The sequence below is a fragment of the Bradyrhizobium sp. genome (assembly GCF_047605465.1).
Lineage (GTDB): Bacteria > Pseudomonadota > Alphaproteobacteria > Rhizobiales > Xanthobacteraceae > Bradyrhizobium.
Window position 1 is genome coordinate 1 of sequence record NZ_JASGFS010000011.1, and the last position, 57046, is coordinate 57046.

General features: G+C 65.3%; 50 protein-coding genes and 1 riboswitch (1 of these 51 cut by a window edge). Of the genes, 32 read left to right on the forward strand and 18 right to left on the reverse strand.

Going from position 1 to position 57046, the window contains the following annotated elements; translation table 11 throughout:
* Nucleotides 1–215 precede the first annotated feature (215 nt).
* Entirely contained in the window at nt 216–935 is a 720-nt protein-coding gene (locus QM712_RS12365) for an RraA family protein (RefSeq protein WP_415023379.1), read from the forward strand.
* Nucleotides 936–950: 15 nt separating this feature from the next.
* Nucleotides 951–1769: an SDR family NAD(P)-dependent oxidoreductase gene (locus QM712_RS12370; RefSeq protein WP_415023380.1), complete on the forward strand. Its 819-nt coding sequence runs from the start codon at nt 951–953 to the stop codon at nt 1767–1769.
* A 29-nt stretch (nt 1770–1798) separates the two neighbouring features.
* Here the strand turns inward: QM712_RS12370 and QM712_RS12375 are convergent, their stop codons facing one another.
* Nucleotides 1799–4414, reverse strand: a complete 2616-nt coding sequence (locus QM712_RS12375) for an aminotransferase class I/II-fold pyridoxal phosphate-dependent enzyme (protein WP_415023381.1) — start codon at nt 4412–4414, stop codon at nt 1799–1801.
* A gap of 498 nt (nt 4415–4912) precedes the next feature.
* On the opposite strand from QM712_RS12375, the gene urtA reads away from it, so the two are divergent.
* From urtA to folB, 9 genes are all read left to right on the forward strand, one after another.
* Nucleotides 4913–6145, forward strand: coding sequence for an urea ABC transporter substrate-binding protein (gene urtA, locus QM712_RS12380; protein WP_415023492.1), 1233 nt, complete (start codon nt 4913–4915; stop codon nt 6143–6145).
* A 282-nt stretch (nt 6146–6427) separates the two neighbouring features.
* On the forward strand, nt 6428–7201 hold the full coding sequence (locus QM712_RS12385; RefSeq protein WP_415023382.1) for a motility protein A: 774 nt from the start codon (nt 6428–6430) through the stop codon (nt 7199–7201).
* 24 nt (nt 7202–7225) lie between these two features.
* Nucleotides 7226–8056 (forward strand): flagellar motor protein MotB, encoded by an 831-nt coding sequence (locus tag QM712_RS12390; protein ID WP_415023383.1) that lies wholly within the window; start codon nt 7226–7228, stop codon nt 8054–8056.
* A gap of 171 nt (nt 8057–8227) precedes the next feature.
* A complete protein-coding gene (locus tag QM712_RS12395) occupies nt 8228–10129 on the forward strand; it encodes a potassium transporter Kup (RefSeq protein ID WP_415023384.1) in 1902 nt (633 codons plus the stop codon).
* Between the two features lie 140 nt (nt 10130–10269).
* Nucleotides 10270–12198, forward strand: coding sequence for a potassium transporter Kup (locus tag QM712_RS12400; RefSeq protein ID WP_415023385.1), 1929 nt, complete (start codon nt 10270–10272; stop codon nt 12196–12198).
* A gap of 237 nt (nt 12199–12435) precedes the next feature.
* Nucleotides 12436–12762 carry a rhodanese-like domain-containing protein gene (locus QM712_RS12405; RefSeq protein WP_415023386.1) on the forward strand — a complete coding sequence of 109 codons (327 nt, stop codon included), beginning with the start codon at nt 12436–12438 and terminating at the stop codon, nt 12760–12762.
* A 7-nt stretch (nt 12763–12769) separates the two neighbouring features.
* Complete coding sequence (locus QM712_RS12410; protein WP_415023387.1) at nt 12770–13951, forward strand: aminotransferase; 1182 nt, start codon at nt 12770–12772, stop codon at nt 13949–13951.
* Nucleotides 13952–13956: 5 nt separating this feature from the next.
* Nucleotides 13957–15069 carry a polyamine ABC transporter substrate-binding protein gene (locus QM712_RS12415; RefSeq protein WP_415023388.1) on the forward strand — a complete coding sequence of 371 codons (1113 nt, stop codon included), beginning with the start codon at nt 13957–13959 and terminating at the stop codon, nt 15067–15069.
* Between the two features lie 219 nt (nt 15070–15288).
* Nucleotides 15289–15368: riboswitch (ZMP/ZTP riboswitch) on the forward strand.
* 36 nt (nt 15369–15404) lie between these two features.
* Nucleotides 15405–15785, forward strand: a complete 381-nt coding sequence (gene folB, locus QM712_RS12420; RefSeq protein WP_415023389.1) for a dihydroneopterin aldolase — start codon at nt 15405–15407, stop codon at nt 15783–15785.
* A 4-nt stretch (nt 15786–15789) separates the two neighbouring features.
* On the opposite strand, the gene QM712_RS12425 is transcribed toward folB, so the two are convergent.
* Nucleotides 15790–20034 carry an autotransporter domain-containing protein gene (locus QM712_RS12425; protein ID WP_415023390.1) on the reverse strand — a complete coding sequence of 1415 codons (4245 nt, stop codon included), beginning with the start codon at nt 20032–20034 and terminating at the stop codon, nt 15790–15792.
* Nucleotides 20035–20235: 201 nt separating this feature from the next.
* On the opposite strand from QM712_RS12425, the gene QM712_RS12430 reads away from it, so the two are divergent.
* On the forward strand, nt 20236–21951 hold the full coding sequence (locus tag QM712_RS12430; protein ID WP_415023391.1) for a tetratricopeptide repeat protein: 1716 nt from the start codon (nt 20236–20238) through the stop codon (nt 21949–21951).
* Between the two features lie 3 nt (nt 21952–21954).
* Here the strand turns inward: QM712_RS12430 and QM712_RS12435 are convergent, their stop codons facing one another.
* From QM712_RS12435 to QM712_RS12460, 6 genes are all read right to left on the reverse strand, one after another.
* Nucleotides 21955–22887, reverse strand: coding sequence for a lipid A biosynthesis lauroyl acyltransferase (locus QM712_RS12435; protein WP_415023392.1), 933 nt, complete (start codon nt 22885–22887; stop codon nt 21955–21957).
* 8 nt (nt 22888–22895) lie between these two features.
* The gene (locus QM712_RS12440; protein ID WP_415023393.1) at nt 22896–24173 is read right to left on the reverse strand and encodes a beta-ketoacyl-ACP synthase; all 1278 of its coding nucleotides are present in this window, start codon (nt 24171–24173) and stop codon (nt 22896–22898) included.
* 48 nt (nt 24174–24221) lie between these two features.
* Nucleotides 24222–25430 carry a beta-ketoacyl-ACP synthase gene (locus QM712_RS12445; protein WP_415023394.1) on the reverse strand — a complete coding sequence of 403 codons (1209 nt, stop codon included), beginning with the start codon at nt 25428–25430 and terminating at the stop codon, nt 24222–24224.
* A complete protein-coding gene (locus tag QM712_RS12450) occupies nt 25427–25897 on the reverse strand; it encodes a 3-hydroxyacyl-ACP dehydratase FabZ family protein (RefSeq protein WP_415023395.1) in 471 nt (156 codons plus the stop codon). Before QM712_RS12450 ends, QM712_RS12445 begins: the two co-directional genes overlap by 4 nt.
* Before the next feature lie 10 nt (nt 25898–25907).
* Nucleotides 25908–26195, reverse strand: coding sequence for an acyl carrier protein (locus tag QM712_RS12455; RefSeq protein WP_094974763.1), 288 nt, complete (start codon nt 26193–26195; stop codon nt 25908–25910).
* 223 nt (nt 26196–26418) lie between these two features.
* Nucleotides 26419–26760, reverse strand: coding sequence for a hypothetical protein (locus tag QM712_RS12460; protein ID WP_415023396.1), 342 nt, complete (start codon nt 26758–26760; stop codon nt 26419–26421).
* Between the two features lie 325 nt (nt 26761–27085).
* Here QM712_RS12460 and QM712_RS12465 point away from each other — a divergent pair, with 325 nt between their 5' ends.
* On the forward strand, nt 27086–27709 hold the full coding sequence (locus QM712_RS12465; RefSeq protein ID WP_415023397.1) for a ParB-like protein: 624 nt from the start codon (nt 27086–27088) through the stop codon (nt 27707–27709).
* Between the two features lie 40 nt (nt 27710–27749).
* On the opposite strand, the gene QM712_RS12470 is transcribed toward QM712_RS12465, so the two are convergent.
* Nucleotides 27750–27953: a hypothetical protein gene (locus tag QM712_RS12470; RefSeq protein WP_415023398.1), complete on the reverse strand. Its 204-nt coding sequence runs from the start codon at nt 27951–27953 to the stop codon at nt 27750–27752.
* Between the two features lie 174 nt (nt 27954–28127).
* Between QM712_RS12470 and QM712_RS12475 the strand changes: the two genes are divergently transcribed.
* Nucleotides 28128–28859 carry a Crp/Fnr family transcriptional regulator gene (locus QM712_RS12475; RefSeq protein WP_415023399.1) on the forward strand — a complete coding sequence of 244 codons (732 nt, stop codon included), beginning with the start codon at nt 28128–28130 and terminating at the stop codon, nt 28857–28859.
* An 8-nt stretch (nt 28860–28867) separates the two neighbouring features.
* Nucleotides 28868–29098 carry a DUF6894 family protein gene (locus tag QM712_RS12480; protein WP_415023400.1) on the forward strand — a complete coding sequence of 77 codons (231 nt, stop codon included), beginning with the start codon at nt 28868–28870 and terminating at the stop codon, nt 29096–29098.
* A 93-nt stretch (nt 29099–29191) separates the two neighbouring features.
* Here QM712_RS12480 and QM712_RS12485 read toward each other — a convergent pair whose 3' ends face one another.
* The 3 genes from QM712_RS12485 to QM712_RS12495 all read right to left on the reverse strand — a co-directional run bounded on the left by QM712_RS12485 (nt 29192) and on the right by QM712_RS12495 (nt 32202).
* Entirely contained in the window at nt 29192–29674 is a 483-nt protein-coding gene (locus tag QM712_RS12485; protein ID WP_415023401.1) for an MgtC/SapB family protein, read from the reverse strand.
* Nucleotides 29675–29686: 12 nt separating this feature from the next.
* Entirely contained in the window at nt 29687–30268 is a 582-nt protein-coding gene (locus QM712_RS12490; RefSeq protein ID WP_415023402.1) for a peroxidase-related enzyme, read from the reverse strand.
* 194 nt (nt 30269–30462) lie between these two features.
* Nucleotides 30463–32202 (reverse strand): ATP-binding protein, encoded by a 1740-nt coding sequence (locus QM712_RS12495; protein ID WP_415023403.1) that lies wholly within the window; start codon nt 32200–32202, stop codon nt 30463–30465.
* A gap of 429 nt (nt 32203–32631) precedes the next feature.
* Between QM712_RS12495 and QM712_RS12500 the strand changes: the two genes are divergently transcribed.
* Entirely contained in the window at nt 32632–33600 is a 969-nt protein-coding gene (locus QM712_RS12500; RefSeq protein WP_415023404.1) for a catechol 2,3-dioxygenase, read from the forward strand.
* Here the strand turns inward: QM712_RS12500 and QM712_RS12505 are convergent.
* Together QM712_RS12505 and QM712_RS12510 are read right to left on the reverse strand one after the other, a co-directional pair.
* Nucleotides 33597–37127 (reverse strand): molybdopterin cofactor-binding domain-containing protein, encoded by a 3531-nt coding sequence (locus tag QM712_RS12505; protein WP_415023405.1) that lies wholly within the window; start codon nt 37125–37127, stop codon nt 33597–33599. The genes QM712_RS12500 and QM712_RS12505 overlap by 4 nt on opposite strands.
* The gene (locus QM712_RS12510) at nt 37127–37609 is read right to left on the reverse strand and encodes a (2Fe-2S)-binding protein (protein ID WP_415023406.1); all 483 of its coding nucleotides are present in this window, start codon (nt 37607–37609) and stop codon (nt 37127–37129) included. The genes QM712_RS12505 and QM712_RS12510 overlap by 1 nt, the downstream gene beginning before the upstream one ends.
* Nucleotides 37610–37876: 267 nt before the next feature.
* Here QM712_RS12510 and QM712_RS12515 point away from each other — a divergent pair, with 267 nt between their 5' ends.
* The 8 genes from QM712_RS12515 to QM712_RS12550 all read left to right on the forward strand — a co-directional run bounded on the left by QM712_RS12515 (nt 37877) and on the right by QM712_RS12550 (nt 46159).
* Entirely contained in the window at nt 37877–39334 is a 1458-nt protein-coding gene (locus QM712_RS12515; protein WP_415023407.1) for a 6-hydroxynicotinate reductase, read from the forward strand.
* Complete coding sequence (locus QM712_RS12520; RefSeq protein ID WP_415023408.1) at nt 39331–40230, forward strand: UPF0280 family protein; 900 nt, start codon at nt 39331–39333, stop codon at nt 40228–40230. Before QM712_RS12515 ends, QM712_RS12520 begins: the two co-directional genes overlap by 4 nt.
* A 27-nt stretch (nt 40231–40257) precedes the next feature.
* Nucleotides 40258–40842, forward strand: a complete 585-nt coding sequence (locus QM712_RS12525) for an amino acid synthesis family protein (protein ID WP_415023409.1) — start codon at nt 40258–40260, stop codon at nt 40840–40842.
* Nucleotides 40843–40917: 75 nt separating this feature from the next.
* On the forward strand, nt 40918–42120 hold the full coding sequence (locus QM712_RS12530; RefSeq protein ID WP_415023410.1) for an ABC transporter substrate-binding protein: 1203 nt from the start codon (nt 40918–40920) through the stop codon (nt 42118–42120).
* A gap of 190 nt (nt 42121–42310) precedes the next feature.
* Nucleotides 42311–44200: an ABC transporter permease gene (locus tag QM712_RS12535; RefSeq protein WP_415023411.1), complete on the forward strand. Its 1890-nt coding sequence runs from the start codon at nt 42311–42313 to the stop codon at nt 44198–44200.
* Nucleotides 44197–44988, forward strand: coding sequence for an ABC transporter ATP-binding protein (locus tag QM712_RS12540; RefSeq protein WP_415023412.1), 792 nt, complete (start codon nt 44197–44199; stop codon nt 44986–44988). The genes QM712_RS12535 and QM712_RS12540 overlap by 4 nt, the downstream gene beginning before the upstream one ends.
* Nucleotides 44985–45689, forward strand: coding sequence for an ABC transporter ATP-binding protein (locus tag QM712_RS12545; protein ID WP_415023413.1), 705 nt, complete (start codon nt 44985–44987; stop codon nt 45687–45689). Before QM712_RS12540 ends, QM712_RS12545 begins: the two co-directional genes overlap by 4 nt.
* Nucleotides 45690–45703: 14 nt before the next feature.
* Entirely contained in the window at nt 45704–46159 is a 456-nt protein-coding gene (locus tag QM712_RS12550; protein ID WP_415023414.1) for a MarR family winged helix-turn-helix transcriptional regulator, read from the forward strand.
* Nucleotides 46160–46221: 62 nt separating this feature from the next.
* Here the strand turns inward: QM712_RS12550 and QM712_RS12555 are convergent, their stop codons facing one another.
* Nucleotides 46222–47418 carry an amidohydrolase family protein gene (locus tag QM712_RS12555; RefSeq protein WP_415023415.1) on the reverse strand — a complete coding sequence of 399 codons (1197 nt, stop codon included), beginning with the start codon at nt 47416–47418 and terminating at the stop codon, nt 46222–46224.
* 155 nt (nt 47419–47573) lie between these two features.
* Here QM712_RS12555 and QM712_RS12560 point away from each other — a divergent pair, with 155 nt between their 5' ends.
* Nucleotides 47574–48347, forward strand: coding sequence for a ferredoxin--NADP reductase (locus QM712_RS12560; protein WP_415023416.1), 774 nt, complete (start codon nt 47574–47576; stop codon nt 48345–48347).
* 106 nt (nt 48348–48453) lie between these two features.
* Entirely contained in the window at nt 48454–48780 is a 327-nt protein-coding gene (locus tag QM712_RS12565) for a hypothetical protein (protein WP_415023417.1), read from the forward strand.
* Between the two features lie 186 nt (nt 48781–48966).
* On the opposite strand, the gene QM712_RS12570 is transcribed toward QM712_RS12565, so the two are convergent.
* Both QM712_RS12570 and QM712_RS12575 read right to left on the reverse strand, forming a co-directional pair.
* The gene (locus tag QM712_RS12570) at nt 48967–49320 is read right to left on the reverse strand and encodes a hypothetical protein (protein WP_415023418.1); all 354 of its coding nucleotides are present in this window, start codon (nt 49318–49320) and stop codon (nt 48967–48969) included.
* Between the two features lie 124 nt (nt 49321–49444).
* On the reverse strand, nt 49445–50773 hold the full coding sequence (locus tag QM712_RS12575) for a DUF763 domain-containing protein (RefSeq protein WP_415023419.1): 1329 nt from the start codon (nt 50771–50773) through the stop codon (nt 49445–49447).
* A gap of 123 nt (nt 50774–50896) precedes the next feature.
* Between QM712_RS12575 and QM712_RS12580 the strand changes: the two genes are divergently transcribed.
* On the forward strand, nt 50897–52042 hold the full coding sequence (locus QM712_RS12580; protein ID WP_415023420.1) for a mechanosensitive ion channel family protein: 1146 nt from the start codon (nt 50897–50899) through the stop codon (nt 52040–52042).
* A gap of 125 nt (nt 52043–52167) precedes the next feature.
* Complete coding sequence (locus QM712_RS12585; RefSeq protein ID WP_415023421.1) at nt 52168–52467, forward strand: DUF2218 domain-containing protein; 300 nt, start codon at nt 52168–52170, stop codon at nt 52465–52467.
* A 21-nt stretch (nt 52468–52488) separates the two neighbouring features.
* On the opposite strand, the gene QM712_RS12590 is transcribed toward QM712_RS12585, so the two are convergent.
* The gene (locus QM712_RS12590) at nt 52489–53463 is read right to left on the reverse strand and encodes a tripartite tricarboxylate transporter substrate binding protein (RefSeq protein ID WP_415023422.1); all 975 of its coding nucleotides are present in this window, start codon (nt 53461–53463) and stop codon (nt 52489–52491) included.
* Between the two features lie 114 nt (nt 53464–53577).
* Here QM712_RS12590 and QM712_RS12595 point away from each other — a divergent pair, with 114 nt between their 5' ends.
* The 4 genes from QM712_RS12595 to dctA all read left to right on the forward strand — a co-directional run.
* The gene (locus QM712_RS12595; protein ID WP_415023423.1) at nt 53578–54285 is read left to right on the forward strand and encodes a TetR/AcrR family transcriptional regulator; all 708 of its coding nucleotides are present in this window, start codon (nt 53578–53580) and stop codon (nt 54283–54285) included.
* 74 nt (nt 54286–54359) lie between these two features.
* Entirely contained in the window at nt 54360–55319 is a 960-nt protein-coding gene (locus QM712_RS12600; protein WP_415023424.1) for an amidohydrolase family protein, read from the forward strand.
* Nucleotides 55319–56203: an amidohydrolase family protein gene (locus QM712_RS12605; protein WP_415023425.1), complete on the forward strand. Its 885-nt coding sequence runs from the start codon at nt 55319–55321 to the stop codon at nt 56201–56203. Before QM712_RS12600 ends, QM712_RS12605 begins: the two co-directional genes overlap by 1 nt.
* On the forward strand, nt 56200–57046 hold the 5' portion of the coding sequence (dctA, locus tag QM712_RS12610) for a C4-dicarboxylate transporter DctA (protein ID WP_415023426.1). The gene runs 452 nt beyond the window's last position; the window shows 847 of its 1299 coding nt (coding positions 1–847); the start codon lies at nt 56200–56202; the stop codon falls past the right edge of the window. The genes QM712_RS12605 and dctA overlap by 4 nt, the downstream gene beginning before the upstream one ends.

Here is a 57046-nt window from a genome sequence, read left to right on the forward strand (position 1 = left end):
CCGCCGGCGAGGTCACGCCGCCGCCGTCGTCGCCGACACTGGCGGGCCTGCCGGAGCCGCCGCACGACGATCGGCCCGAACGGCTGCATTAGGCGGCAGCTTGCGGATATCTGCCATGAAGGCATCCCGAGTTGGGTTGGGGCCCGATCTCGGCTATATCGCCTTGATGCCGGCGGCATCGCGCAAACAACGCCGCCCATCTGGGAGAGAACGCCGTGACGAATTCCGCGACCGGGCCGCTGCCCGCTTCCGTCCTCGAAGCACTGGGCCGCTATGACACGCCGACGATCTGCAACGCCATGGAGATCGTGGCGCCCGAGCGCCGGCTGATCGGCTACACCACCAAGCAACTGGTCTGCCCGTTCCCCGACCTGCCGCCGATCGTCGGCTATGCGCGCACCGTCGCGATCCGTTCGGTGCTGAAGTCCTCATTGCCGGCGGAAGAGCAGGCCAAGCGCCGCATCGAATATTACGAATATGTCGGCACCGGCCACGGGCCGCGCATTTCGGTGATCCAGGACATCGACGGTCCCGACGTCGGCTACGGCGCGTTCTGGGGCGAGGTGCAAAGCAACGTCCACAAGGCGCTCGGCTGCCTCGGTGTCATCACCGACGGCTCGATCCGCGACATCCCGCAATGGGCTCCGGGCTTCCAGGCGCTCGCCGGCTCGATCGGCCCGTCGCATGCCTGGGTGCATGCGGAGAGCTTCGGCGGCGAGGTGCGCGTCGCCGGCATGACCGTGAAATCGGACGACCTCATCCATGCCGACCGGCACGGCGCCATCGTGATCCCGCTCGACATCGCCGCGAAGCTGCCTGAGGCCGCTGAACTCTGTGGCCGCCGCGAGACGCCGATCCTGGAGATCGCCCGCAGCCCCGACTTCTCGCTGGAGAAGCTCAAGGCCGCGCTGAAGCGCTCGGCGGAGATTCACTGAGCCTGGAGCGACGTCATGGACATGGCCGGCAAGACGGTGCTGATCACGGGGTCGACCGACGGTGTCGGGCGTTATGTGGCGGGCCGCCTTGCCGCCGAAGGGGCCCATGTCCTGATCCATGGCCGCGATGCCGCGCGCGCGAAGGCGCTGATCGACGAGATCGTGAAAGCCGGTCATGCCGCGCCGACCTTCTACCGGGCCGATCTCTCGTCGATGGCGGGGACACGCGAACTCGCCGAGGCCGTGCAGCGCGATCACCGGCGCCTCGACGTCTTCATCAGCAATGCCGGCATCGGCTCGCAGAACGACGGACCGCAGCGGCAGGTCAGCGCTGACGGTCACGAGCTGCGCTTTGCCGTCAACTATCTCTCCGGCTTCCTGCTCGCTCACCTGTTGCTGCCGCTGTTGAAGGCCGCCGCGCCGTCGCGCATCGTCAATGTGGCCTCGCTCGGCCAGCATCCGATCGATTTCGACGATGTGATGATCACGAAAGGTTACAGCGGCTCGCGCGCCTATGCGCAGAGCAAGCTCGCGCAGATCATGTTCACGATCGATCTCGCTGAGGAGTTGAAGGGAGCCGGCATCACCGTGAACTCGCTGCATCCGGCGACCTACATGAACACGACCATGGTTCGCGCCGGCGGCATCGCGCCGATCTCGACCGTCGAGCAGGGCGGCGCGGCGATCCTCCATCTCGTCGAAGGCGACGACGTCGCGAACAGGAGCGGCCTATTCTTCAACGGCATGAACGAAGCGCGTGCCAATCCGCAGGCCTACGACGCCGAGGCGCGCAGGCGTCTGCGTGAGCTCAGCGCAAAGCTGGCGGGACTGTAACCAGCCGGCACGCCTCAGGCTCGTTCGCCTCAGGCCACATGGGGTCTCAACTTGCCTTTGTCGGTGCCGCAGTCCGGACAGCGGAAATTCTCCGGCAATTGCTGATAGGCCGTGCCCGGCGCAATGCCGTCGGCGGGGACACCGGCGTCCTCGGAGTAGATGTAGTAGCACCCGCGGCAGATGAACCGCCGGCCGGCGCTGCCGTTCGGCTTCGCCGTCGGGGCGAACGCCTGTGTTGCCGCGGATGGTCGCGTCAACCGGTCTTCGACCGCGATCGTTCCGCCCGTCTCGACGGTGAGATAGACGCCGAGATCCTTGTGGCCGAAGTTCGCCCGCAATGAGCCTGGAATGTCCATGTCGCGCACGCCCGAGGCTGGGTTGACGTTGGTGGCCCCGCAACGCCCGTTGCGGCGGTCCACCCGGAAGGTGACGTCGCCAAGCCTGATCTCCTGGTCGATCCAGTCGAATTCCTCCCAGGCGCGTCCGGTGTCGACATAGAGATTGGCGCGAAATCGCAGCGGGTCTATCTCCGTTCCCCAGCGTTCCTCCAGGCTGCGCAGCGTTGCCAGGTTGATCAACGAAATCACGCTGTCGGGCTTGTCCATGAAGTGGCCGTCCTTCGATCGGACCAGCGTGGGCGGCGCCGGCAGGGTCGGGACGAGCTGGTGAAAATAATCTTCGATCCTGGCCTTCGCGCCGCTTTCGTTGAGGTTGACCACGAGGATCGTCTGGTTGCCCGCCCGGATCTCGAACTGCAGAGTCTCCGGGTCGAGATGAGTCTTGACCTTGGCCAGAGCCTCCTCGAGCATGAGCATGACGAACAGGCCTTTTTTCGCCCAGCGCGGATTGTCGGCCTGCAGCGGCACGCCGGGGCGTGCGAGCGCGAACTGACGGTCGTGCGGGAAAGGTTGTCCCCGTGTGAGCCTGGCGCTGGTGAGCGGCTGACCGCTCAGTCCCTTGACGGGATAGTGGTAGATGCTCTTCAGCAGCGGCATGGCGGACCCGAGTTCGAATTGCGCGAGGGCTCCGAATTCTGGTCTCTTGTCGTGCCGCGTGGTTAGAGCCGGCTCGTGTTTTTTTGCTGAGGCCGCCATGCCGCGAATCCGCGCGGTGGGAATCGGCGGGCGATCCGGGGGCAGATCGATGAGGAGCTGGTCGATTTCGGTGAGGTGATCGTCGAGCGCATCGTCGACGATGTCGGAAAGCTTTGCGATGCCTTTCTCGATCTGGCGTTCGCTGAGCCCACCGAAGCCGAGCAGGATGCCGCGTTTCGCCATCGTGCCCGTCTCGCCGACATGCACCGGCGCGGAATGCAGGCTGTAGACCCCGATCCGGCCGCGGCGCGCCTGAAGCTCCAGGATCTGGGCCTGCGGCACGCCCGGCGGCAACTGCCAGAACAGTTGCAGGCCGGCATTGCCACCGCCGAGCGTGACGTCGCCGAAGCAGCGGCGCAGCGAGGCGATCAGCATGTTGCGCCCGGCGCGATAATGCGCGCGCACCCGCAGGACATGAGCGGCATATGGGCCGCTCGACAGGAACTCCGCGAGCACAGCCTGGTCGAGCCAGGATACACCGGCGTTCAGCATGGCCTTGGTCAGGCGCGCTGCCTCGGCATAACGCTGTGGCACGACGAGGTAGCCGAGCTTCAATCCGCTTCCCAGCGAGGCCGCGAAATCACCGACATAGAGCACGCAATCCGGCGCAAGCGACGACAAGGGTGCGAGCTGCATGCCTTCGTCGTGGAATTCGTCGCCGAAGCCGTCTTCGACGATCAGGCTGCCGTTGCGGCGGGCCCACCCCGCCAGCGACTTGCGACGCTGGGCCGATAGAAGCGTGCCGGTGGGGAATTGATGCGACGGCGTGACATGGACCATCGCGCAGCCACGCTCGGGAAGCAGATCCGTGACAAGGCCGTTCTCGTCGACGGGGCAGGCGATGACCCGGGCGCCGGCCGACCGGAACGACAGATAGGCGCCGAGATAGCCGGGGTCTTCCATCACCACGCGGGCGTCGTAGGACAGCAACATCCGCGCAATGAGGCTCAGGCTCTCGTTGCGGCCGCTGGTGATGATGACCTGCGTGGGATCGACGGCGAGGCCGCGAGCGAGGCTCTGGTGATGCGCGATCGCCGCACGCAACTCAGGCGCTCCTGCGGGATCGTTCGCTGTCGCAAACTGCGAAGCTGCGCCATGTGAGAGGTGGTTCTGCACCAGCCGTCGCCAGGTCTTGAGCGGAAAGACCGCCGGGTTGGTCTGGTCGAGTGCGAAGTCGACCACCATGCGGCGCTCCTTGCGGACCGCCAAGCGCTTGAGCTCGGTGTCGAACACCGGAGGAGCCGGAGCGACCGATGGTCGCTCGGATGCCGGACCGGATGCCGGAGCCACGCCAGCCGTCACCGGCGCCCGTTCGGCCACGAAGATTCCGGAGGCGGGTCGCGCCTCGGCGTGACCTTCCAGGATCAGGCTCTCATAGGCGCGAACAACGGTGTTTCGGGAAATGGCGAGCTGGTCGGCGAGATTGCGCGATGAGGGCAGCCGCGCGCCGGCGGCAATGCGCCCTTTTGCGATCGCCAGGCGGATCTGCTCGACGAGCTGATCGGTGAGAGACTCTCGCCGGGTCCTGTCCAGCAGGATGAGAAGCTGCATCTGGGTCACCGCGATGAATGACGGAAGGCGCGATGACCCGTTCAATGCAAGGCGAAGGCCAGATTGAAAACCAGCGGGCAAGGGTCCAGTTATCTCCGGAACTGGACTGTTCGGCTCCGATCTGTCCGCTCACCGACCGGCGAGGCCGGTCCAGTCTCGAACTGGCTCCCTCCAGCGCGGATAAACTGGCTCCTTCGCCTCGGCGGCTTCGCCGATCCTGCCTCAGCCGCGCGCAAATCCTTGGCGCGGAAACGGCCGTTCGCCGCTCTGCTGTCCAGTTTCTGTTCAGACCGGCCGAGGACGCCCTCGGGGAAATGGCGCCATCGCAATTTCAGAACGCGGCTCTCGGTGCGAAGCCATGCGCGTGCGAGCGTTCAAGCCAGGCGGTCGACGGCCGGCTGCAACAGGCAGTTCGCCGCGAACGAGCGCATCCTCGAACTGGAGACTCATGCGATGTCCATTGCACGCTACTTCGGGATTTGTGTGGTCCCGCTTCTGATGGCTCTCGGTGCGCCGGCGCGGGCCGAGGAGGACAGCATCAAGATCGGCATCCTGCATTCGCTGTCCGGTACCATGGCGATCAGCGAGACCATTCTGAAGGATCTGATGTTGATGGAAGTCGCCGACCTCAACGCTCATGGCGGGTTGCTCGGCAAGAAGGTCGAACCCGTGGTGGTCGACCCCGCCTCGAATTGGCCGCTGTTCGCCGAGAAGGCGCGCGAGCTTCTGACCAAGGACAAGGTCGCCGCCGTGTTCGGCTGCTGGACCTCGGTGTCGCGCAAATCGGTGCTGCCGGTGTTCGAGGAGTTGAACGGACTGTTGTTCTATCCGCTCGAATATGAAGGGGAAGAGTCCTCCTACAACATCTTCTACGGAAGTTCGGTGCCGGACAACAAGGCGATCCCGGCGGTCGAGTACCTGATGTCGAAGGAAGGCGGAGATGTGAAGCGCTTCGTGCTCGAAGGCACCGACTATGTCTATCCGCGAACGAGCAACAAGATCATCCGCGCCTTCCTCAAGAGCAAGGGCGTCAAGGACGAGGACATCATGGAGAACTATACGCCGTTCGGTTTCGCCGACTGGCAGACCGAAGTCGCCGCCATCAAGAAGTTCGGTACCGCGGGCAGAAAGACGGCGGTGGTCTCCACGATCAACGGCGATGCCAACGTGCCGTTCTACAAGGAGCTCGGCAACCAGGGCGTCAAGGCGACGGACATTCCCGTCATCGCATTCTCGGTCGGCGAAGAAGAGCTCGCGGGCGTCGACACCAAGCCGCTGGTCGGACATCTGGCAGCTTGGAGCTATTTCCAGTCCGTCAGCACACCGGAAAACAAGGCCTTCATCGCCAAGTGGCGCGCCTACACCAAGAACCCGAAGCGGGTCACCAACGATCCGATGGAATCGGCCTACATCCTGTTCCGCATGTGGGTCCAGGCGGTGCAGCAGGCCGGCAGCACCAACGTCGATGCCGTCCGTCAGGCGATGATCGGCCAGAAGGTGAAGTCGCCATCGGGCTTTGAGGTTGTAATGGGTCCGAACCACCACATGGCCAAGCCGGTGATGATTGGCGAAATCCAGGCCGACGGCCAGTTCAGCATCGTCCACAAGAGCAAGGCGCTGCCGCCGAACGCCTGGAGCCCCTATGTCGAAGCCAACAAGGGCAAGGTCGCCGACTGGTCCTGGCCGTGGGTTTGCGGCGGCTGCTCGACACCGCGCTTCGCTGCGAACTGATCCCCTGACGCCAGCGTCGCGGTGGCCGGCCCGGATGGCGGAGCGATTCGCCATCCGGGCCGCGTCGTCTCCGGCAGCGTCATGGTTAGCAAAACGTTGAGATCGCTGTCGACAGCCGGCAAAGCCGGCGTCCGTTCAGCGCGATGAGCCGGTCCGGCGCGCTCGCTGAACTTAACCTTTACGCGTCTTTAATGGCGGCCAATTAGGGTCTGAGATGCGGTTCGGGGTTGGGCCGCACCACCGGCCAGGATGGCCGTTGTTGCGTGTGTGTTGGAGTGTCCCATGGATATTATGACGAGCGCTGGACTTGCGGCGGGAGTCGGCGTCATTGCCGTCATGATGTTCATGGGTGGCGATCTTCACATGTTCATCTCCGAACATGCGATGATCATCATCTTCGGCGGCTCGGTGTCCGCCACCATGATCCGTTTTCCGCTCAGCGCGCTGATGCACGGCCTTCCGCTCGGCGCCAAGTTCGCCTTCACCATGAGCCGCCTGTCCGCGCACGACCTCGTCGACGAACTCGCTCGCATCGCCGAGATCGCCCGCAAGCAGGGCCCGGTCGGCCTGGAAAAGGTCGAGACCGACGAGCCTTTCCTCGCCAAGGGAATCCGCTACGTCGCCGACGGCTACGACCTCGACTTCATCCGCGACAATCTCGAGCGCGACCGCGACAACTTTCTCATGCACCTCGACGAAGGCAGCAAGATCTACCGCGCCATCGGCGACTGCGCCCCGGCCTTCGGCATGATCGGCACGCTGATCGGCATGGTGCAGATGTTCGCCAACATGACCGATCCGTCCAAGCTCGGCCCGTTCATGGCGACCGCGCTGCTCGCGACGCTCTACGGCGCGCTCGTCGCGAACCTGTTCTGTCTGCCGATCGCCGACAAGCTGCACGGCAAGCTGCTCGACGAGGAAACCAATCGCACGCTGATCATCGACGGCATCCTGATGATCCGCGACTCCAAGAGCCCGACGCTGGTGCGCGAAATGCTGCTGGCCTACCTGCCCGAAAAGCATCGCCACGCCGAGGGTGAGCCGGTGCCGGCCTGAGGCCGCCCGCCGGGATTTTGAGACATGGCCAAGAAGAAGCGCGGCGATGCACATGGAGGCGGTCACGGCTGGTTCGTGACCTTCGCCGACCTGATGGGCCTGTTGATGAGCTTCTTCGTGATGCTCGTCGCGTTCTCGACCCAGGATGCCAACAAGCTGAAGATCGTCGCCGGCTCCATGCGCGATGCCTTCGGCATCCAGAGCGAGGCGCGCTACGCCGGCATCATCGAGTCCGACGGCTTGCCGACGCGCCCGCGGCTGAAGAACGTCGACCATATCCAGCCTGAGGATTCCTCGAACACGCCGACGCCGGATCAGGAGGATCGCGACCGCACGTCGGGCGCCAAGATCAAGGTCGACCGCAATTTTGCGCTCGCCGCCGCCTCGCTGCGGCAGGCGTTGCAGGACATGCCCGAACTGACCGAGATGTCGAAGCACATTATGTTCGAGGAGACCAAGCAGGGCCTCAATCTCGAGATCGTGGATCAGGACGGCCGTTCGATGTTTCCCGACGGCTCCAAGGTACCCTATGACCGCACCCGTCGCCTGATCGAGAAGCTCGCGGTTCCGCTCAAGGCCACGCCGCTCCGTGTCTCGATCGCAGGTCACACCGCAGCCGGCTTTGTGCCGACCCGCAGCGACTACGGCGCTTTCGATCTGTCGGCCGACCGCGCCAACGCCGTGCGCCAGATCCTCGAACGCGAGGGGCTGCCGCCGTCACACTTCTTCGCCGTCTCGGGCAAGGCGGATACCCAGCCGCTGTTCCCGGACGATCCGTCGCTCGCCGCCAACCGGCGGGTGACCATCACCTTGATGCGTGAAGATCCGCCGCTGCCGCCGAACTTGAAGCCGTAGGGCTTTCGAGCTACCATTTTGCCTTGGGGTGCGTCATCGTGCCGACGATGGGCGTGGCCGCTCCGTCACAGCATCGGCGCCGGCACCTGCTATGCTGGGCGGATTGACAGGCGCGCAGGAAGCGTCAAAAGGCGCCGGATCAATTCCAGGGACGAAGCGTTTTCCACCCCCATGACGGCGAGCATCACATCGACCGAGGCCCAGGACGGGCCGGTCACTTCGGGCTTTTGGGCGCTCACGCTCGGAAGCATCGGCGTCGTCTTCGGCGACATCGGCACATCGCCGCTCTACGCGTTCCACGAGGCGGTCAACGGCGCGGCCCACGGCCAGCCGGTCACGCGCGTCATCGTGCTCGGCGTGCTGTCGCTGATCCTGTGGGCGCTCCTGATCGTCGTCACCGCCAAATATGTCCTGTTGCTGCTGCGAGCCGACAACAACGGGGAGGGCGGCACGCTGTCCCTGATGGCGCTCGGCCAGCGCGCGCTCGGACGCCGTCGGAGCTGGGTGCTGCTCGCGCTCGGCGTGGTCGGCGCCTCCATGTTCATCGGCGATTCCATGATCACGCCGGCGATCTCGGTGCTGTCGGCGGTCGAAGGCCTCAAGCTCGCGACGCCCGCGTTCGAGCACTACGTCGTGCCGCTCACCGTGATCATCCTGGCGCTGCTGTTCGCGGTCCAGAGCAAGGGCACCGCGCTGGTGGCGTCCGCCTTCGGGCCGGTGATGGTGGTCTGGTTCACCTGTATCGCGGTGATGGGCATCGTGCACATCGCCGACGATCCGTCGGTGCTGGCCGCGATAAATCCCTATTACGCGCTGCAATTCCTGCTGTCGCACGGCACGATCGGCCTGGTGACGCTGGGCGCGGTGTTCCTGGCGGTGACCGGCGGCGAGGCGCTCTACGCCGATCTCGGCCATTTCGGCCGCAAGCCGATCCAGTCGGCCTGGATGTTCTTCGTGCTGCCCTCGCTCCTGATCAACTATTTCGGCCAGGGCGCGCTGGTGCTGTCCGATCCGAGCGCGGTCGAGCATTCCTTCTTCCGCATGGTGCCCGACCATCTGGTGCTGCCGCTGGTCGGACTTGCGACCGCGGCCACCGTGATCGCGAGCCAGGCCGTGATCACCGGCGCCTATTCGGTGGTCTATCAGGCGGTGCAGCTCGGCCTCTTGCCGCGCTTCGAGGTGCGGTACACGTCCGAAACCCATGCCGGGCAGATCTACCTGCCGCGCGTGAACCGGCTGCTCCTGATCGGCGTGATGCTGCTGGTGCTGGTGTTCCGCACGCCAAGCGGTCTCGCCTCGGCCTACGGCATCGCCGTCTCCACCACCATGGTCGCCGACGGCATCATGGGCTTCATCGTGATCTGGAAATTGTGGAACTGGCGCGCCGCCACCGCCGCGGCCGTCATCCTGCCCTTCGTCGTGGTCGACATGACGTTCTTCAGCGCCAATCTGCTGAAGCTGCTCGAAGGCGCCTGGGTGCCGTTGCTGTTCGGCGTGGCCATGGCGGCGACGATCTGGACCTGGCGGCGGGGCACGGGAATCCTGCTGCAGAAGACCCGACGCATCGAGGTGCCACTGGACGATCTGATCCGGAGCCTGGAGAAGCGGCCGCCGCACATCGTCAAGGGCACCGCGGTATTCCTCACCAGCGATCCTTCCTTTGTGCCGACGGCGCTGCTGCACAATCTCAAGCACAACAAGGTGCTGCACGAGCACAACGTGATCCTGACGATCGAGACCGCGCACACCCCGCGCGTCGATCTGTCGGAGCGTTTCCGCATGGAGAAGATCAGCGACAAGTTCTCCAAGGTTCGTCTGCGCTTCGGCTTCATGGAGCAGCCGAACGTCCCCAAGGCGCTGGCCATCGCCCGCAAGCAGGGCTGGCAGTTCGACATCATGTCGACGTCGTTCTTCGTCTCGCGACGGTCGCTGAAGGCCTCGGCGCAATCGGGCATGCCGCTGTGGCAGGACCATCTGTTCATCGCGTTGAGCCGGTCCGCCAATGATGCGACCGATTATTTCCAGATTCCCACCGGTCGGGTGGTTGAAGTCGGAACGCAGGTGACTATTTGAACGCAATCGGCGAACCCATGCGAAATTTGCATGGCGAGGGCCCAGAATCGGGCTAGGCTATGCCGCTGGCGCAGGCCTATAAGCCGCGCGCTCTGCAGCCATTGTGCAGTGAAGCATTCCAGAGGCCATCGGGCTCTCCCATGACGAGCGACGTAGCAGTTCCCGCCCCGGAAACGGCGGCGGCCAATGGGCATGGCGACGCCCACACCACCGCCGGTTTCGGCGCGCTGACGCTTGGCAGCATCGGCGTGGTCTATGGCGACATCGGCACCAGCCCGCTCTACGCCTTCCGCGAGGCGGTGATGGCGGCCTCGGGTGCGGAGGGAACGCCGACCACCGCTGCCGTGCTCGGCGTGGTCTCCCTGATCCTGTGGGCGCTCATCGTCGTGGTGACGCTGAAATACGTCGTCATCCTGCTCCGCGCCGACAACAATGGCGAGGGCGGCACGCTGGCCCTCATGGCACTGGCCCAGCGCGCGGTCGGCAGCCGTGGCGCCACCGTCGTCCTGCTCGGCATCATTTCCGGCGCCTTGTTCTACGGTGACGCCGTGATCACGCCGGCGGTCTCGGTGTTGTCGGCGATCGAAGGCATGAAGGACATCACGCTTCGCTTCGAGCCGTACATCGTGCCGTTGACCGTGGTGATCCTGCTCTGTCTGTTCGCCGTACAATCGCGCGGCACCGCGCGCGTCGCGGCGTTCTTCGGCCCGGTGATGTGCGTCTGGTTCGCGGTGATCGCGGTCGCCGCGATCGGTCCGATCCTCGAGCAGCCGCAGGTACTGTTCGCGTTGAACCCGCTCTACGCCGTGTCGTTCATGTTCCACCACGGCATCATCGGCTTCGTCACGCTGGGCGCGGTGTTCCTGGCGGTCACCGGCGCCGAAGCGCTCTATGCCGATCTCGGCCATTTCGGCAAACGGCCGATCCAGACCGCGTGGCTGTTCATCGTGCTGCCGGCGCTTGCGCTGAATTATCTGGGGCAGGGGGCGCTCGTCCTCGGCGACCCCGGCGCGATCGTGAGCCCGTTCTTCCAGCTGTTTCCGCAGGGCTGGTTCCGCGGCAGCATGGTCGTGCTCGCGACGCTCGCCACCGTCATCGCGAGCCAGGCCGTGATCACCGGCGCCTATTCGTTGACGCGTCAGGCGATCCAGCTCGGGCTGCTGCCGCGCTTCGAAGTCCGTCATACCTCCGAGGCCCATTCGGGCCAGATCTTCATCCCGCGCATCAACCAGCTGTTGTTCGTGGCGGTGATGCTGATGGTGCTCCTGTTCCGCTCCTCGAGCGCGCTGGCCTCGGCCTACGGCATCGCCGTCACCGGGACGATGGTGGTTACGGGAATGATGGGCTTCATCGTCATCTGGAAGGTCTGGCGGTGGTCGCCGTTCGCCGCCGCCGCCCTGATCGCCCCGTTCCTGTTCCTCGACCTGACCTTCCTGGCCGCGAACCTGCTCAAGGTGTTCGAGGGCGGCTGGGTTCCGCTCGCGCTCGGCACCCTCATGATCGTCCTGATGTACACCTGGCGGCGCGGCAGCCGGCTGCTGTTCGAGAAGTCGCGCAAGCTCGAATTCCCGCTCGCCGACCTCGTGGCGATGCTGGAGAAGCGGCCGCCGCAGCGCGTGCCCGGCACCGCCGTGTTCCTGACCAGCGATCCGCTCAGCGCGCCGACCGCGCTGATGCATAGTCTGAAACACTACAAAGTGCTCCACGAGAAGAATGTCATTCTCACCATCGAGACCGCGACGACCCCGCGCATCGATCCGGCCGAGCGCGTCAAGCTGGAGCAGATCAGTCCGACCTTCTCCAAGGTGACGCTGAAATTCGGGTTCATGGAGTCGCCCAACGTTCCGAAGGCGCTGGCGATCGCCCGCAAGCTCGGCTGGCAGTTCGACATCATGTCGACTTCGTTCTTCCTGTCACGCCGTGCTCTCAAGCCCGCCGCCCATTCCGGCATGCCGCGCTGGCAGGACAGGCTGTTCATCTCGCTCAGCCGCTCGGCCAACGACGCCACCGACTACTTCCAGATCCCCAGCGGCCGTGTGGTCGAGGTCGGCACCCAGGTGACGATCTAGCTTCCCTGTCTTCGCGGGGAAGCCGAACTGGATGAGCCCGATCACAGCCCGGCAGCGCAGGGTGAAGCACAACCTCCGGGCATGGACTCCGAAAGCCGTGCTTCAAGTCGCTGCGATTTAGCCTTAACTTGCACGGTGCGGCTCAAGCCTTTGTAGCGCTTGATTTTCGTTGGCCGAGAGGCGAGGTTGCCCCGCGGTCGGGACAGCCCGGCGCGTGCGCGGACGTTGGAGGATGATGTGGCGAACCAGGTACAGGATCTGACCCCGGACGAGGTCTCCAAGGGTGTCGAGGAAGGGCGCTATCTGCTCGTCGACGTCCGCGAGCCCAACGAGGTCGAGGCCGAGGCCTATCCCTACGGCGTCGTGGTGCCGCTCTCGAGCTTCGATCCCAAGGCGATCCCCGATCCGCAAGGCAAGGACGTCGTGTTCGCCTGCCGCTCGGGCAAGCGTTCGGTGACGGCCTCGCTCGCGGCGCAGGCGGCGGGCCTTGCCTACGACAAGCATCTGGCGGGCGGCATCCTCGGCTGGAAAGCGGCGGGGCTTCCCACCAAGGTCGGTGGCTAATCCGGCGATGACGACCAAGAGCTCCTCGCTGAACAAGGTCTTCGCCGACCTTCCCGTCACGATCTTCGAGGCGATGTCGCAGGCCGCGCGCGACAACAACGCCATCAATCTCGGCCAGGGCTTTCCCGACGACCCGGGACCGGAGGACATCCGCCGCGCCGCGGCCGACGCCTCCCTGAACGGCTACAACCAGTATCCGTCGATGATGGGCATCCCGGAGCTGCGCCAGGCGATCGCGACCCACTACGGTCATTGGCACGGCCTCCAGCTCGATCCGATGAGCGAGGTCATGGTGACCTCCGGCGGCACCGAGGCCCTGACCTCGGCCATTCTCTCCGTGGTCCAGCCCGGCGACGAGGTGGTCTGCTTCCAGCCGGTCTATGATTCCTACCTGCCGATCATCCGCCAGGCCGGCGGCATTCCGCGTCTGGTGCGGCTCGAGCCGCCCGGCTGGCGGCTGAACGAGGACATGCTGAAAAGCGTCTTCAATTCAAAGACCAAGGCGGTGCTCTTCAACAATCCCCTGAATCCCTCCGCGGTGGTCTATCCGCGCGAGGACCTCGAATTGCTGGCGCGCTACTGCCAGGAGTTCGACGTCATCGCGATCTGCGACGAGGTCTGGGAGCACGTCACCTTCGACGAGCACAAGCACATCCCGCTGATCACCATCCCCGGCATGCGCGACCGCACCATCAAGGTCGGCTCGGCCGGCAAGATCTTCTCGCTCACCGGCTGGAAGATCGGCTTCGTCTGCGCGGCACCGCCGCTGCTGCGCGTCGCGGCCAAGGTGCACCAGTTCCTGACCTTCACCACCGCGCCGAACCTCCAGGCCGCCGTCGCCTACGGCCTCGGCAAGCCGGACGAGTACTTCCTGTCGATGCGCAAGGACCTGACGCGGAGCAGGGACCGCCTCACCAAGGGGCTCGAAAGCCTCGGCTTCCCCGTGCTGAAGTCGCAGGGCACCTACTTCCTCACCGTCGACCTGTCGCCGCTCGGTCTCAACGAGAGCGATGCCGAGTTCTGCTGGCGGATCGTGAAGGACTACAAGGTGGCGGCGATCCCGGTCTCGGCCTTCTACGAGCAGGATCCGGTGACATCCGTGGTGCGCTTCTGCTTCGCCAAGAAGGACCAGACCCTCGACACCGCGCTGGAGCGGCTGTCGGACGCGGTGCGCGGACGCAAGAGGTAGCAACGATGACGCATGTCGGCCGCTCGAGGCTTTGCCTTGGTGTTGCAATCGCCGCGGCGCTGACGTTGCTTTCCGCTCCCGCGAGAGCGGAGGAGCGGGTCGTCAACTTCTACAACTGGTCCAACTACATGGCGCCGGAGGTCCTCGATGCCTTCACGAAGGAGACCGGCATCAAGGTGGTCTACGACACCTTCGACGCCAATGAGACGCTGGAGACGCGTTTGATGGCCGGCAAGTCCGGCTACGACGTCGTGGTGCCCACGGCCTACTTCCTGCAGCGCCAGATCAAGGCCAATATCTTCCAGAAGCTCGACAAGTCGAAGCTGCCGAACCTCGCCAACGCCTGGCCGATGGTGAACCAGCACCTCGCGACCTACGATCCCGGCAACGAGTTCGCCGCGAACTACATGTGGGGCACGACGGGCATCGGCTACAACGTCGCCAAAGTGAAGCAGATCCTCGGGGCCGACGCGAAGATCGACAGCTGGGACACCGTCTTCAAGCCGGAGAACCTCGCCAGGTTCAAAGACTGCGGCGTCCACATGCTCGACTCCGCCGACGACATCTTTCCGGCGGCGCTGAGCTGGCTCGGGCTCGATCCGAACTCGACCAAGCAGCCCGACCTCGAGAAGGCCGCTGACGTCGTCGCCAAGGTCCGCCCCTTCGTGCGCAAGTTTCACTCCTCCGAATATCTGAGCGCACTCGCCACCGGCGAGATCTGCTTCGTGGTCGGATGGTCCGGCGACATCATGCAGGCCCGCGCCCGCGCGGCAGAAGCCAAGAGCGGCGTCGAGATCGGCTATGCCATCCCCAAGGAAGGCGCGCAGATGTTCTTCGACAACCTGGCGATCCCCGCCGACGCCAGGAACGTCAAGGAAGCCTACGAGCTGATCAACTATCTCTACCGTCCCGACGTCGCCGCCAAGAACTCCGACTTCCTGTCCTATGCCAACGGCAACCTTGCGAGCCAGAAGCTGGTCGATCCGAAAATTCTGAACGACAAGAACATCTATCCGGACGAGGCGACGCTTTCAAAATTGTTCGTCATCACCGCCCGCGATCCCGCCACCCAGCGCATCATCAACCGGCTCTGGACCAAGGTGAAGACGGGGAGGTGAGAGCGCCGCGATAGGTCGCGAGACCATCCGGCAACTCAAATCCGCAAAACAACCCCATGCACAGTAGAACCGCTTGCCGCGCCTTGTCGCCGGTGGCGGTCGTTAAGTCGCGATGCGGATTGGCCTTATCGGCGCGCGGACGCAATCGTCCAGTCCGCGGCGCGAATTAAGTCGCGCGGCGATGTTCATTGTCGGCATTGCCAAAAGCTGATAACGCTGAACGCCTCGCGTGACTGGCGACATCGGATGGAGCGCCATCGGGAAGCGCGGGGCAACTGCCGCTCGCCTGGGCGATTGGGATCATCCCGATCAAAATGCTTCACCCGGAGCTGCCCATGCTGACGTCGATCAAAATCACCGGACTTCAAACCTACGGCTATCACGGCCTGTTCGAGGAAGAGCGAACGCTCGGACAAAAATTCAGTTTTGATATTTTTGCCGATCTGCGGGAGGTCAGGACCCACCTCAGCGACGATCTGGATTCGTCGGTGAGGTATGACGCCGTGGTGGACGAGGCCGTGCAGATTGCAGGGTCGGAAAAATTCCAGACGCTGGAAGCGCTCGGCGAGACGATCGCTGCAGGACTGCTGCGACGCTTCGACATGATGGACAACGTGACGGTCGCCGTTGCGAAATCGTCGCCGCCGATTGCTCATGCGATCAACCAGGTCGGCGTCCAGGTCAGTCTTCGCCGCGCCGAGCTCGCCGGCGCCTGATGGTCTACCACGCGTAACGCACCGTGCCCTTTCCGGCATATGAGCGGGTCACGCTGGAGAACTCGCCCTCGAAGCTTGCCGCCGCCGACCAGCCGTTCAGCCATTTCATCTCGGCAGAGGCGGTGGTGAGGGCGGAATCGGCAGCCGGTCGTGCGCCGCCGACGACGAAGCTCGCGCCGGGCAGCGTCTGGAACGTCGCGGCGACGGTGCGATCCGGATTGAAATCGTGCGCCCAGGCGGCGCGACCGCGCAAGGTGAGGATGCCGTCCGCCATGGCGAAGGATTTGTCGGTGCGCAAGCCGAGTTCACTGCGCGTGTCGGTCACGCTCTTGGCCGCATAGGCGAGGGCGAACGTGTTGTTTCCGGCGACGACGGCTTCCGCATAGGCGGGGAGGTCGAACCTCGTGACCTGGCCTGCGGCGTAGGGCGTAATGCCGAGGCCGCCGGTCCATGGTGCAATGACGCGATAGCCGCCTTCGACGCGGCCGCTCCACGCATTGGCGTTGAACTCGGCGCGCAGGCGATCGGTGCCAGCGGCCGTCACGGTGCGATCGGTGGTAACGTCCTGCCATCCATAGGCGAGTGCGCCAGTGATGTAGGCTGCGCCCACAGTGTGGCGCAGGAAGGCGCCGGCCTGGAACAGATCCGAGCGGCCCCCGCCGAGCCCGCTGACGTTGAAACTGGTGCCGCCGCCGGCGAGCGCGAAGCCGGTGATGGTATTCGGCGAGATGCGGTAGTCGGCGCCGACAGCGGTGCCGTAGATGCTGCTCGTCGTGTTATTCGAGCCCAGCACGGCATTGCCGCTGGTGCTCTGCGAGCCGCCATAGGCCGCAGCCCAGACGTTCCAGCGCTGATCGAAGGCAGGCTCCCCGGGAGCCTTGTGCGGCATGCTGGCCAAGGCATCACGCGCATCGCCGCCGTGCGCGACGTCGGCGAGCGAGGTGCTCTCCTCAGCAAACGGCACCGCGCTGGCGCCGCCGGTGCCGCCATCGCGCCCGGCTGCGAACGGATCGGTCAGCAATCCCATGAACTGGCTCATGGCGCCGAACGTGGTCTGCTGCGACCCCGTCGCGCCCTGGCCCGCAAGCTGGGTCAGGCTGTTGGTGGAGCGTCCGACAAAGGCGGCGTTGATGCCGCCATTGGCGTCGAAGAAGTTTTGCAGCGTGGTCGCGATCGTCTTCTGGTTGGTGTTGAGGTCGGTCCGGGTGCCGTAGTCAAGTGCGAAGTTCAGGTAGGCATGGGTGGCATCATAGCTGAGGCTCGCAGCCAAACCGGCCGGTACGCCCGTTGCCTCGATGCTGGTGAACGTTCCGGTTCGGCCGCCGCTCGCCGATACGATGGCATATTGCTTTTGAACCGTGCTGCCGGCCGCCACACTTACGCCGACGCCGCCGCTGAGCAATGTCGTTCCGGAGACGTTGACCGACGTCGCCGCGTTCGTGTTGACCGTCACGAGATACAAGGCGCCTGACTGGAAGGCGAGATTGCCCGCGACGGTCAACCGTGAGCCCGGCGTGCCGTTGCCGGCGAGCAGGATGCCGCCGCTGGCGATCAATGTATTGCCGACGGTGCCTGTGCCGGAGAGTGCACCGCCGGTGTTCACCGTGGTCTGGCTCGAGGATACGATCGAGCCGTCGACCTGAAGCATGCCGCCGTTCACGACGGTGGTGCCGGTATAGATGTTGGCGCCGGACAGCGTCAGCGTGCCGCTGCCAGTCTTCTCCAGACTGCCTGGACCCGGTACGCCGCAGCCGCACGATGGGTCGGGATTGAGCTCGCCGATCACGCCGCTGACCGTCGTCGACAGGTTGTTGCTGCCGACCACCAGCGTGTTGCCGCCCCCGATGTAGTAGAAGCCGGAGCCGGCGATCGAGCCGGCCGTGATCCGGCCGTCGCCGTTCGTGCCAGTGCTCCCGCTGAAGTCGACATAGCCGGTGCCGTCGGCGATGAACTGCGCGTTGCCGCCGGTTGCATTGTTGTAGAAGGCTGTCGAGCCGCCGGAATTGGTGGTGATGACGGCGTTGCCTGCAGTCGAAGAGAACTGAAACAAGGTCGTGCTATAATCATTGTTCGTGATCGTCGCTCCGGCCGCCGACGACTGATCATTAAACACGGTGCTGCTATTCAAATTGTTGATGATGGTGGCGGTCCCGGCATTGGTCGCCGCGCTAAACGAGGTGTATCCACCGAAACTGTTGATCTTGGCGTTGCCGGCGCTGCTGGTATCGGTGCCCCCGGCCGTACCGAAGCTCACGCTGCCAGTATAGTTATTGTTGGTCGAGTTGCTGTAATAGTTGTTGATCGTGGCGTTTCCGGCGCTGCTCGCGTTGAGGAAATAGACATGCCCCTTGTTGGTGATGGTCATCGTGCCCGCGGTCGTCGTGCCGGAGAACTCCGTCTCGCCGTTATTGGCCAGATCCGTAATCGCCGAGGTATCGGCGTTGTGGATATAGAAGTAGGCGTTGTTGGTGACCTGGCCGGTGATGGACGCGGTGTGGGTGGCATCGCCAAGCACCAGGGTCCCGAGGTTGATTGTGGTACCACCTGTGTAGGTGTTGGCACCGAGCAACACCACTTGGCTGAAATTGAACGAAGTATCCGTGATCGTCAGCTTGCCGGCCCCGGTGCCGTCGGTGATGTTGCCGGAGATCGTCAACGTCTTGCCTTTGGCGTCGAGGAGGCTGCCGTCGGTGGACTGATCGATTTTGAAGTTGTTGGCGAAGGTCACGTCGCTTGTGCCGCCGGTCTGGATCCAGACGTTTTGCAAGGTGACCGTACCGGTGCCGAACGCGCTGCCGTTGGCCACCACCACCTTGCCGCTGGCTAGTCCGACGACGCCGACTATTGTGGTGCCGCCGGAATAGGTGTTGGTGCCGGACAGGGTCACATTTCCGTTGGTGGTGTTGAGCAGCAAGCTGCCCGATTGTCCTGCCGCGTCGGCGATGTTGCCGGAATAGGTGAGGGTGTATCCGTTGGAATCGATCGTGGCGCCGGTCGCGTTGATCTGCGCGGCATTGGCGATGGTGTAGTTGCCGCCGGCCTGCAGCGTGCCACCGTCGAAGGTCAGCGTGCCCGTGCCGATAGCCGACGAGGTGATCGCGCCAGGCGTACCCACCGTATCGACGCCGACCTTCAGCACGCTGCCGCCGCCGTTGATCGTGGTGCCGCCGGTGTAGGTGTTCGCGCCCGACAGCGTCAGCGTGCCGGTGCCGGTCTTCACCAGCGATCCGCCGGTCGCGCCCGCCGCCGAGCAGGTCGGGCTCGTGCCGCAGTCGCTGATCACGCCGCTCACGTCCGTGCTCTGGTTGTTGCCGCCGACGGTGAGCGCGCGTGCGCCCAGGAAGAAATTGCCGGCGCCCGCAATCGAACCGGCGCTGAGCTTGCCGTTCCCCGCAGGGCCGGTGGACGCGGAAAAGTCGACGGTGCCGTCATTGTTGATAGCAGCGTTCCCGGCGGTGCTGGTGCCGGAAAAAACCAAGTAGCCGCTCGTGCTGTTCGTGATGGTTGCGTTGCCTGCCGTGCTGGCGCCGGAGAAAACCATGCCGGCGTTGTTGGTGATGGTCGCGGTGCCCGCTGTACTGCTGTCCTTGAAGAGCAGGTGCATGTTGTTGGTGATGGTGGCGCTGCCGGCCGAGCTCGTGTTGTTGAAGGACAGCACCCCGCCGTCATCGCCATTGTAATTGACGGTGATGTGGGCGCTGCCGGCAGTGCTGGCGTCGTAGAAGTTCGCGTTGCCATAGGTGGTGATGGTCGCGGTGCCGGCCGTGCTGGTGTTGTAGAAATTCACCGAGCTCGTGGCATTGTCGTTGTTGATGGTGACGCCGCCGGCCGAGCTGGAGTTGAGGAAATTGATGCTTCCGTCGATGGCGTTGATGGTGGCGCTGCCGCCATTGACGACGATGCCGGCGCCGTTGAAATTCAGGATCTGGCCGTTTGCGAAGGTGTAATTTCCTGCCCCGGCGTTGAACGTCCAGCCGCCGACGTCTGTCGTGTTGGCTTCGTCATTGGATGGAATCGAGAGGCTGGTGGTGCTCGACGCGCCGAAGAAGGCGGTGCCCGATGGCACCGTGCCGGAACTCCAGTTGGCGCCGCGGTCATATTGGTTGCTGCCGGGAGAGGCGAGCCAGGTCGCATCCTGTGCACGGGCGGGCGCGGCCGGCAGCGTCCAAGCCAAGGCCAGCGCCGACGACGTCAGCAGCGCGGCCCGCAGCCGGCGGGTTGCCCCGAAACAATCTTTCCCCGTCGTCACGTCGTCCCCCAAGCCGCCCTCAAGCCGCGCGGTCGCGAGTCCGCGGACTGAATTCATCGCACTGCGCCGGGATTGGTGTCCTGATAAGGGGGTAGCCGCTTTCTGAAAGTTTCTGATATTTCCGGTTCAGGGAAACTTTTGGGGCATTTTCGGCACAGATCCTCTATATGAGCCGGCCAGAAAGACGCTTGGGGGGATAGCTTGCTTCGTTTCGCCGGCTTCGGGCTGGATCAGCAGCGTGCGGAGCTGTGGGGCCCCGATGGCGTTGCGATCAAGCTCCGGCCCAAGACCCTGGAGATGCTGCGGTTTTTCGCGACCAGCGGCGGTCGGGTGCTCAGCAAGCAGGAACTGATGGAGGCGATCTGGCCGAACGTTCATGTCGGCGAGGACAGCCTGTTTCAATGCATCCGCGAGCTCAGGACCGCGCTCGGTGACGAGCGGCGGCAGATCATCCGGCTTGCCTCCGGCGGCGGCTATTCGCTGACGGCCGAAGTCGTGGCCGAGCCCGAGGCGAACCCGGCGCGTGTCGATGTGGCGCCCGCGGTTGTGGCCGAACCGTCGGTTCCGGCCGAGGCCGTTGCGATCCAGCCGGCACCACGCCCTGTCTCCCGCCTGCGCAGCCCGGTCCTGATCGGCGCCGTGGGCGCGCTCTGTGTCGTGATCCTCGGCGTTGCGGTCGCAGCTTCCGTGCTGACGCCCGACGTCCTGTTCAAGCGCAGGCCGCCGCGGATTGCCGTGATGGCAATCGTTGATGAAAGCAATGATCCGCGTGGCGCGGTGATGGCCGCCGAGGTCACCGGCCGTCTCATGGATGGCTTTGCCAGGATCCGGAACATTAGTGTTGTCGCGCCGCGCACGGCGGCGGTAGCGGGTGTCGAAGGCGCCGGTGCGAAGGCCGACTACGAAATTCGTGGCGAGCTGCAGCGCGGCGATCAGTCCTGGACATTGCGGGCGCGCATCATCAAGAACGGCAGCGGAGAGGTGCAATCGGTCGCCGCAGCGTCGGTCAGTACCGATGAGGTGGATGCGCTTCAGCAGTCGCGCCTCGTTGCCGGCGTCGGCCATGTGCTGGCGCGCCGGCTCAACGAATTGCTGGAGCCGAGCGCGGCGTCATCCGCAAGCCGAACAGCGTCCGCGGGCGGCGACAAGGTGGCCGTCGAGCAGGCGCTCGCCTCGATCAACCAGACCACGCGTGAGCGTTTCGGCGCGGCGCAGACCATGTTGCAGAAGGCGCTTCGTGACGATCCTGACAATGTCGATCTCGCGGTCGCGCTGTCGTCGCTGCAACTGCGCGGCATCCAGATGGTCTGGTTCAGCCCGGAGGAGGCTCTTACGGTCGAGGCGAAAGCCAATGCGACGCTCGAGCAGGCGCTGCGGGTCAAGCCGAATTCCATTCCGGTGCTGGAAGCTCATTGCCGCTTTCTCAGCGCGACCAATCATTTCGTGGAAAGCCTCGTCACTTGCGCCAAGGCGTTGAGCTTCGATCCGTGGAACGGGTCCGCGCTCTATCTGATCGGCCTCGGGCAGATCTATCTCGGCCGCTTCGACGATGCGCTCGCGACGTTCGAGCAGGCCGATCGCTACGACACGCCGCCGGCCTCTCGCTGGACCTGGCTGCTCGGCGCAGGCACCGCGTATGCCCTGATGGGACGCTACGACGAGGCGCTGCCATGGCTGCAGCGTTCGATCGCGATCACGCCGGGCACCGGCCGCTCGCACTTCCTGCTCGCTGCTGCCTATCAGCGATCGGGCCGGAGCGAGGAGGCGAAGGCCGCGATGCAGGAGGGACTGCGGCTGCGGCCCGGAACGACGCGGCTCAACGTGTCGCCGCCGATGAAGAATGCAAGTCCGGTGTGTATCGCGGCCTGGGATCGTGTGGTTCAGGCCGAGGTCGATGCGGGGCTGCCGGAGAAGTAGCCGCTATCGCCACCTGCGGTGCAGCCAGAGCCATTGCTCGGGATGTTCGCGCACCCAGCCCTCGACCACGCTGGTAATTGCCTGCGTCGTGCCCTGCACGTCGATCTTACCCGCGGCATCGCGGACCGGCTTGATCTCCTCGGTCAATTCCGCGGTGAAGCGGAAGCCGGGCAGGCGGATGATGCGGACGCCGTGGATCGGGCATTCGACCTGGCGCAGCAGCCGCGCCAGCATCGGGTTGGCGCGGGTCTTGCGGCCGAAGAAGGTGACCTCGACGCCGCCGGTCAGATATTGGTCGACCAGCATGGCAACGTGCTTGCCGGCCTTGAGCGCCTCTGCGAGGCGCAGCGGCGCGTCGCGGCCGGCCGGGATCAGCGTGCCCATGTTGACCTGCCGCATCTCCTGGATGATGCGGTCGGCGGAGGCGATGTTGGGCCGGCGATAGAGGATCGCGGTGTCGAGCCCATGCGCGACCGCGGCGAGCGCCGGCAGCTCCCAATTGGCGAGATGCGCGGCGAAGATCAGCGCCGGCTTGCCGTCGTCGCGGATGTGGTCGAACCGCTCGATGCTGCTCCGGGGCAGGTCGATCCGGCTCCTCTCCGGGTGTTCGCGGTCGTAGTCCCAGACGTGATCGATATGGGCAAATTCGGCGCCGACGCGGCCGAGATTGTCCCAGACGCCCATCAGGATCTCTTCGATCTCCTCCGGCGACTTCTCGGGAAACGCTGCGGCCAGATTGGCGCGGCCGATGCGGTGCTCGCGCAGGCGCGGGCCGATGAGCTGGGTGGCACGCGCGAAGAAATCCGAGGTCTTGACCGGATCGAAATAGCGCGTGGTGCGCAGCATGCCCACGGTCGCGGCGCCGACCAGGCTTCCGCCGAGCGACTTGGCGAGGTCCCGCGCGCGGGCCTTCGTGCTCGCAGGAAGCAGTGCCATGCGTCCGGTCAGGCCGGTTCGCGGGTGAGGATCAGCGAGGCGTTCTGGCCGCCGAAGCCGAACGAGTTCGACATCACCGCGGTGACGCGGGCGTCGCGCGCCTTGTTGCCGACGACGTCGAACAGGATCGTGGGATCCGGATTGTCGTAGTTGATGGTCGGCGGAATGCGCTGATGCTCGAGGGTGAGCAGCGAGAAGATCGCCTCGACCGCGCCGGCGGCCGAGATGGTGTGGCCGACCATCGACTTGTTGGAGGTGACCGGAATCTTCTGCGCGAGATCGCCGAACACGGCCGACGTCGTGTTGTACTCCATCTTGTCGTTCTCGGGCGTCGCGGTGCCGTGCGCGTTGATGTGGTCGATCTGGTCCGGCGTCATGCCGGCATCGGCGAGCGTCTTGTTCATGCAGCCGATGATCGGCTTTCCGTCGGGCGAGGAGCGGGTGCGATGGAAGGAATCGGTGAGCTCGCCGCAGCCTGCGATCACGCCGAGGATCTTGGCGCCGCGCGCGGTCGCCGCCTCGTAGCTTTCGAGCACCAGCGCGCCGGCGCCCTCGGCCATGACGAAGCCGTCGCGGTTCTTGGAGAAGGGACGGGAGGCCGCCTGCGGCGGATCGTTCTGGGTCGACAGCGCCGACAGCAGCGAGAAGCGCACCAGGGCTTCCGGATTCACGGTGCCGTCGGTCGCCACGCACAGCGCGGCATCGGTCTCGCCGCGGCGGATCGCCTCGACGCCGAGCTGGATCGAGGTCGCGCCCGAGGCGCAGGCCGTCGACAGCGAGATCGGCGAGCCCTTGGTGCCGAAGGTCTCGGCGAGGTGGGCGGCCACCGAACCGAACATGAAGCGGTGATGATAGGCGTTGTACTTGCCGCCGCCGGAGATGCGCAGCAGATCGTCATAGGTGAAGTCGGGCTTGCCGACCGCGCGGCCGAGCTCGCGGCGCTGAGGCCATTCGACCTCGACCGGCGCGACAGCGAGGAAGAGGGGTCCCGGGAAATCGGCCTTGGCGCCGATGCCGGCCTGATCGAGCGCTTCCTGAGTCACCAGCTCGGCCATCCGTTCGGAGAGGCCGGTGGAGGAGAACGGATCGACGCTGACGAAGTCGACCGTGCCGGCCATCGTCGTCTTCAGGCCGTCGATCGGAAAGCGCGTGATGGTGCGGATGCCGGATTCGCCGGCGACGAGCTTCGACCAATTGTCCGCCTTGCCGGCGCCGAGCGAGGTCATGATGCCCATGCCGGTGACGACGACGACGGGACGCCCGAGTTTGTCGCGTGGTGCAGTCATGTGTCCCCCGATAGAGCTAGAGCAAGATCCGGCGAAGCGCGCGGCGCTTCAGCGAACCGCTTCCACCAGCGCCATGCCTTCGCCGCGCCAGTGTCCGGCCCCCACCACCACAATCTGGGTGGGTGCACCCTGCATTTCAATCTCGGTCCCCGTCGAATCATTCGGCGGGAACAACTCGCCGCGCGAGATCGACAGCGCCGCGAGCGCGATTCCGAGCGGGAACTGCGTCTCCATGGTGTGGCCGAACATCGTGCCGGTCGAACGCACCGGGAAGTCGGCGTGGCCCTTCAGGAAGCCGCGCTCCTCGCTGGTGGCGGGCTCCGCGCCGGTCGCACCGGTGATGAAGGCACCCTTGCCCTCGCGCTTGGGCAGTTTCGCCCACAGCTTCTCCAGCGTCGCGGCCATGTCGCCGGGCTGCTTGCGCTTGGCGAGGTCGGCAACCACGCTCGACAACCTTGCGAAGGGCTTTGCGCCGCGCGCCTCGGCATGAGCCCGGGACTCCAGCACCAGGAAGGCGCCGGCCGAGCCGAGCGCGAAGCCGGCGTGATCCTTGCGCGCCCACACCGGCGCGAACTTGTCCTTGAGATTGAAGTCGCCGAATTCGTAGAGGACCATCAGGTCCTTGCGCTCGCCATTGTGCGAGCCGCCGACCAGCGCGATGTCGCTCTCGCCCGAGGCGATCCGCGCCAGCGCGATGCGGGCCGCATCGGCGCCCGCGACCTCTTCGCCCATGAAGGTGCGCGAGGTGCCGCCGAGACCGTGCACGATGGCGATGTTGCCGGCGAGGAGGTTGGAGAGCTGCGCCAGGAACAGAGTCGGGCGCAGATCGCTCATCAGCCGCTCGTTGAGGAAGCCGGGCGCATTGGCGCCCTTGGCCTCGGCCGTCAGCACGCCGGTGTCGACGTTGAGATCGCGCTCGCCGCCGCCGGCGGCGACCACCATGTCGATCCGGGAGAGAATGTCCTTGTTGCCCTTGATGCCCGCGGAATCGAGCGCCAGTCCGGCGGCATAGGTGCCGATGCGCTGCCAGGCTTCCATCTGGCGCTGGTCGCCCTTCTTCGGGATCTGGCTGTCGAAGCTGACCGGCATCAGGGGATGCACGATGAAGGGCGCAAAACCCTTCTCGTCGACATTGATGCGCTTCTCCTGGAGCGCGGTCCAGTTGGCGTCCAGCCCTTCGCCGAGCGATGTGGCGAGGCCAATGCCGGTGATCCAGACTTCCGTCTGGACGGGCTTCGAAGCGGGAGTGTCAGTCATGGCGAGACGGCCTGTTGCGGAAAGCCGATACGCTTGGCGAATGCGTCCATGTAGCCGCGTATATCCGCATTGGGGAAGGGAATCTGCGTGAAGGTGAGCGTCGAGTTCGCGCGCAGCTTGCCGCCGACCCTGATCTTGGCCTCGGTGATGGCGTAGCCCGAGCCGTCATGGGCGAGGGTTGCCTCGATGCTCATGAGATCGCCCGGGAAGACCGAGCCGCGGACCTTGGCCTCCTTCACGGCGGCGAGGATCGGCATGCGCTCGAACTTCAGCACGCCGAGCTGGAGCCAGCCCGAAGCCTGCGCCATCGATTCGATCAGCAGCACGCCGGGCATCAGGGGATAGCCCGGGAAGTGCCCCTCGAAGACGGTGCTTTCCTTCGGGACCTGCGCCTCGACGACGATCCGCTTCTCGTCGACGTTGAGGTCGACGATGCGATCGATCATGTGGAAGTATTCGAGTTGCATGATCGCGCGACTAGGCGCCAGCGCCCTTGGCCGCAACCAGTTCGTCGATGCGGGCGCACAGGTTCTTCAGCACGAAATACTGCTCGGTGGTCGCCTTGCCGTCGTTGACCTCCTGGGTCCACTTTTCCAGCGGCAGCTTGATGCCGAACTGCTTGTCGATCGCGAACGCGATGTCCAGGAAATCGAGGCTGTCGATGCCGAGGTCATCGATGGCATGGCTATCCGGCGTGATCGTGTCGCGCGGGATGTCGCAGGTTTCAGCGATGATCGTGGCGACCTGATCGAATGTGGAGGACATCACTAAGCCTTTGATATATTGCGGATATTTGTCAGATTCGCCAGAGTGGCGCGGTGGGTGGGCGTCGCGCCCCGAGTGACGCCCTCGACCCCCCTCTGGCCGGGTCGAAAGCCCGTATATCGGAGCGCCGCTCCGAGTTCAATGGAGCCGGGCAGGGCCTGGGGGCAGCCTGGGGATGCCGGCCGCAGGGCTTCCCGCCGGGGACCGGACGGCGAGCCCGTGCCTAGATATGCGGCGTCGTGATCTTGACGCAGTCGCGCCGGCCCATCAGGACGCAATCCTGGGTCCGGCGCAGGTCGGCGATACTGACCGCAAGCCAGATTCCGATCGCGGTCAGCGCGATGGTGAATGCGAGCGCGGCGACATTGGCGAGCATGCGGTGGCGGAAATCGTCCGGCTCCTCGCGCGGCTGCTCGTAGCGCGACAGGTCGAGCGGCTCGGGCGCGGCATGCAGCGGTTGAACCGTTCCGTTGCCTCGCCGGACCGATGACGAAGGCATGGGGCGCGGCCTGAACTGAAGCACCCGGTGCTCGTCGTCCGACGGTATGGGACGCTGGGTCTTCATGGCGCGGGGATCACTCCGAAGCAGCGATTTTAGATAGCATAGGCGGTGAACGCGTTGCAGAAAATCTTCTCGATTTGTGCATGCGTTACGCGCTTTGCGCGCTGCTGCCGGAGCACTGCGAATGATGAAGAAGCCGGCCGTCATCCCGGTGTCAGGAAGGCAGGGGGGTGCGTTGCAGCAACGGCCCTGAGGCACATCCTCATCCCGCCAACATCGGCTTGTGATCTCGTCGTGCGGGCCGGACGGATTTCGTTGCCGCAGGGGCCGTGGCATAGTCGGGGTAGCCTGAACAGCCAGTTGCAACCAAGCGAGGGGCAATTCGACCATGACCAACATGCGCGAACCCAGAGTACATCCGGTCCCGATCCTGTCGCTCCGTCCGACCCAGATGACGGTCGGCATGCGCGAGGTCAAGGAGAAGCGGAAGCGCTGGCGTGAGCACGGCAAGAAGAAGCAATCCGACCTGCTCGGTTCGCACATGATCCCCGTCGTGTACGGACCGGACCAGCGCTACTACGTGATCGACCATCATCATCTTGGCCGTGCGCTTCACGACGAGGGCATCAAGGAGGTGCTCGTAACGGTGGTCGGCGATCTCAGGATGGTCGAGCGCGATGCGTTCTGGGGCGTGATGGACAACAAGCGCTGGGTCTACCCCTACGATTCCAAGGGCGAGCGCCGTCCGTTCCGCGATCTGCCGAAATCGGTGGTCGACCTCAAGGACGATCCCTTCCGCAGCCTCGCGGGAGAACTCCGCCGCATGGGTGGTTTCGCCAAGGACACCACGCCGTTCTCCGAATTCCTCTGGGCCGACTATCTGCGCCGCAAGCTGACGCGCAAGGCGGTGGACGCGAATTTCGACAAGGCGCTGGAGAAGGCCATGGCCGCGGCCAAGAGCAAGGATGCGATCTATCTGCCCGGCTGGTGCGGGCCCGCCGACGACGATTAGGCCGCCGCGCCGCGCGACCCGCGCATTCGCCGCGCTCCCGTCATTTCGGCTCTTGCAGGCCCGGCGAAGACAGCCAGCGTTCCATCTCCAGGGCGGCCTCGCCGTCGCGTGCCTTTTGCAGGAGATCGTGGCGCTCGGCGCCGACCGGCAGCTTCCTGGCCGCGGCGCGGGCCTCCTCGGTGAATTTCGTCAAACGATCCTGAAGCGACAGGGCCGGTCGCGTGCGGTTACGCTTCTTGGGCATGGCGTTGCCTTTCCAGCCAGGACTCAACCATGCGGATGCGGGGGGCGTCCTTAACTTTTGTTGGAACCGAGCGCGCCGATCGCGGGTTTTTCATCCGACGGCGCCACGGCGCCAGGGATTGGCGCGATGAGGTCCAGTATGGGCTGCACTGCACACGACCGGAGCTAGCCAGAAGTGCCCACCGATGCGATCCGCGCGGCGCTCGTCAGGCGCCTGCGCGTCTCCTCAGGTATCTCGGATGAGGATGTCAGAGAGATCGAAGCCCTGCCGATCGCGGTCCGGCAGTACCGGGCCGAAACGCCGGTGGTGCGCGATGGCGCGCGGGCGACGGAGTGCTGTCTGATCGCCGAAGGCTTCTGCGCGCGCTCCAAGACGATCGCGAGCGGCAGGCGGCAGATCCTCTCGATCCACATTCCCGGCGAGATCCCCGACCTGATGAGTCTGTTCCTGCACGTGATGGACCATGACCTGACGACGCTGACACCGTCGACGCTCGGATTCATCAGTCACGAGACCCTGCAGAAATTGCATCGCCGCAGGCCGGCCGTCGCCGAGATGTTCTGGCGGGACACCCTGATCGACTCGGCCATGTTCCGGGAATGGATCGTCAATGTCGGCCAGCGCCCGGCACCGTCGCGCCTCGCCCACGTCATGATCGAATTGCGCGAGAGGTTGAGGGTGATCGGGGCCGTGGACGGCAACAGCTTCGAGATGCCGTTGACGCAGGAACAGATCGGCGAAGCCCTGGGGATCACCGCCGTGCACGCCAACCGCGTGATCAAGCTGTTGCGCCAGGACGGCATCGTCGACCTGCACCGCGGCCGCGTCACCGTGCTGGACGAACGGAAATTTTTGGAACTTGCCGATTTCGACGGCCGTTATCTGCATCAGTCGCCAACCCTTTGAGGCGCCCGATGCCGCGATTTCATTTCGACATCCACGAGAACGGCCGTCTCATTCCAGACGATGACGGACGGGATTTCGTCGATGAAGACGACGCCCGCAAGGAGGCGGTGCTGACCGGCGCCTCCATCGCGCGCGACGCATTCATCGCCGGCAGCGCTCATCGCATCGTCGTCAACGTCCGCGAGGAAGGCTCCCCGTTCCTGAAAGTCTCGATCACGCTCGAGGTCGAGGAGGCCTAGTCGGCAGCTCCGCTTTGGCAGGGGGAGCTGAGCCATCGGATCGCGCAGGCCGCCTTGCGAACACGATCCGCCGCCGGTTCTGAAACGGATATCCTAGTTCTCCTCCCGCTCCGCCTTTTGCGCGGCCTCCTTGCCGCCAAACAGGTGGTGGAGTCTGCGCTCGACGCGGCGGCCGACGATGAGCAGCACAAAGGCAAGCGCCAGCGCGACCGATACGATCTTCCACTGTCCGGCGCCGCAGACGATGCCGAGACAGGCGGCGAGGAATGTGCAGGCGGCGCTGGTCAGGCCGCGCACCCGAAATCGCGTGCTCTCGTGCACGATGACGCCGGCGCCGAGAAAGCCGATCCTGGTCAGGATGCCCTGGATGACGCGGCTGGTGGCGTCGGTGACCTTGCCGGGCTCGGCGAATTGCACGGCGAGGAGCACCACGGTCGCGGTCGACAGGCCGACGATGCCGAGCGTCTTCAGCCCGATCGGCTTGCCGTGCAGGTCGCGGTTCAATCCGATCGCACCGCCTGCGAGCGTGGCGATGCCGAGGCGCAGCAGGATCTCGGGCCAATCGAGCTCGGTCATTGCGCGGCTGACTTATTGCTTCGGCAGGCGTCCCATCAGGTAGAATTCCTCGTTCGGGCGCATGCCGGTGACATTGGCGAGGCGGTTCGACAGCGCGAAGAAGGCGGAGATTGCGGCGATGTCCCAGATGTCGTCGTCGCTGAAGCCGTGCGGCTGGAGCGCGGCGAAATCCTCCTCCGAGACGCGCTGCGCGTCCGCCGAGACCTTCATCGCGAAATCGAGCATCGCCTTCTGGCGCGGCGTGATGTCCGCCTTGCGGTAGTTCACCGCGATCTGGTCCGCGATCAGCGGATTCTTGGCGCGGATGCGCAGGATCGCGCCGTGCGCGATCACGCAATACTGGCACTGGTTGGCCGCCGAGGTCGCCACCACGATCATCTCGCGCTCGGCCTTGGTGAGCCCTCCGTCCTTGTCCATCAGCGCGTCGTGATAGGCGAAGAACGCGCGGAACTCGTCCGAGCGGTATGCCAGCGTCAGGAAGACGTTGGGCACGAAGCCGCTTTTCTCCTGCACCGCGAGAAGCCGCGTGCGGATGTCGTCGGGCAGCGAGTCGATGGCTGGGGCGGGGAAGCGTTGCGCGGCTGGTTTTGTCATGAGCATGGATTCCGGCTTGGGGGCGGCAACCATAATCGATACGGGTTGCCGCCTCAACGTGCTCCGCGCGCGCTGTCATCGCCCGATTGCAATCGGGCGATCCACTCGTCTAAGGCCGAAATGATTGTATCGGGAGGGCGCGAAGTCCTGGATGCCCCGGCTTTTGCGGGGCATGAAGGGAGCGCGCGCGCCTCTTACCGCAGCGGCTTCTTCAGCAGCGAGAAGCGATCGGGATCGAGGCCCATCGACGGCTGCAGCATCGGAGCTTCGGCGCTGGACACCGTCTTGGCGGGCGGAGCCGCGAAAAGCGGATCGTTCGGGACATCGCGCTGCGAGGTCGCACCGCGCCAGCGCTCGAGCACCGCGCTGACGAAATGCATGTCGTGACCGGAGGTGACGGACGGAACGCTGCTGATGGTGGCCTCGCCGCGCGGCAATTGGTGCGGCGGCACCTCCTTGAAGCGCAGCCGGGTCGGCAGCGCGACGCCTTCGCCGAACGCCAGCACTTCGCGGGTGCCGAGCGACGGCACGAAGGACAGCAGGTTCGCGGCGGCATCCGACACCGCGGCGCGCAGCAGCGCCTGGTCGCGGTCGTTGGCAAGACGCATCGTGAACAGCGTGTTGCACTGGGAGATGATGGTGGCGTCGAGCTCGGCCGGACGCTGGGTGATGAGGCCGAGATAGACGCCGTATTTGCGTCCCTCCTTGGCGATGCGCGAGACCGCCTTGCGGGTCGGTCCGAAGCCGACATTGCGGTCGGCCGAGGCATAGCGGTGCGCTTCCTCGCAGACGAACAGCAGCGGCGAGACGCCGTCGCTCCACAGGCCGAAATCGAAGGCCATGCGGCACAGCACCGAGACGACGGAATCGATGACTTCGGCCGGGAATCCGGCAAGCTGCATCACCGTCATCGGCTTGCCGTTGGCCGGCAGGCGGAACAGATGGCTGATGACCTCGGCCATGGTGTCGCCGCCGACATTGGCGTTGTCGAACATGAAGGCGTAGCGCGGGTCGTTGCGCACGGCCTCGATGCGCGAGATCAGCTTGTGATAGACGATGCGCGAGGAGCGGTTCTCGAGCTTGCCCATGCGCTCGTCGATCAGCGAGATCAGGTCGACCAGGCGATACGGCACGGGCGTGTCGACGGTGAAGCCGACCTGCTTGGGATCGATGCGCTTGAGGCCGATGCGGTCGGCGTTCTGGTACTGGGTGTAGACGCCCTTGGCGATCGGGATGACTTCGGCGAGGATGTCGAGCTCTTCGGGCACGCCCGGGCGGCCGCCGAACAGCACGTCGACGATTTCCTCGAAGTTGAACAGCCAGAACGGCAGCTTCAGGTTTCGCGGATTGAGCACCAGCGCGCGGTCGCCGAAGCAGCGGCCGTATTCGTTGTGCACGTCGAGCAGGAAGATGCGCAGGTTCGGGCGCGCCTTCAGGATCTCGTTGAGCAGCAGCGACACACCGGTGGATTTGCCGACGCCGGTCGATCCCAGCACGGCGAAGTGCTTGGACAGCATCTCCTCGACGTCGACATAGGCGACGACCGAGCGATCCTGCTGCAGGAAGCCGACATTGATCTGGTCCGACCCGGTCGGCGCGTAGATCGTGCGCAGCTCCTGGCTCGTGATCAGGTCGACCGGATCTCCGATGGTCGGATAATTGGTGACGCCGCGCTGGAATTTCGGCTTGTCGCTGGCGTTGAGGATCTCGCCGAGCAGGTCGACCGATGCGATCGCGATGTAGGTGTCGGCGCTCGGCAGGTTTTCGCAGGAAACCTCGGTGATCATCGCAACGATGATCGAGCTTGCGCAGCGAATGCTGACGAAGCGGCCCACGGTGGCCCGAACTTCCGCGATCGGCATCTGGCTTTCAGCCAGGAGTCCGACCCGGGCGAGCGATCCGCGCACCGAAATGACGCGTCCAAAAGATGTCACAACGAATAAACCTGACGAGAGCGAGTGGCTTGAGCTCGACTATGCGGTCCGTGACTGCACAAACGGTTAAACGGCGAGCGCAGGCGCTTTGTTAAATCCATCAGAGTTCGATCGAGAGCCTTGTTCCCAATGCATATCTGCGGACGGAACCGGCTGAAAACCGCTGCTTTCCCGGGCGGATCGGCCCGATGGCACTCTTAAGGAAGATTTTACCATCCGGGCAGTCGAGGACCGATGCGGGCCTGCGCGGCGGAGAATCACCGCCTGGAACCGCGAAGCTTGATTTGTTGACGAGACTTGATCATTTGTACATTAGTACAAATGAACCGGCGGCCGTCAGGGCTGCCCGGGTGCGCGCATCGCCGTCGCGGCGCGCGCCCGATTGCGCGGTCCGGTGAAGCGGATCGCCGCCACGCCTTGGAGAAAACCATGCAGCCCGAACCGATCTTCGATCTCGCCCATCTCGGCCACATGGAACTGCTCACGCCCAAGCCCGACGAGAGCCTGAAGTTCTTCGTCGACGTCATGGGGATGACCGTCAGCGGACAGAAGGGCGAGTCGGTCTATCTGCGCGGTTGGGACGATTACGAGCGGTATTCGCTCAAGCTCACGGCGGCCAAGACCTCGGGCATGGGCCACATGGCGCTGCGCGCGCGCAGCCAGCAGGCGCTGGAGCGCCGCGTCGCGGCGCTGAAGGGCTCCGGCTTCGACATCGGCTGGATCGACGGCGACATGGGGCAGGGGCCGACGTTCCGCTGCCACGATCCCGACGGTCACATCGTCGAGCTTTATTACGAGACCGAATGGTATCAGGCTCCGCCCGAGCTGAAGCCCGCGCTGAAGAACCAGGCGCAGCGCTTTCCCGCGCGCGGGGTCAACGTCCGCCGCCTCGACCATCTCAACTGCCTCGCGGTCGACATCAAGGCCAACCGCGAGTTCTTCGAGAACTATCTCGGCTTGCGCCTCACCGAGCAGATCGTGCTCAACGATGGCCGGGAAGCGGCGATGTGGCTGACCATGTCGAACAAGAGCTACGACTTCGCCTATTCGCTCGACCATTCCGGTACGCGCGGCCGCTTCCACCACGTCACCTACGCGCTCGACAGCCGCGAGGAAATTCTGCGCGCCGCCGACATCTTCCTCGAAAACGGCGTGCACATCGAAACCGGCCCGCACAAGCACGCGATCCAGCAGACCTTCTTCCTCTACGTGTACGAGCCCGGCGGCAACCGCGTCGAGGTCGCCAATGCGGGTGCGCGCCTCATCCTCGCGCCCGACTGGAAGCCGATCGTGTGGACCGAGGAGGAGCGCAAGAAGGGCCAGGCCTGGGGGCTCAAGACGATCGAGTCGTTCCACACCCACGGCACGCCGCCGGTGGAGGCCAAGAAGCACGGCTAGTTCGCGGATGCGCGCACGCGTGCGATCGTCTCGCGCACGCCGGTCCATGCCGGCTTGCCGGGTGCGAACTGACCGCGCAGGAAGGTGACGAGTTCCTCGACCTGCGCCTCGCTCATGCTGTCCTTGAAGGCGGGCATGTAGCCGAGATCGCTCGATGCGGGATCCGCGATGCCGTGCAGGATCACCTGCACGAGATTGTCGGGCCTGTCGCTGTGCAGATTGCTGTTGAGCGACAGCGACGGGCGACTGCCGAACAGCGGCAGGCCGCCGACCTCGTGACAGACGGCGCAGGCGCCCTGATAGAGCCGCGCGCCGGTTGATGCGGCAACGGTGACCTTCGTCGTGTTCTCCAATCCGGCGGCGAGCGCATCGCGTGCCGGGACATCGGTCGCGGTGTCGTTGAACGAGCCCAGATAGACCGCCATCGCGCGAATGTCCTGATCGGGCAGCGCCGCGAGATCCCTGACGATCGGGGCCATCGGGCCGGCGGCGACCCCGTGATGGCGCGAATGACCGGTGCGCAAATAGTCGTAGAGCTCGTTCTCGCTCCACGGGATCGGCGCGTGCGAGAGCGAGGTCAGCGGCGGTGCTTCCCAGCCTTCGGCGAAACCGCCGGCGAGATAGGCGTCGCGCCGTTCGGCACCGAGGGCATTGCGCGGCGAATGGCATGCGCCACAATGCCCGAGACCTTCGACGAGGTAGGCGCCGCGATTCCATTGCGCGGACTTCGCGGGATCGGGCTTGAACTCGGGCGTCCCGTGGAACAGCGCATTCCATCCGGCAAGCAGCGGGCGCAAATTGAAGGGGAAGGCGAGCGCATTGGACGGCGTGGTCGCGTGTATCGCGGGCTGCGCGATCAGATAGGCGTAGAGCGCCTGGAGATCGGCCTCGCTCGTTTTCGCGAAGTGCGTGTAGGGGAAGGCCGGATAGAGCTGCCGTCCGTCGCGATGCAGTCCCTCGCGCATCGCGCGCTCGAAGGCGGGATAGGACCATGCGCCGATGCCGGTCTCGAGGTCAGGCGTGATGTTGGTGCTGTAAATGGTGCCGAATGGCGTCTCCAGCGCGCGGCCGCCGGCGTTGGCGATGCCGCCGATTGTGGTGTGGCACTCCGCGCAATTGCCGAGCGCGGCGAGTTGCTGTCCGCGCGCGATGGTCGCCGCCGAATAGACCGATGCATCCGGCCGCGCGATCGGCGCGATCGCACGCCCCGGCAGCAGCGCTGCGCCGATGCCGACCGCGGCGGTGCAGACGGCGGCGATCGCGGCGAAAATGCCCGCGCGCTTCGTGAAAGGTGCCCGCCAGACACGCGAGGGCTGCGGAGCGGTGGGCGCGGCGAGGGCCCGCGGTGCGGCCACCGCCTCGCCATGCAATCCCCGGAGGATGCGTTCCGGTGTGAACGGCGGCTCGCGGAAGCGCACGCCAGTGGCATCGAAGATCGCGTTCGCGATCGCGGCCGCGCTCGGCACCGACGCCGACTCGCCGACGCCGAGCGGCGGCTGGTCCGGCCGCGGCAGCAGCAGGACATCGATCTTCGGAAGATCGGGGAAGGGGATGATCGGATAGGCGCCCCATTCGCGCGCCGCCACGGCGCCGCGCTCGAAGGAGACTTCCTCCATCAGCGCGCGGCTCGTGGACTGGATGACGTTGCCGTGGATCTGGTGGCGCACGCCATCCGGATTGATCATCAATCCGGAATCCTGCCCGGCGACCACGCGCGTCACGCTGACATCGCCGGTGGTCTTGTTCACCGCGACGTCGGCGACCCAGGCGGACCATGCCGCGCCGTAGCCCGGAAACTTGCTGTGGACATAGAGCGCATAGGCAAAGCCGCGCCCGTGCACGATCTCGCCGTCCTTCTCCTCGCGGACCGGCCGTGGTGTCCAGCCCGCGCGCTCGGCAACCGCATTGACGAGATCGACGGCGCGCTGGTCCTTGAGATAGCGCAGGCGATATTCGATCGGATCGATTCCGGCTTCGGTCGCGGCTTCGTCGATGTAGGATTCATGGGCGAAGGTGTTCGGCAGTGCCGAGACGCCGCGAAACCAGGATGCGCGCACGATCGGCGGCATGTCGTGGGCGACGACGCGCATGTTATCGTAGTCGTAGGGAGGGATCGCAGTGCGGTCACCCATCTGGAGCACGGCGGGCTCCGGCGAGATCCGCCCCGTCAGCAGCAGCGCCAGTGTCGGCGCGGCGTTCGAGGGATAGCGCGTGGCGAGATCGTAGCCGGCGATGTTGCCGTCGACACCGAGCCCGCCATTGACGTCGATGAGCTGGGCGGCACCCTTCGGCTCCCAGGCGTGCTCCTGCTCGCGGGTCAGTTGCACGCGCACGGGCCGGCCGACGGCGCGCGACAGCAGCAGCGCATCGGCGGTGACGTCGTCGGCGCAGTTGCGGCCATAACAACCGGCTGCTTCGAGCCTGATGAGTTCGATCTCGCTGTCCGGCCGCTCGATGAGGAGCGCGAGATCACCGCGCAAGACGTGCGGGTTCTGGGTGCCCGACCAGACGCGGATGTTGCCGTCCCGGTAGTCGGCGACGGCACAGGACGGGCCGATCGATGCGTGCATCTGATACGGCCACACGTAGGTGCGCTGCATCGGCTTGGCCGCACCGGCGATCGCCGCGTCGACGTCGCCCTTGTCGATCAGGGTCCGTGGTGTCGATGGATTGGCGCGCAGTGCGGTCTCGACGTCGGCGAGATCGGTCAATGCCGGTGTCGGCTTCCAGCTCAAGCTGAGCTGCGCCGCGGCGCGGATCGCATTCTCCTCGCGCTCGGCGACGACGCCGACGAAATCGCCGAGACGCACGACGGCGACCAGGCCTGGAACGTCGCTCACCGAGGATTCGTCCACGGCGAGCAGACTGGTGCCGACGAACGGGCCGGCGTCGATGCCGGCATAGGGCGGACGCACGACGCGGCCGTGCAGCATGCCGGGCAGGCGGATGTCGTGCACGAAGGTCAATTCGCCGGTGGCCTTGGCCGGCAGGTCGACGCGCGGCATCGACTGGCCGACGATGGCGTAATCGCCGACCGGCTTGACGGCGACGTCGTCGGCGAGTTCGAGGCGGATCGTGTCGCCGCCGATCAACTCGCCATAGCTGACGCTGCGATTGTCGTGCCCGCGCACGAGGCCGTCCTCGATCCTGAGATCCGCGGGCGGCAGTTCGAGCCGCTCGGCGGCGCGTGCGACCAGGAAATGGCGCGCCTGCGCGGCGGCCTTGCGCAGGGGGATTGCGGTGATCTGGATGGTTTCGCTGGCGATGGTCGGGCCCTGGTTGGGCACGATTGCGGTGTCGCCGAGCACGACGACGACGCGCGCAAAGGACACGTCGAGCTCCTCGGCGACGATCTGGCCGAGCGAGGTGCGGATGCCGGTGCCGAGATCGACATGGCCGTTATAGGCCGTGACCGATCCCTCCGCGGTGATCCGGACGAAGGTTTCGGACGCGCCCGTATCGAGCGTGCGGACGACGACGAGCGATCCCGTTTGCCGCTCGGATCCGTTCGAGACAGGCGAGGCCATCAATCACCGGCCCCGGCAAGCTGGCCCGATGCGCGCATCACGGCACGGAGGATTTCGACATGCGTGCCGCAGCGGCAGAGATTGTAGCGCAGCGCAGCAAGCGCCTCCTGCTCGGTGGGGCGCGGATTGATCGCGAGCAGCGCCTTGGTCGTCATGATCATGCCGTTGAGACAATAGCCGCATTGCGCTGCCTGCTCGTCGATGAAGGCCTGCTGCACGACATCGGGCTTGTCGCGGGTGCCGAGCCCTTCGAGCGTCACGACGTCGCGGCCGGCGCAGCCGCCGACCGGAACGACGCAGGAGCGCGCCGGCGCGCCGTCGATCAGTACGGTGCAGGTGCCGCACTCGCCGAGGCCGCAACCATATTTCGGGCCGTTGAGTGCGAGATCGTTGCGCAGCACGTAAAGCAGCGGCGTCCGGCGTTCTGCAGTGATCTCGTGGATCCTGCCGTTCACGCTGAGACGGATCGGTGTCTGCGTCATTCTCGTTTCCAGGCCCGCGCGAAGCGCTCGTGAAATCCAGTTACACGCAAAATCTACGTCGCGACGATACCGTTTGTACACAAACGTGCAAGCGGCGCATGCCGCACTGCAATGTGGTTGCCTTCTTTGTGGACAGAACGTGTAGGCAAATGCGGTTTTATGCGGCAGCAGCATCTTTTGCGCTGCACCGCCGCTTGACAGCTATCCGGAGCGCGCGCACCATCGTTCGTATACGAATGATAACCGTCGTGATCCGCTGGCTTTGACATGGTGACTGAAACGACGAGCGCCGTCTCCGACAAGATCCGCTGCGATGCCTGTCCGGTGATGTGCTACATCAAGCCGGGCGCGGCAGGCGCCTGCGACCGCTATGCCAATCACGACGGCAAACTCGTTCGCGTCGATCCTCACATCATCCTCGAACGCACGGTGTCGCAAGGCGGCAAGCTCGTGCCGTTCAGCCGCACCGAGGATTGGGACGGCAAGCTCGTGCATGAGCCCGCGACGTTCGTCACCGCGATCGGCGCGGGCACGACCTATCCGGATTACAAGCCGGCGCCGTTCATCGTGTCCTCCGAAGTCGACGGCGTCGACATGGTCACTGTCGTCACGGAGGGCATCTTCTCCTATTGCGGCATCAAGGTGAAGATCGACACCGACCGCTATCTTGGACCCGAGACCGCGACCGTGCGCGCGCAGGGTGAAGCGGTCGGCCACGTCACGACAAGCGAATACGGCTCGCAGATGCTGTCGCTCGGAGGCGTGCATCATCTGACCGGCGGCTCCAAGAAGGAAGGGCGTGTCACCTGCGACACGCTGATGGATCTCGCCAACTGCAAGGCGGTTGAACTTACCATCGACGGCGGCGCCAGCGTGGTGGTGCAGGCCGGCCAGGCGCCGATCGTGAACGGCGTCAAGGAAGAGCGCATGCGGGTCGGCTGTGGCTCGGCGACGATCGGCATGTTCGCCAAGCAATGGCATGGCAAGGTCGACGAGGTCGTCGTCGTCGACGATCACATCACCGGCGTGCTCAGCGAGCATCAGGCCGGCAAGCTGCTCGACATCGTCGACACCGGCATCAAGATGAAGGGCCGCCGCTCGACGCCCGGCCGCTATTTCCAGGTCGCCGACCCCGGAACGGGCTGGGGCGGCACGAACATCTCCGATCCGCTGTCGATCCTCGGCCCCTTCGACGCCAAGGAAGCAAAAGCCGGGCTGACGATGCTGATGGTGTCCACGACCGGCGAGCATTCGTCCTATTATGTGCTCGACGAGGCCCTGAAGCCGGTCGAGACGGAGATGCCCGACGATCTCAAATTCTCGGTCGATCGCATCCAGGAGAATTGTGAACCGGCGCTGTGCACGGTGCTGTTCATGGCGGGGGCCGGCGGCTCCTTACGTGCGGGCGTCACCGACAATCCGGTGCGGCTGACGCGTTCGGTGAAGGACGCGCTGACGCGTGTCACCAGCGGCGGGGCGCCGGTCTATGTCTGGCCGGGCGGCGGCATCACCTACATGGTCGACGTGACGCAGATGCCGGCCGGTGCGTTCGGCTATGTCCCGACGCCGGCGCTGGTCGCGCCGATCGAATTCACGATGAAGCTGTCCGACTATGCCGCGCTCGGCGGCCACATGGACTATGTCAAGCCGCTCTCCGAGGTGAAGGGCGGTGACGATGTCCGGCAGTTACCCTGGCACAATCCGATCCCGGTGCGCCGCGCATGACGAGGTCACCGCAAATCGCGTTGCTGTCTGATGGCCGGCGGCTGCATTTGCAGGATGGACCGATCGATCTGATCGTCGAGGCGAGGGGGCCGGCAGGCGAGGTGCGTGCGGCCTACGAGGCGGCGGCGCGGCGGTTTACCGGGTTGCTCGACGAACTCTGCGCGGAATTGCCTGACCTGCGGATGGCGGCCGAACCGGGGCGAACCCCGCTCACGGGTGTTGTCGCCCGGCGCATGCACGCCGCGGTCGCGCCTTATGCCGCCGATTGCTTCATCACGCCGATGGCGGCGGTGGCGGGCAGCGTGGCGGAGGAGATCCTGGGCGCGATGCTTGGCGCGGCGATGCTCGAGCGCGCCTATGTCAACAATGGCGGGGACATCGCGCTTCATCTCGGCGAGGGCGAGCATTTCGCGGTCGGCCTGATGGACCGGCCGGACAGCGACGGCGTGATGCGCACGATAAGGATCGCGGCCGATGATCCGGTTCGGGGCGTCGCGACCAGCGGCCGTCATGGCCGCAGTTTTTCGCTCGGCATCGCCGACGCGGTGACGGTGCTCGCGGCGACGGCCGCGCAAGCCGATGCGGCGGCGACCGTCATCGCCAATGCCGTCGATCTGCCCGCGCATCCCGCCATCATCCGGCAGCCTGCCAACGAACTGCAGCCGGACAGCGATCTCGGCGCACGCCTCGTGACCCGCGATGTCGTTGCCTTGTCGCGGTACGAGACTGCTGCGGCGCTCGAATCTGGCGCGGAATGTGCACGGCAATTATTCGATCGCGGATTGATCGAGGGTGCCGTGTTGCAGCTTTGTGGTGATATGATCGTCATCGGAACGAAGGATATTGAACGGCAACGATCGCGCCCGCTTTTGCCGGAGAACGCGGTTCATGCCTGAGCAGGGAAACGAGTCGAGGAAGCAGCCATGAGCGCGATCATCCGCAAGATCGTCACCGTCGTCGAAGAGACGCAGATGGAGATGGGCCGCCAGGTGTCGCCGCCGACGCGGCGCGCGGCCGCCATCGCCGTGATCGAAAATCCTTTCGCCGGGAAATACGTCGAGGATCTCTCGCCCCTGATCGCGATCGGCGAGGAGCTCGGCGACCTCCTGTCCAGGCGCGCGGTGGCCGCGCTCGGCATCGAGGGCTCCAAGGCGCACAGCTACGGCAAGGCGGCGGCGGTCGGCGAGAACGGCGAGCTGGAGCATGCCGCCGCGATCCTCCACCCGAAGATGGGTGCGCCGGTGCGCAAGGTGCTGGGCAAGGGCGCGGCCCTGATTCCCTCATCCAAGAAGCGCAGCGGGCCCGGCACGACGCTCGACATTCCGCTGGGGCATAAGGACGCGGCCTTTGTGCGCAGTCATTTCGACGGCATGGAGGTACAGATCAACGACGCACCGCGTGCCAACGAGATCATGGTCGCGGTCGCCGTCACCGACAGCGGCCGTCCGCTGCCGCGCGTCGGCGGGCTGACGGTCGCGGAGATCAAGGGTGAAGACGGCTTGAAGTAGGGCATGATCCGGAGACACGGGGACGGCTTCTCCGGTCGGATCGTGCGGAAACAGGGTTCAAAACTGGAGGTTGGGATGCGAGCAAGAAACTACGTTGTCGGCGCGGCCTTCGCGCTTCTGGCCGGCGGCCTCGGCCATTCGGCGCTGGCGCAGGACATCAAGATCGGCGAGATCAACAGCTATTCGCTGCTGCCGTCCTTCACCGAGCCCTATCGCAAGGGCTGGCAGCTGGCGGTCGAAGAAATCAACGCGGCGGGCGGTATCAACGGCAAGAAGCTCGTCGTCATCTCCAAGGACGATGGCGGCAAGCCGGCGGATGCGCAGACCGCGGCCAACGAGCTCGTCTCGAGCGAGGGCGTCGCGATGCTGACGGGCACATTCCTGTCGAATATCGGCCTCGCCGTCAGCGACTTCGCCAACCAGAAGAAGGTGTTCTTCCTCGCGGCCGAGCCGCTGACCGACGCCGTGACCTGGTCGAAGGGCAACAAATACACCTTCCGCCTGCGGCCCTCGAACTACATGCAGGCCGCGATGCTGGTGGAAGCCGCCGCGAAGCTGCCGGCCAAGCGCTGGGCGACGATCGCGCCGAACTACGAATACGGCCAGTCGGCGGTGTCGGTGTTCAAGAAGCTGATGTCGGAAAAGCGCCCCGACATCCAGTGGGTCGACGAGCAGTGGCCGCCGCAGGGTAAGATCGACGCGGGTCCGGTCGTGCAGGCCGTCGCCGCGGCGAATCCCGAGGCGATCCTCAACGTCACCTTCGGTCCCGACCTCGTGAAGCTCGTGCGCGAAGGCAACACCCGAGGCCTGTTCAAGGGACGCGAGGTCGTGTCCTTCCTGACCGGCGAGCCCGAATATCTCGATCCGCTCAAGGACGAAACGCCGGAAGGCTGGATCGTCACCGGCTATCCCTGGTACTCGATCAAGACGCCTGAGCATGACGCGTTCCTGAAGGCCTACCAGGCCAAGTACAACGACTATCCGCGTCTCGGCTCGATCGTCGGCTACCAGACCATCAAGGCGGCAGCGGCGATCATCGCCAAGGCCGGCTCGACCGACACCGACAAGATGATCGCGGCGGCCGAAGGCATCTCGATGCCGTCACCGTTCGGCGAGATCACCTTCCGCAAGATCGACCACCAGTCGACGCTCGGAGCCTATCTCGGCAAGACCGCGCAGAAGGACGGCAAGGGTGTGATGGTGGACTCCGTCTACAAGAAGGGCTCGGACTATCTGCCGAGCGACGCCGAAGTCGAGAAGCTGCGTCCGAAGGACTGATTTCTGTCCTCTCTCTCCTCGCGTGCGGGGAGAGCGGTGAGGTGAAGGGGATCCGCGGTGGAGGTGTCCACCGAGTTCGCGGAGACTCCCCCTCACCGGAATTGCTTCGCAATTCGACCTCTCCCCGCACGCGGGGAGAGGTGAACCAAGACCGACATGCTCTGGCATGCACTTCCAACCCGGACCGCCGATGGCCTTTTACATCGTACAGTTTCTGACCGGTCTCGCCAGTGCAGCCTCGCTGTTTCTGGTGGCCTCGGGTCTGTCGATCATTTTCGGCGTGACGCGGATCGTGAATTTCGCGCACGGCGCGTTCTACATGATCGGCGCCTATATCGCCTTCACGCTGACCGAGCGTTTCTCGGGCGCGTTCGGCTTCTGGGGTGGGGTGGTCATGGCCGCGCTCGCGGTGGCGGTGATCGGCGTCATCGTGGAGATGGTGCTGCTGCGGCGGATCTACCACGCGCCCGAACTGTTCCAGCTGCTCGGCACGTTCGGCCTGACCCTGATGGTCGAGGATCTCGTGGTGCTGATCTGGGGGCCCGATGATCTCGTCGGCCGCCGCGCGCCGGGCTTCAAGGGCGCGGTGGATTTCTTCGGGCAGAACATCCCGAGCTACGACCTGTTCCTGATCGTGCTGGGGCCGGTGGTGCTCGGCGTCCTCTGGCTGCTGTTCCAGCGCACGCGCTGGGGCGTGCTGGTGCGCGCGGCGACGCAGGATCGCGACATGGTCGCGGCGCTCGGCGTCAACCAGAAATGGCTGTTCACTTCCGTGTTTGCGGTCGGCGTGTTCCTCGCCGCACTCGGCGGCGCGCTCCAGATTCCGCGCGATGCCGTGCATCACGCCATGGATCTGCGCATCATCGTCGAGGTCTTCGTCGTGGTTGTGATCGGTGGCCTCGGCAGCATCGTCGGCGCCTTCGTCGCCGCCGTTCTCGTGTCCGAACTCAACGCCTTCGGCATCCTGATCTTCCCGAAGATCTCCATCATCCTCGTCTTCCTGGTGATGGCGGCGGTGCTGATCGTGCGACCCTGGGGCCTGTTCGGCAAGCCGGAAGCCGCCGCGCGCAAGACACCCGGCCTCACCGTCAACCCGTGGCGTCCGCTGACCTCGAACGAGCGGCTGCTCGCGCTCGCAGCGCTCGTCGCCGCAGCGATGCTGCCGCTGGTCGCCGGCAATTACGCCCTGACCGTCGGTTCCGAGATCGCGATCTTCGTGATCTTCGCGGTCAGCCTGCATTTCCTGATGTCGGTCGGCGGGCTCGCCTCGTTCGGGCACGCCGCCTATTTCGGCCTCGGCGCCTATGGTGTCGCGTTCCTCGCCAAGATGGCGGGGCTGCCGATGATCGTGTGCCTCCTGCTCGGACCGCTGCTCGGTTGCATGGGCGCCGCGGTGTTCGGCTTCTTCGCCGTACAGCTCTCCGGCGTCTATTTCGCGATGCTGACGCTCGCTTTCGCCCAGATCGTGTGGTCGATCGCGTTCCAGTGGGTGAGCGTGACCGGTGGCGACAACGGCATCCTCGGCGTTTGGCCCGCGAGTTGGGCGGCGAGCCCGGCGCATTTCTACTGGCTCGCGCTCGGCGTCGCGGCGCTCGTCACGATCGCGCTGCGTGTCGCGGTGTTCTCGCCGTTCGGCTATTCGCTCCGGGCTACGCGCGACTCCGTGCTGCGCAGCGAGGCGGTCGGCATCAACGCCAAGCGTATCCAGTGGACGGCGTTCGTGATCGCGGGCACGACGGCCGGCATCGGCGGCGCGCTGTTCGCCTATCTCAAGGGCAGCGTCTTTCCCGACAATCTCGGCATCTCACTCTCGGTCGATGCGCTGGTCATGGTGCTGCTCGGCGGCGTCGAAACGGTGTCGGGCGGGGTGATCGGCGCCATCGTCTACAAGGCGCTCAACATCTGGCTGGTCAGCCAGACCGATCTGTCGAAGCTCGTGCTGGGCGGCTTCATCGTTCTGATCGTCGTCGTGTTTCCCAAGGGCATCGTCGGCATGCTGGAGATTCTGGCTCAGCGGCGCCGGAAGACATCGCCGCCGGGATCGACCTTGCTCGTCAAGCCGATCGAGTCCGCCGAATGAGCGTCGCACCCCCACTTCTCGCCGTCGAAGGCCTGACCAAATCCTATGGCGGCATTCACGCCGTGCGCGGCGTCTCGTTCTCGTTGCGCGCCGGCGAGATCCTCGCGCTGATCGGCCCGAACGGGGCCGGCAAAAGCACCTGCTTCGACATGCTCAACGGCCAGAACCGGCCGGACTCCGGCCAAGTTCGCCTGCTCGGCGAGGAGATCACCGGCAAGAAGCCGCGCGAGATCTGGCGGCTCGGCGTCGGGCGCACCTTCCAGATCACCGCGACGTTCGCGACCATGACCGTCCGCGAGAATGTGCAGGTTGCGCTGATCTCGCACGCGAAGAAGCTGTTCAATCTCTGGGGCTCGGCGCCGAATTTCGACCGCGGCGAGGCCGGCCGTCTGCTCGAACTGGTCGGCATGAACGGCTATGCCGACCGGCCCTGCGGCGAGCTCGCCTATGGCGACCTCAAGCGTCTCGAACTCGCGGTTGCTCTCGCCAACCAGCCCAGGCTGCTGCTGATGGACGAGCCGACGGCGGGCATGGCGCCGCGCGAACGCGTCGACCTGATGCGGCTGACGGCAAGCATCGCGCGGGAGAAGTCGATCGGCGTGCTCTTCACAGAGCACGACATGGACGTGGTGTTCGAGCATGCCGACCGCATCATCGTGCTCAACCGCGGCACGCTGATCGCCGAGGGATCGCCGGCGGAGGTGCGTGGCAACCCGCAGGTGCAGGCGGTCTATCTCGGCGAAGGCCTCGTCTACGATGCCCGTCATCGCGAGGGAGCCTCGGCATGAAGCTCACGGTCGAGGGGCTCAACAGCCATTACGGCCCGGCGCATATCCTGTTCGACATCGGGTTCGAGGTCGGGGAGGGCGAGGTCGTCGCGCTGCTCGGGCGGAACGGCGCCGGCAAGTCGACCACGTTCCGCTCGATCGTCGGTCTCGTCGCGCAACGCTCCGGCCGGATCATGTTCGAGGGCAAGGACGTCTCGGTGCGGCCGACCCATGAGATCGTGCGCGAAGGGCTCGGCTATGTGCCGGAGGAGCGGCGCATCTTCACGGACCTGACGGTCGAGGAGAATCTCGAAGTCGGCCGTCAGCCGAAGCGGCCCAACGCGCCGTACTGGACGCGCGAGAAGCTGTTCACGCTGTTCCCGAATCTGGGCGAGATGCGAGGCCGCCCGGGCGGCCGCATGAGCGGCGGCGAGCAGCAGATGCTGACGATCGCCCGTACGCTGATGGGCAATCCGTCGCTGGTGCTGCTCGACGAGCCGTCGGAGGGGCTATCGCCCAAGATCGTAGAGCAGATGGTCGACGCCATCCTGACCATGAAGAAAGAGGGCGTCAGCATCGTGGTCTCCGAGCAGAATTTGCACTTCGCGCGGCTGATCTCCGATCGCGCCTACATCATCGAACGGGGCCGCATCTGTTTCGGCGGCACGATGGCCGAACTCGACGCGCGCCCGGATATCCGTGACGCGCATCTGTCGTTGTGAAGGGCGGGGAACGGATGGCGAGAAGCGTCGCGACGAAGAAGAGCGTCAAGCTGGCGAAACCGTCCTACGTGCTCGACGAGCAGGTCGGTTTCATCCTGCGCCTGGTCTCGCAGCGCCACAGCGCGATCTTTGCCCGCGACATCGGCACCAATCTCACGCCGACGCAATGGGCGGCGCTGTCGAAGCTCGCCGAGACCGGTCCGTGCTCGCAGAACCAGCTCGGACGGCTGACGGCGATGGACGTGGCCACCATCAAGGGCGTGATCGACCGGCTGACCGCACGCGGGTTGACGGAGACGAGCTCAGATCCGGAAGACGGCCGCCGGCTGCTGGTCAGCCTGACGCGCGTCGGTCAGCAGCTTGCGGAAAAGCTGGCCTCGAACGCACTCGCGATCACCCGCGAAACCCTCGCGCCGCTCGATGCCAAAGAGCGCGAGATGCTGATGGTGCTGCTGAACAAGCTGAGGTGAAGCAATCCTGCCGTTCCGGGGCACGCGCATCGCGCGTGAACCCGGAATGACGGCAAAGTTCGTTACTTGGCCACGACCTCCGGCACCTTGCCCGCGGGCGGCGTGTTGCGGCTGCGCTGGGTGCGCACGATGCCGTCGATGATGGTCATGCCGATGCCGGGGAGATCGCCGAGCTGCACGCTCTCCAGGATGTTCTTGCCGGGCGAATGCTGCGCCTTGTCCATGATGACGAAATCGGCGGCGCGGCCGACCTCGATCAGGCCGCAATCGAGCTGGCGCATCCGCGCGGTGTTGCCGGTGGCGAGGCAGAACGCGATCTCGGCCGGCAGCTCGCCGAGCGAGGACAGCATCGAGACCATGCGCAGGATGCCGAGCGGCTGCACGCCGGAGCCGGCCGGCCCGTCGGTGCCCAGGATCACGCGGTGCAGATCCCCCATCTCGCGCGCGATGCGCAGAGTGTAGAGCGCCGAGCGCTCATTGCCGTTGTGGACGATCTCGAGCCCGCGCTTGCAGCCCTCGCAGATGCATCGGATCTGATCGTCGGGCAGGGCGGTGTGGCCGCCATTGATGTGCCCGACCACGTCGGTGTCGGCCTCCAGCACCACGTCCTTGTCGATCAGGCCGGAGCCGGGGATCGAGGGGCCGCCGGTGTGGATCGTGCTCTGGATGCCGTATTTGCGGGCCCAGCCGACCATCTTCCGCGCCGTCGGGCCGTCCTTGACGCCGCCGAGACCGACCTCGCCGAGCAGCTTGACGCCGTTGGCGGCAAGCTCCTTGAAGTCCTCCTCGACCATCTCGCATTCGATCACCGGCGCGCCGGCGTGAACCTTCACGCCGCCGGGACGCAGTGTCCAGAACGCGCGCTGGGCGAACACGGCCATGGCCTTGAGGCCGACCACGTCGCGGGGGCGGCCGGGCATGTGCACTTCGCCCGCGGAGATCATGGTGGTGATGCCGCCATGGAGCGAGCTGTCGATCCAGTTGATCTGGTTCTGCCGCGGCGTCCAGTCGCCCGCCACGGGATGGACGTGGCTGTCGATCAGGCCGGGTGTCACCGTCGTGCCGTTGGCATCGACGATCGTGGTCGCGCCTTCCGTGTCGACGTCCTTGAAGCGGCCGATCGCGGTGATCTTGCCGTTCTCGGCAACGATGGTGTCGCCATCCAGGATCGGCTTTTCCAGGGCGCCGGACAGGATCAGGCCGATATTGCGGATCACGAGCTTCGAAGGTCCGGTGGCCTGGGGGGCGTCATGCGCCATGGAAGGGCTCCTCATTCCTAACTGCAACGCTCGCGATCTTGGGCAGCCTTGACCCCGGGATCAAGCGGGATTATTCATTAGTATACGAATGATCGTGTACAAACGACGCATAGCTGACCGCCTCGGAACCGCCATACGCGACACGGAAGGGTGAGATGAGCAATTTCGATCAGGAAAGCGTTTTAAGCGTCCACCACTGGACCGACACGCTGTTCAGCTTCAAGACCACCCGCAGCCCGACCTTCCGCTTCCGGAGCGGCGAATTCACCATGATCGGACTCAAGGTCGGCGAGAAGCCGCTGCTGCGGGCCTACAGCGTCGCCAGTGCCAATTACGAGGACACGCTGGAGTTCTTCTCGATCAAGGTGCCGGACGGCCCGCTGACTTCGCGTCTCCAGCATCTGAAGGAAGGCGACGAGATCATCGTCAGCCGCAAGGCCACCGGCACGCTGGTGATCGACAATCTCGAGGAGGGCCGGAACCTCTATCTGATCGGCACCGGCACCGGCCTCGCGCCGTTCCTGAGCGTGATCAAGGACCCCGAAACCTACGAGCGGTTCGAGAAGGTCGTGCTGCTGCACGGCTGCCGTCACGTGAGGGAGCTCGCCTATGGCGAGATGATCACCGAGACGCTGCCGAAGGACGAACTGCTCGGCGACTATATCCGCAACCAGCTCATCTACTACCCGACCGTGACGCGCGATCCCTTCCGCAACCGCGGCCGCATCACCGACCTCATCACCTCGGGCAAACTGTTTGCCGATATCGGCCTGCCGGCGCTCGAAGCGGCGCACGACCGCGTGATGATCTGCGGCAGCCCGGCGCTGGTCGCCGATACCCGCACGCTCCTGAGCGAGCGTGGCCTCGTCGAGGGCAACCACGGCGAGCCGGCCCAGTTCGTGGTCGAAAAGGCGTTCGCTGAGCGCTGATCGCGGCATTTCCGCGCAACAAAGCCGCATTTTGGCCGCCCGGCGGGCGTTGCGGCGCCGATTCGGCGCGCGATACTATGTGGGACCGAATCAGCGGAGTTCCCACATGGTTGCGGACAGCGACAGCAATATCGCCTGGCACCGGGTTCAGTTGAAGAAGAACCGCACCGAGCTGAAGGCGCTCGAGACCGCTCGTTTCACGATGGGCGAGATCGCCTCGTCGAAGCGCAACGGACAGACCGAGAAGACGATCGCGGAACTCAAGCGCAAGATCGCGCAATCCGAACGCGCGATCGCGGATCACGACAAGCGCACGCGCCGTCCGCTGGCGACCGACCAGCAGAGCCTGAGCACCGGCAGCTGGAGTCATTGGGACGCCTACACCAACCAGCAGCAGCGCAAGACCGGTCAGCGCCCGCCGGGCCGGGGATAGCCAGGCCTTCGCCCGGCGTCGCCTCTCTGCGCTGGTGGATGCCGGCCTATGTCGGGACGATCGCCGACAACATGCTGAGGGCGAGCTGGGGCGCGCGCGGACCTCTCAACGCCGTCCACATCGTGGTCGGCATTGCCTGGCCGAAGCGGCGGAGCTTTCCGCAGATGCTTCGCACGAAAGCGAAATCTACTCGGACGGGAAGGGACGCTCAGCCTCGGCTGTTCCGATTGCCGCGCCATCCTTCGCTTTGACGACCGCCTTGTAAGTGTAGAGCCCGGGGTTGCACGGAGCGAACGTTCGAATCGCCTCCGCGGGAATGACCCCGTCCGACGGCAACGTGATCTCTTGCCCTCCCATATCCCGGTGGTTCGGACCCTGCAGTGTGAGGAGCACGAGTTTTGCGCCGGCAGGCAATTGTTTCAGTCGTATCTCCGGATTCGAAAACAGCGTGAGACAACCCTTCGTGCCTCGAAAGGTGAAGTCCATCGACAGCGGATCGGCGAGGGCCCCATTGGATAGAAGAAGCGCAAGGGACAGCACCGGCAGTCTTAGTGTCCGAGGTAGGAAACGGGGCATGATTCTCTGCGCGTTTGAGCAATATTGGTGCGGCGGTGGGACCGTAGAGACAGACGGCATCCACTGCAATTCAACCGCCTAATTAACCTCACCGAGAAACCTTAACGGCGGAAGCCGCGTCCCTTTGACCGACTTCTTCACGGTCGAGGCTTCTGACATCGTCGCGCCGGCTAAGGGACTTGCTTCCAGCGACGAGATCGCGCTCCCAGCCGAACACGGATCGGCCGTCGAGATCGGGCGATGCCGCGCGCTCTCCGGCAATGTAGGTCTCGACCGACGGGCCGCGCGCGTTGCGCTCAAGCCGGCGGGCCTGGTCGTCGAGGCGCTTGATGGCCTGCACCTCTTCCTCGCGACCGAGCTTCGCGTTCTGGATCGCCCCCTTCAGCACGCGGATGGTCTCGTCATAGACCTTGATCGGGACTGGGTAGGGATGCCGGTCCTTGCCGCCATGGGCGAGCGAAAAGCGTGCCGGATCGGTGAAGCGGTAGGGTGCGCCGTGCACGATTTCGGCGACCATCGCGAGCGAACGCACCGTGCGCGCGCCGACGCCGGGCGTCAGCAGCAATTCGGGAAAATCGACCGGGCCGCGTTCGGCCGCGGCCAGCAGTGTGCCGTGCAGGCGGCGCGCGAACACGTCCTTCGGCCGCACGTCGTGGTACGCTGGCATGATCAGATGCGGCAGCATGCCCTGCGCCGGCTCAGGCGCCGTGCCGGTGAGCCGTTCGAATTCGCCGAGGATGCGGTCGGGGCCGAGATCGGTGAGCAGCTCGAGCTGCGCGGCACGCGAAACGTCGGCGCGATGATCCGTGAGATTGACGACCTCACCCTGCTGCGGGCCGTCGATTGCGCTGTGCGGCGCGTCGACAAAGCTCTTCAAAGCCTCTGAATGCCAGTGATAGCGGCGTGCCTGGCGCTTGTCGCCGTTCATGCCCTGCTGCACCACCGTCCATTTGCCGTCGGCGGTGACGAAGAAACCGTGCAGGTAGAGGTCGAAGCCGTCCTGCACGGCGGCGCTGTCGACCTTGGCCACCAGGCGGCTGGCGCGCGTGAGCTGCGCGCCGTCGAAGCCGACGCGATCGCCGAGCTGCAGCAGCTCGTCCGGCGTCTTGCGCGAATGCTGCCCGCGTCCGCCGCAGACATAGATGCCGAGCTCGTCCTGCAGCGGGCCGAGACCGCGCTTCAGCGCGCCGATCACGGATGTCGTGATGCCCGAGGAGTGCCAGTCCATTCCCATCACGGCGCCGAACGACTGGAACCAGAACGGATGCGACAGGCGCTGGAGGAATGCGTCGCGGCCGTAATGATGCACGATCGCCTGCGTCACGATCGCGCCGAGCGAAGCCATGCGGGTCGCGAGCCACGGCGGAACCCGTCCGCTGTGGAGAGGAAGATCGGCGCTGCCGGTACGTCGAGTCATGACTGTCCCAAATTAGCGCAGTCCCATGACGGTTGCACCAGTGGAATGCTGCATTGCGTGGTGCGGGGGAGCCAAGCCTGCGGGAATGCGTTGAGCCGACGCAACTGGAAGCGCGGGACCCCCATGAACCGGCATTCACTGATGGCCGAGATCGACCGGATGTTCGGCTGGATACCGTCATGGTTCGTCGGCCTTTGCCTCGTCGTCGGCGCGATGCTGATTGCCCTGTCGATTTACCGGCTTGCAGTGTGGCTGCTCAATCGCGCGTTCGGAACCCGTCTTCCTCTCATGACCGTGTTCATCGAGCGGACATCCGGTCCGACCCAGCTCGCGCTGTGCCTTGCCGCCGTCGCGCTGGTTCTGCCGCTCGCGCCGCTGGACGATGCGTTCCGCACGCCGTTGACGAGCCTGTTCGTGGTCGCCTTCATCGCGCTGATCGGGTGGATCTCGATCCGGATCGTCGACATGAGCGCGGCGCGATACCTGCAGAATTTCCGTGACGTCACCGAGAATTTCGTCGCGCGCAAGCATGTCACCCAGGTGCGCGTGTTCAAGCGCGTGACCGACATCATCATCGTCATCATCACCGTCTCGACCGCGCTCATGACGTTCGACTCGGTCAGGCAATACGGCGTCAGCCTGTTCGCCTCGGCCGGTGCGGCCGGTATCATCGTCGGTCTCGCCGCGCGGCCGCTGCTGAGCAATTTGATCGCGGGCCTGCAGATCGCGATCACCCAGCCGATCCGCATCGAGGATGCCGTCATCATCGAGAATGAATGGGGCTGGGTTGAGGACATCGCGGCGACGTATGTGGTGATCCGGCTGTGGGATTGGCGCCGCATGGTGGTGCCGCTGTCCTACTTCATCGAAAAGCCGTTCCAGAACTGGACCCGCGACACCGCGTCCCTCATCGGCGTCATCGCGCTCCATGTCGACTATCGCGCCGACGTGCCGCGCATCCGGCGCTGGCTGGAGGGCGCGGTGAAGGAAAGCAAGCTTTGGGATGGCGCGGTGGTCAATCTCCAGGTCATCGACGCGGATTCTCGCACCATCGAGCTCCGCGCGCTGGTCAGTGCCAGGAACGCGCCGCAATCCTGGGACCTGCGCTGCGAGATGCGGGAGAAGCTCATTGCCTTCATCCGCGACGAGATGCCGGAAGCGCTGCCGCGCGAGCGCGCGATCCTGATCCCGCAGGGAGGGGGCGACGACACCGAATTCCTGAATCGCTCGAGCCCGCGGGACGCGATGCGGGCGAGTGCGCGCAACTGACGCGCGCCTGCGGCCGGCGTCTCACGGCATCGTTAGCCGCGGACGGCTTGCCCGAGAATGACGGGCCATCTATGGGACGGGGCAGGGCAGGCATCGCCTGCAATTGGTCCGAACAGGCATCCCGCATGAATCATTCCGTGGCAGAGATCACCACCGACCGCGCCAGCATCTATCTCCAGCAGCTCTGCAAGCATTTTGCGCACAAGCTGCCGGTCGAGTTCACGCCTGAGCGAGGCACGATCCCCTTCACGGTCGGGACGTGCAGGCTCGAGGCCGCGGGCGAAACGCTGACGCTGAAGGCGGAGGCCGAGAACGCGGATCTCCTCACGCAGGTCGAGGGTATCGTGGAGCGTCATCTCGTTCGCTTCGCCTTCCGCGATCCGCCGAAAATCGTCTGGCAGGCCGCGGGGCAGCCGACGCATTGAAACCGGCGGGCAGAGCCCGCCTCACTGCGCGCGGATGTCGGCGGCCTTGAGGACGGGCTCCCATTTGGCCGCCTCGGCATGCATGTAGGCGTCGAATTCCTTCGACGATGAGCCGACCGGCGCGGCGCCGATCTTGCCGAGCGTCGACAGCACGTTCGGATCCTGCAGCGCCGCCTTCAAATCGGTTTCGAGCTTGGCCACGATCTCCGGCGGCATCTTTGCCGGGCCGAGGACGCCCCACCAGACCGAGACATCGTAGCCGGCTACGCCGGACTCGGCGACGGTCGGGACGTTCGGCAGCGCCCTGGACCGCTCGGCCGAGGTCACGGCAAGCGCACGCACCGGGCCGCCATCGAGCTGGCCGATCGCTTCTGCAAGCGGGTTGATGCTGAGCGGGATTTCGCCGGCGATCACGGCGGTGAGGGCAGGCGCGCCGCCCTTGTAGGGGATCGCGACGATCCTGGTGCCGGACATGTATTTCAACAATTCGCCGGCAAGGTGCGCCGAGGTCCCGTTGCCGGACATGCCGTAGGAGAGCTTGTCCGGATCCTTCTTCGCCGCCGCCAGGAGGTCGCCGAGCGTCTTGTAGGGGCTGTCCTTCGCGACCACGATCGCGAGCGGGGAGGAGGCCACTTCCGATATCGCGGTGAAATCCTTGAACGTGTCGTAGGGCACGCTCGGATAGATGAACTGGTTGAGCGGATGACCGCTCGCGACCAGGATCAGCGTGTAGCCGTCGGGCGCGGCCTGCGTCAGTGCCTGCGAGGCGACGATGCCGCCGGCGCCGGGACGGTTGTCGATCACGGGCTGCTGGCCCCAGGTTTTCGCCAGTGCCTGACCGAGCGTCCGCGCGAGCACGTCGACCGCGCCGCCGGCGGCATAAGGCACGAGAATGTGGACCGGCTTGCTCGGATAGGTCTCGGCGCGCGCGACGTTCCCCATCAGCAGCAGGCCGGCCCCCAGCAACAGGCGGCCGATCTTGTTCAAACCCAGCATGTCCAGCACTCCTGAACGGCATTCGCGTCCTGCGGCGGTCCCTCTGCGGGACTCGGACGTTGCCCATCGTTTTTGTTGACGAGACCTGATCTTTTGTACGATAGTACAAATCACATGGTACGCAAGCCCACCAGCAAGGAAACGGCCCGCAAGCCGAACATGCGCGAGGCGATCCTCGCGGCGGCCGAGGAGCTGTTCGCGACCAACGGCTTCAATGCCGTCTCGGTGCGCGACATCGCGCAGGCCGCGGGCGCCAATCCCGGCAGCGTGACCTATCATTTCAAGACCAAGGACGGCCTGCTGCTGGAGATCTATCGGCGCCATTGCGGACCGATGAATCTGCGCCGCTCCGAACTGCTCGCGGCCGCAAGGCGCGTGCGCGATCTGCAGGATCGGCTGGAAGCGGTCGTGCGGGCGTATGTGGTGCCGGCCTTCACCTCGGGCAGCGATCTCGCCGGTGGCGGAGCGCGCTTCACGCGTCTGCGCGCGGTGATGTCGGCCGAAGGCAACGAAGTGGCGCGCCGCATCATCGCGCAGACCTTCGACGACACCAGCCACGCCTTCATCGACGCCGTGCACGAGAGCCTGCCGCACATTCCGCGCACCGACATCGTCTGGCGCAGCCACTTCCTGCTCGGCGCGCTCTATTACTCGCTGGTGACACCGGAGCGCGTCGCGCGCCTGTCGCGCGGAGAGGCCGACGGCAGCGATGCCGCCGCCGCCATCGAGCAACTGGTGCAGGCCACCGTCGCCGCGTTCCAGGCGCCGGCGCTCGACCAGACCGCGCCGGTACGGCGGCGGGCCGTTGCAAGCAAGACTTGAAAGAAACCGTCCGGGAGAAGGCGCGGCCTCGCGTTTCCTCTCGCAAGCGGACCATTTGACTGGGTGTTGAAGACATGAACAGGCGGGAGTGCTTGCATCTCTTGACCGGATTGGCGGGCGCGTCGTTCGCGAGCGAAGCACGCGCGCAAGGCGCCGAGCCGAAGGCGATGCCGACAATCGCGCCGCCGGACCCGAATCCGAAAGTGCCGTCCTTCAAGCTGCCGGCGAAATCCTGCGACAGCCACACCCACATCTTCGGGCCGGCCTCACGCTATCCCTTCGCCTCGAACCGGCCCTACAACACCGCCGACGCGCCGCTGGAGGCGTTTCGTACGCTGCACGAGAAGATCGGCGTCGAGCGCTGCGTGATCGTGAACGCCACCGTGCACGGCACCGACAACCGCGTCGTCGTCGATGCCATCGCGCAGAGCGAGGGCGCCTACAAGGGCATCGCCAACGTCAGCGACGAGATGACCGAGCAGGAGCTGGCGGCGCTCGACAAGGGCGGCATCCGCGGCTGCCGCTTCGCCTTCCTCAAACGCCTCGGCGGCGTCGGCGACATGGCCAAGTTCCAGCGCATCGTGCACCAGGTCGCCGAACTCGGCTGGCATGTCGACGTCTATTTCGAGCCGGGGACGATCGCCGAATTCGCGCCGATCCTCACCGCGCTGCCGACGCCGTATGTGATCGATCACATGGGAACGGCGCAGGCGGGGAAGGGGCTCGACGATCCCGGCTTTACCGCCTTGCTCGACCTGCAGAAGAAGGACGAGAAGTGCTGGGTGAAGATCACCGGCCTCGAGCGCGCCTCCGCCGCCGGCAAACCCTTCCACGACGCCGTGCCGTTCGCGAAGGCGTTGATCGACAACGCGCCGGATCGCGTCATCTGGGGCACTGATTGGCCGCATCCCAACGTCAGGGTCATGCCGAATGACGGCGAGATCGTCGACCTGATCCCTCTCTATGCGCCCGACCCGGCGGTCCGGCAGAAGCTGCTGGTCGACAATCCGGCGCGGCTGTTCAGGTTCGGCTGATGACGATGACGTACACACCGACCATTCCGCCGCCGGACCCGGACACGCGCACGCCGAAATTCAAGCTGCCGAAACTGTCCTGCGATGCGCATTGCCATATCTTCGGGCCCGGCTCGAAATATCCTTACGCGCCGGACCGCTCCTATACCCCGCCGGATGCGCCGCTCGAGGATTTCCGCGCGCTGCATGCCAAGCTCGGGGTGGAGCGCGCCGTCATCGTCAATGCCAGCGTGCACGGCATCGACAATACGGTCGCGCTCGATGCCATCGCGCAGAGCAATGGGGCCTATCGCGCGGTCGCCAACATCGACGACACCATCACCGAGCGGGACTTGCGCGTGCTGCACGAGGGCGGCTTCCGCGGCTGCCGCTTCAATTTCGTCCGTCATCTCGGCGGCGTTCCCGACAAGAGCGTGTTCAATCGCGTCATCGCGATGGTCGCGCCGCTCGGCTGGCACATCGACCTGCATTTCGATGCGATCGACCTGCCGGACTATGCCGATATGCTCGCGAGACTGCCGCTGAACTACACGATCGACCACATGGGGCGGGTGAAGGCATCCGAGGGGCTGGACCAGCTTCCATTCAGGATCCTGCTCGAGCTGATGCAGCGCGACGAGAAGTGCTGGGTCAAGATCTGCGGTTCGGAGCGGGTGTCCTCCGGCGGTCCGCCCTTCACCGACGCGGTGCCCTTCGCGCGCAGGATCGTGGAGACGGCGGTCGACCGCGTCATCTGGGGCACGGACTGGCCACATCCCAACGTCAAGGCCATGCCGAACGACGGCGACCTCGTCGACCTCATTCCGCTGTTCGCGCCCGAAGCGGAATTCCAGCAGAAGATCCTCGTCGACAACCCCGCGCGCCTGTTCGGGTTCGACACATGACGGCGCTCGCGATCGACAAGCCGCGCGGCCGCGCCTGGTGGAAGGAGCTCTGGATCCAGGTGCTCGTCGCCATGGCGGCCGGCATCGTGCTCGGGATCGTCAACCCCGAGGCCGGCGCCAAGATGCAGCCGCTCGGCGATGCCTTCATCAAGGCGATCCGGATGTTGATCGCTCCGATCATCTTCTGCACCGTCGTTCACGGCATCGCCCATATGGCCGACATGGCGCGCGTCGGTCGCGTCGCGGTCAAGGCGATCGTCTATTTCGAGGTCATGACCACGATCGCCCTGATCATCGGCCTCGTCGCGGTGAATGTGCTCAAGCCCGGCGCGGGCATGAACATCGATCCTGCCAGCATCAACGCCAGTGCGGTCGAGCCCTATGTCAAGCAGACCGGCGCGATCGGTTTCGTGCCCTTCCTGATGAACATCGTTCCCTCGACGTTCATCGGCGCCTTTGCCGAGGGCAACATCCTTCAGGTGCTGTTCATCTCGGTGCTCTCCGGCTTTGCGCTGGTGCAGCTCGGAGAGCGCGCGGCGCCGCTGGTCGATCTGATCGACATCGCCGCCAGCATGGTGTTCACCGTCGTCGGCTTCGTGATGTGGGCGGCGCCGATCGGCGCGTTCGGGGCCATTGCGTTCACGGTCGGCAAGTTCGGCGTGGGCTCGCTGGCGTCGCTCGGCAAGCTGCTCGGCGGCTTCTATCTCACCTGCGTGATCTTCATCATCGTCGCGCTCGGTCCCGTGGCCCGCCTGTGCGGCTTCTCGCTCGTCAAGCTGATCCGCTACATCTGGGAAGAGCTGCTGATCTGCATCGCCACGACGTCGTCCGAGACGGTGTTGC

What these genes read in the sequence shown, in the direction of transcription:
- QM712_RS12400 (WP_415023385.1), top strand. Translation starts at nt 10,270, where the DNA reads ATGACGAGCGACGTAGCAGTTCCCGCCCCGGAAACGGCGGCGGCCAAT.
- QM712_RS12605 (WP_415023425.1), top strand. Translation starts at nt 55,319, where the DNA reads ATGACGATGACGTACACACCGACCATTCCGCCGCCGGACCCGGACACG.
- QM712_RS12555 (WP_415023415.1), bottom strand. Translation starts at nt 47,418, where the DNA reads ATGGCGCATGACGCCCCCCAGGCCACCGGACCTTCGAAGCTCGTGATC.
- QM712_RS12370 (WP_415023380.1), top strand. Translation starts at nt 951, where the DNA reads ATGGACATGGCCGGCAAGACGGTGCTGATCACGGGGTCGACCGACGGT.
- QM712_RS12485 (WP_415023401.1), bottom strand. Translation starts at nt 29,674, where the DNA reads ATGACCGAGCTCGATTGGCCCGAGATCCTGCTGCGCCTCGGCATCGCC.
- QM712_RS12460 (WP_415023396.1), bottom strand. Translation starts at nt 26,760, where the DNA reads ATGAAGACCCAGCGTCCCATACCGTCGGACGACGAGCACCGGGTGCTT.
- QM712_RS12585 (WP_415023421.1), top strand. Translation starts at nt 52,168, where the DNA reads ATGAATCATTCCGTGGCAGAGATCACCACCGACCGCGCCAGCATCTAT.
- QM712_RS12375 (WP_415023381.1), bottom strand. Translation starts at nt 4,414, where the DNA reads ATGCAGCTTCTCATCCTGCTGGACAGGACCCGGCGAGAGTCTCTCACC.
- QM712_RS12590 (WP_415023422.1), bottom strand. Translation starts at nt 53,463, where the DNA reads ATGCTGGGTTTGAACAAGATCGGCCGCCTGTTGCTGGGGGCCGGCCTG.
- QM712_RS12575 (WP_415023419.1), bottom strand. Translation starts at nt 50,773, where the DNA reads ATGACTCGACGTACCGGCAGCGCCGATCTTCCTCTCCACAGCGGACGG.
- QM712_RS12525 (WP_415023409.1), top strand. Translation starts at nt 40,258, where the DNA reads ATGAGCGCGATCATCCGCAAGATCGTCACCGTCGTCGAAGAGACGCAG.
- QM712_RS12565 (WP_415023417.1), top strand. Translation starts at nt 48,454, where the DNA reads ATGGTTGCGGACAGCGACAGCAATATCGCCTGGCACCGGGTTCAGTTG.
- QM712_RS12500 (WP_415023404.1), top strand. Translation starts at nt 32,632, where the DNA reads ATGCAGCCCGAACCGATCTTCGATCTCGCCCATCTCGGCCACATGGAA.
- QM712_RS12490 (WP_415023402.1), bottom strand. Translation starts at nt 30,268, where the DNA reads ATGACAAAACCAGCCGCGCAACGCTTCCCCGCCCCAGCCATCGACTCG.
- QM712_RS12515 (WP_415023407.1), top strand. Translation starts at nt 37,877, where the DNA reads ATGGTGACTGAAACGACGAGCGCCGTCTCCGACAAGATCCGCTGCGAT.
- QM712_RS12390 (WP_415023383.1), top strand. Translation starts at nt 7,226, where the DNA reads ATGGCCAAGAAGAAGCGCGGCGATGCACATGGAGGCGGTCACGGCTGG.
- QM712_RS12530 (WP_415023410.1), top strand. Translation starts at nt 40,918, where the DNA reads ATGCGAGCAAGAAACTACGTTGTCGGCGCGGCCTTCGCGCTTCTGGCC.
- QM712_RS12550 (WP_415023414.1), top strand. Translation starts at nt 45,704, where the DNA reads ATGGCGAGAAGCGTCGCGACGAAGAAGAGCGTCAAGCTGGCGAAACCG.
- QM712_RS12470 (WP_415023398.1), bottom strand. Translation starts at nt 27,953, where the DNA reads ATGCCCAAGAAGCGTAACCGCACGCGACCGGCCCTGTCGCTTCAGGAT.
- QM712_RS12385 (WP_415023382.1), top strand. Translation starts at nt 6,428, where the DNA reads ATGGATATTATGACGAGCGCTGGACTTGCGGCGGGAGTCGGCGTCATT.
- QM712_RS12540 (WP_415023412.1), top strand. Translation starts at nt 44,197, where the DNA reads ATGAGCGTCGCACCCCCACTTCTCGCCGTCGAAGGCCTGACCAAATCC.
- QM712_RS12450 (WP_415023395.1), bottom strand. Translation starts at nt 25,897, where the DNA reads ATGCAACTCGAATACTTCCACATGATCGATCGCATCGTCGACCTCAAC.
- QM712_RS12595 (WP_415023423.1), top strand. Translation starts at nt 53,578, where the DNA reads ATGGTACGCAAGCCCACCAGCAAGGAAACGGCCCGCAAGCCGAACATG.
- QM712_RS12560 (WP_415023416.1), top strand. Translation starts at nt 47,574, where the DNA reads ATGAGCAATTTCGATCAGGAAAGCGTTTTAAGCGTCCACCACTGGACC.
- QM712_RS12520 (WP_415023408.1), top strand. Translation starts at nt 39,331, where the DNA reads ATGACGAGGTCACCGCAAATCGCGTTGCTGTCTGATGGCCGGCGGCTG.
- QM712_RS12435 (WP_415023392.1), bottom strand. Translation starts at nt 22,887, where the DNA reads ATGGCACTGCTTCCTGCGAGCACGAAGGCCCGCGCGCGGGACCTCGCC.
- QM712_RS12455 (WP_094974763.1), bottom strand. Translation starts at nt 26,195, where the DNA reads ATGTCCTCCACATTCGATCAGGTCGCCACGATCATCGCTGAAACCTGC.
- QM712_RS12600 (WP_415023424.1), top strand. Translation starts at nt 54,360, where the DNA reads ATGAACAGGCGGGAGTGCTTGCATCTCTTGACCGGATTGGCGGGCGCG.
- QM712_RS12415 (WP_415023388.1), top strand. Translation starts at nt 13,957, where the DNA reads ATGACGCATGTCGGCCGCTCGAGGCTTTGCCTTGGTGTTGCAATCGCC.
- QM712_RS12505 (WP_415023405.1), bottom strand. Translation starts at nt 37,127, where the DNA reads ATGGCCTCGCCTGTCTCGAACGGATCCGAGCGGCAAACGGGATCGCTC.
- folB (WP_415023389.1), top strand. Translation starts at nt 15,405, where the DNA reads ATGCTGACGTCGATCAAAATCACCGGACTTCAAACCTACGGCTATCAC.
- QM712_RS12410 (WP_415023387.1), top strand. Translation starts at nt 12,770, where the DNA reads ATGACGACCAAGAGCTCCTCGCTGAACAAGGTCTTCGCCGACCTTCCC.
- QM712_RS12545 (WP_415023413.1), top strand. Translation starts at nt 44,985, where the DNA reads ATGAAGCTCACGGTCGAGGGGCTCAACAGCCATTACGGCCCGGCGCAT.
- urtA (WP_415023492.1), top strand. Translation starts at nt 4,913, where the DNA reads ATGGCTCTCGGTGCGCCGGCGCGGGCCGAGGAGGACAGCATCAAGATC.
- QM712_RS12465 (WP_415023397.1), top strand. Translation starts at nt 27,086, where the DNA reads ATGACCAACATGCGCGAACCCAGAGTACATCCGGTCCCGATCCTGTCG.
- QM712_RS12395 (WP_415023384.1), top strand. Translation starts at nt 8,228, where the DNA reads ATGACGGCGAGCATCACATCGACCGAGGCCCAGGACGGGCCGGTCACT.
- QM712_RS12440 (WP_415023393.1), bottom strand. Translation starts at nt 24,173, where the DNA reads ATGACTGCACCACGCGACAAACTCGGGCGTCCCGTCGTCGTCGTCACC.
- QM712_RS12445 (WP_415023394.1), bottom strand. Translation starts at nt 25,430, where the DNA reads ATGACTGACACTCCCGCTTCGAAGCCCGTCCAGACGGAAGTCTGGATC.
- QM712_RS12480 (WP_415023400.1), top strand. Translation starts at nt 28,868, where the DNA reads ATGCCGCGATTTCATTTCGACATCCACGAGAACGGCCGTCTCATTCCA.
- QM712_RS12580 (WP_415023420.1), top strand. Translation starts at nt 50,897, where the DNA reads ATGAACCGGCATTCACTGATGGCCGAGATCGACCGGATGTTCGGCTGG.
- QM712_RS12510 (WP_415023406.1), bottom strand. Translation starts at nt 37,609, where the DNA reads ATGACGCAGACACCGATCCGTCTCAGCGTGAACGGCAGGATCCACGAG.
- QM712_RS12535 (WP_415023411.1), top strand. Translation starts at nt 42,311, where the DNA reads ATGGCCTTTTACATCGTACAGTTTCTGACCGGTCTCGCCAGTGCAGCC.